This window comes from Undibacterium sp. Ji49W (assembly GCF_049340205.1).
Taxonomy (GTDB): Bacteria; Pseudomonadota; Gammaproteobacteria; order Burkholderiales; family Burkholderiaceae_D; genus Undibacterium.
Window position 1 is genome coordinate 230,686 of the sequence record NZ_JBMPOW010000008.1, and the last position, 52,269, is coordinate 282,954.

Sequence of the window (52,269 nt, forward strand, 5' to 3'; positions counted from 1 at the left end):
TACTGGGCAAGACTGCACTGCAACCCGGCAAAGTTGGACTGGCAGTGCAGGCCGCCAGCCCAGGCAGTATCACTGAGCAACCAGCCAGGCCAGGATTGGCAATGCAGGCGCTCAGGGTAGGCAAAACACTGCTGCAACCTGCCAGGGTCGGCGTTGCTATACAGGCAGCCAGACCAGGCAACACCACAGAGCAACCGGCCAGGCCCGGATTGGCAATACAGGCCGTTAGCGTCGGCAAGACATTGCTACAGCCGGCCAGTGTCGGTGTTGCTATACAGGCTGCAAGGCTGGGCAGGACCGCGCTACAGCCTGGCAGGCTGGGGCTGGCGGCACAAGCAGCCTGGGTGGGCAAGACTGCCGAACAACCAGACAAGCCAGGGTTGGCGATACAGGCACTCAGTGTGGGCAACACCACGCTGCAACCTGGCAAAGTTGGCGTGGCAGTACAGGCAGCCAGACTCGGCAAGATATTGCTGCAACCAGCCAGTGTCGGTGTTGCTATACAGGCTGCAAGGCTGGGCAGGACCGCGCTACAGCCAGGCAGGCTGGGGCTGGCGGCACAAGCAGCCAGGCTAGGCAAAACGGCACTGCAACCGGCCAAAGCCGGGTTCTGTGTACAGGCAGCCAGTGTAGGCAGGACTGCGCTACAGCCCGCAAGAGAAGGATTGGCAGTACATGCTGCGACCGATGGCAATACGGCAGAACAGCCAGCAATATTCGGCGCGACAATACAGGCCGCCAGGGCTGGCAGGATCACGCTGCATCCCTGTAGCGTAGGCGTGGCCATACATTGCGACAAACTAGGCAGCACGGCACTGCAACCATTGATGCCGGGGTTGGCAATACAGACTGTCAGGCTGGGCAATATGGCACTGCAACCCGCAGTCGACGGATTAGCAATGCATGAAGCCAGCGTCGGCAAAACCACACTGCATCCGGCAACACTGGGGTTGGCAATACAGGTACTCAGGCTAGGCAAGACATTGGCACAACCAAACAGAGACGGATTGGCGATACAGGCACCGATAGTCGGGAGTACCGCACTACATCCGGCGGTAGTCGGCGATACACGACAAGTCTCGGCGCTGGGCAAGACTACACTACAACCATTCAGAGCAGGATTGGCAATACAGGCAGCCAGGCTGGGCAATACTGAACTGCATCCGGCCAAAGTTGGTGTAGCAATACAGGCCGCCAGGCTAGGCAGCGGTGCATTCAAAAATGCCTGCTGGGTGACGCTACCGCCACTGACGGTACCAGAGATCAGGATGGCATCGCCAGCTTTCAGCAAAATATTACCCGATGTCGTCACCACACCGGTGGTTCCCACTGTCAGCTTGTCGGCAGTACTACCGCTGGCACCCGCTTCCAGCGTAATATTGCCGCCGTTGGCACTGGCCACAGTACCGTTGACAGTCAGGGGGCTATGCGCCACCAGGCTGATGTTACCGGCCTTGGTACGCACGGCATCACCATTGTCCAAAGTGATTGCACCCACATTGTCGATGCTGATATTGCCCGTGCTACCAGTAGAACTTTGCGTGACATTGCGCAGGTTCAGGGCACCGGTGTTATTGATCTTGATATCGGTGTTGCTACCCGTATTATTTGCGAGCAGCAAAGGCACCTGGGTCTGCAAGGCTGTTCCATTGCCGATACCATTGCCGGCAGTAGCATCCAGCGCCGCTCCACTGATCAGACCACCGGATTGCACGATGGCGCCACCGGTTGCCGACAATGTCACCGTCCCGGTACCAGCACTGATGGGTGCGCCGATGGTGATATTGCCACTATTCGCGGTCAGGTAAGCATTACCACTAGTGTTGATGCCATTCAAACTATAGCTGCCGGAGCCATTTCCGCCAGTCAGGTTACTGACATTGATACCCTGGGTATTCACAAAGCTGAAACTGGTCGCGCTTTTTGCTGCCAGATTGCTGATTACGTTCAGGCTGTTCAGGGTGATAGCACCATTCGCGACTACGCCCAGATCCTGTACGGTGATAGGGTTGATCTGGGTAATGTTCGAACCACTCAACAAGCCTATGCGTGTGGTGGTCAGGTGTTTGATATCAGTGGCAGCACTGGTATTGGTGTCCGTAATACTGACGACAGAAATGGGACCCGATGCTTCGGTCACATTGTCGCTGCCGATGGAAATATTGGCAGCACTGACCTTGTACAGATTGGTCACTGCAAGACAAGGGGAAGAACTGCAGGTAGCAGAACCTACAGTAATGGCGCGTCCGACTGTATAAGGACGAACACCAAAATCACCGGCAGTCACACTGCCTGGGCCACCAAGCACCAATTGATCGGCAATGAAGCCCACCTTGGCCGTCCCGGCATTGACGATATCAGAAATCGTCAGCGTGCCGGTACCCGAACTGACGATCACCGGCTGATTATTGGTGGTAATACCAGGAATGGAAGCAACGTTGGCAACGTTCAGATTGCCGGAACTAAATATATTCAGGCCACCGGTTCCCTGACCGCCAGGATTGAGGTCTGCTGCCAGTGAGCTGAAACTATTGCTGGTATTGGTCAGATTGACCGCACCCTTGGCCTGCACTGCCAGACTGCCGGTCAAGATGGCATTGCCCGCTGCCTGACTGATACCAGCATCAGAAGTCAGCTTGACACTGGAGGGAGCATTGATACCACTATAAGCATCTACGGTGGATACGTTGACGGGATTGACCGAGCGGTACAGGAAACTGCCGGTACTGGCCGAACCGGAAATCACGCCCGTGGTATTGGCTTCAGTCAAACTGACACTGTATCCGCGCGCCTGTACCGCGCTGGCACCATCAATAATTGCACCTGTTTGTTGCGAAATAGTATTGCCGGAATTCAAGGTAAGCGAGGTGTTTACGTTTTGCAAGGCACCGCCAGCACCCGAAGTCATGGGGGCTTTGATGTCGATTGCACCGCCACTCATGTTGCCGATACGCAGGCGTGCTGCGGTAACATTATTCAATTCAGCAGCAGAGAGTTCCAGGGTGCCGGTCAAGACATTCGTCGCCCCGGTAGCCAGGTGTATGGTACCGCCAGCATTGGAATCCAGCGTAACAGTGCCACTGCCAGCATTGACCGTGCCCAACAAATCCATCTTGTCGGATTTAATGGAAATGGCAGCGCCGGAACTATTGATCTGGGTACCGGCGACGGTACTGGTCATGGCATCTGCATCGGTGGACTGCAGGCTGATCGTACCGCCACCACTATTGATATTGCCGCCCGCCAGCAGATTCATGCCTCCCTGACTATTGATCGTGATCAAGCCATTATTGGCGAGCACAGGTGCGCTGATATTCGTGGTGGAGCCACTGGGTGAACTCAGGTAAATCGCCCCACCCGCTGTTTGCTGTTTGATACCATAACCGGTACCGCCGATATCACCAATCACCAGATTGCCACCAATACTGGCAATACGGATATCACCACTACCGGTATTGAGGGCATTCAGCTTGCTTGCCTGTACACCCATATTGTCAGTTGAAGTCGTGCCGTGCAGACCATTCACCGCCGTTATCTTCAGGTCCTTGGCATAGATGGTCGTACCATTTTGCTGAATCACGTCCGCGCCAGTGGTAATCGTCACATTGCCATTCGTGGAAGAATTGCCGCGTGCATCAATGCCACCCGAACCAACATTGATGAAGCCCGTGCTATTGACCAGAATGTCACCACCCACGCCTACCGTACCTGGTGTGGTCAGCAATGTCTTGAATGTGGTCTTGCCGCTGGCACTGGTACTGATCTGCCCGCTATTGGTGGTCAGCCTTGCCACCACGATATCGGCCGCCTGTGGTGATGCACCGGTGCCGGTTTGCAGGGTGATGGTGCCGGTACCGGATGCCCTTATTTCAAGATTGGGATCGGCACCAGTCAGATTGATGCCACGGGTAGCACTGACATCTGTCGCAGCGTTGCGGGTTCTGAGCGTCAGGTTGGAATTGCTTGGCAGGGATATCTGTCCGCCAAAAAAAGTACCACTGGTATCGATGTAATTGGCGGCTTCCAGCACGATGTTCGTGCCTGGGGTAAGCCCCTGGAGTTCGGACTGAAATACAGTGGTCGGGCCGGCATCGGAAAAATTGATCGTGCCTATGCCTGAACCCTGGAAGGTGCCGACACCATCCGATGCACCGTCACCAGTGCCACCGGCAATCGTGATGGAAGAAGGGTCAAGCAATAAGCTGCCGTTCTTGCCGCGTGCGGCACTGACATCTACTTTGGCATGAAAATCCAGGCTTTGCTTGCCCGAGGTTTCGACAAAACCGCCATTGCCGCTTTGCTGACCGCCACGTGCAGAAATGCTGCCATTAACACGTGTCACTTCATCCGACCAGACGATGACCTTGCCGCCATCACCACTCTTGCCAGCATTGGCAGCGATAGTCGCGTCGCTGCCGACAAAGGTGCGCTGCGCATTCATGACACCGGCATTGTCGCCGTGATAATCGCCGCCAACCAGGACCTGGCCACCGCCCGTATCACCGCTGGCATCCACTTTCGCGTTGCCGGCCAGCGCCACGCGCTGCCCCAGTATCTGGATGTCGCCGCCTTTACCGGCACCAGTCGCCGTAGTCAGACTACCGCTATCCAGGACCGTATCCTGACTGGCCTTGAAATATATTTTTCCATTCTCGCCAAGCACCGCTGTGTTGGCACTGACCAGCCCACGCTGATTAACCAATGCACCGTAAATACCGATCTTGCCACCGGCTGCAATCACCTGCCCCAGATTGACAGCCTGGTCCTTGCTGGCGCTGACCACTACCTGCACATCAGGATTGGCGGAATCAACCAGCTTCACTGACTGGCCTGCAGCCAGCAAGATGTCGCCATTGGGAGACGTGATGATGCCGCTGTTTTCGATATCCGGCGCAATCAGATACACGTGTCCACCTGCCGGGGTGGTAATGGCACCCTGGTTTGTAATCTTGCCTGCCTGTTCGCCCGCAGAAAAGTTCAGCTTGCCGGCTTTGAAATCACTGTCACTCATACCCAGGCTGGACACAACCAGACCATTCACATCCACCTGTGCGCCCTTGCCGAACAGAACGCCGTTCGGGTTGATCAGAAATACCCGTCCATTCGACTGCAATGCACCCAATATCTGTGAAGGATTCTGACCTGTAACGCGGTTCAATACCGCGCTATTCGAATTTTCTTGAATGAAGCGGGTAATATCACCGGCATTGATGGAAAAATCCTGCCAGTTGATGATGGCACCAGGCGTATTGGTAATCGTAAACAGATTACCGTCCTTGTTGAAAATCACCTTGCCATTGACCACTTGCGGCCCGACCGGATTGGCCATGCCGGGCGCGTGGCAAAAACAGGCCAGCAGCAAAGCTGGCAATAATTTGGGGAACAGCTGCGGTAATAGCTTTGGTAATAGCGTGGGTAAAGACCCGACGCGCTGGTTCGCCGCCAATGTGGATTCAGATTGAGCGAACATACTGGTTTCTTTCCTCATGCTCTTCCTCACCAATCATTAATAGTTCACGCCAAGTCTGACATGCAAGCGCCTGTCATCTTTGCTCAGTTCATCAGGTGTTTTCAGGGATTTGCCATAATCCATTTGCAGCGACATGGCGCGCGACATCGCCAGTCTGACGCCTATGCCGACACTGGCAAGGGAAGACGAACTGGGTTCGCCAGGCAAAGCCTTGTTACGCGACAGATGAGCGGCGTCATAAAATCCCAGTAGCTGGCATTGTGTGAAACTGGCAGTAAAACTGGCGCACAGGTTGGGCGTATAAATCTCTGCGCTGATCAGGGTGCCATAATCATTAGCCAGTGCACGTTCAGTGAAGCCGCGCACGCTACTGGCACCACCGGCACCAAACTGTTCGCCCGGCACCAGGCTATCCCGCGTATATTGGCCACTCAGCATCAGCTTCAGTTGCCATGCGGCGGGCAATACCCGGCTGAAACCGACGCCATAACGGAAGATGCTGTAACCAGCCGTTGCGCCACTGCGCACACGCTGGAAATCTTCGGTCTTGCCTTTTTCACCGCCAGGCAAATTATGCAGGGCGGTCAGGTAGACGCTGGTTTCGCTGCCAACAGAACTGAGTGTGCCGGAATACGTCAGACTCACAGGATGCACAGTGACATCACTGCCCAGTTGCACCCCAAGCAGTGAAACATTATTCTTGTAGGCCTTGTAATCAAAACCCAGGCTCAGGCGTGAATCAAAATCTTCCTTGCGGCCCAGACTATAGTTATAACGGGCACCAAGCACAGAACCGCGACCACTGACTGCCAGATCAAATATGCCGGCAACCACCGAACCGGAATCGACATTTGAATAACTGGCATACAGGTCCAGCGTATCCCCCAGGTCATAAAGCGGCAGGTGATAACCGACACCAAACACACTGTACTGGCTGGGCTTTTGCATGGTCGTTGTGTATTGCAGACTGAGCACATCGTCACGGCCGCTGATATTGGCATGCTGGAACAATAAACCCACATGGTTCTTGCCGGTATTGCTGTCACCGGAATTATCCAGATTGACACCGACGGTCCAGGGCTTGCTGTCGGTCACATTCAATACGGCATTCACTTCGCCTTCATCATTGGCGGTCTGGAATTGCAGATTGGTTTTCTTGGCGGGATTTTCATTCACCGCCTTCAAACTCTCAGACAGTTTTTTGACATTCGGTGTATCACCCTGACGCAATTGCGGCAGGCTGCGACGCACATTGGCCTCATCAAAAAACTTGTTGCCCTTGACGCTGACACTGCCTATGCGTGCCTGCACCACAATGAACTTGACCACACCATGATTCAATTCCTGTTCCGGCAACACCACCTGCACCAGGCTATAGCCTTTGTCGCGATAGGCTTTTTCCAATGCCTCCAGCGCTCTCTGCACATCGGCAAAACTGCGGCTCTTGCCAGTAAAAGGGGCCAATAAGGCATTGATCGCTGCTGGCGTCAGTAAGTTATTGCCCTTGACATCAAAACCACTGATTTCAAAGCGGCCGATGACGCTTTCAGTATCTTGTGCTGCCAACGGAGAGCTTGCACCCAGGCCGATGGCAAATGCCAGGCAAGCAGAAAGATGATGTGTGAAATGCTTGTTCTTCAACAGTCTCATACTAAGATTTCCCAGTTGCTGAGTCGTGCCAACAAGTTCTTGCTGCAGGAGGGATTGCATCCCCCCACAGATAGTAGCGATCGAAAAATACTGCGGTGTTACATCCAGACAGAAGCGAGCTGCTCTTTGGGTTCTGTGATCAGAACATGCACAAAAGAAATAGGCGACTTGCCTACTTAAGCGAAGTATCCTGCAATCCAATTCGGACCACAAGCGGAATGTTGCTATTTCTAACATCTCCTGTCCTGCCGTCAAATTGGACTTGATGTTTCTGCGTCTGCCGTGTTAATGCACACCGGGCACACTGCCTTGCTTGCACATTTGGTCGGCGCATTTATCCTGTTGCTGCATTTCAACAACTGAAGAAAATTCAAGCAGCATGACTTTTGTCATGTGCATACGCTGCTATTTCATAAAATTGCTCAAAAGAAAAAAGCTAAACTATACAATTCCTGCCAGCCGGGGACAAGGATAACCCCCGTCTATACGTGCCTAACAAAAAGTCAATCGCAGTAAACTGGTATTAGTGAATATGATGATGACAATCCTTCAGAATTTGTTGGGTTGCTCTCAGGACTCCCCCAAGAAGATTGAGATTTTTCAAGGGCGCGCAAGCGCCCTTTTTTTCCATCCAGCCATCCGGATCAGCATGTCAACAAATACATCAAGATTGCTGTCACTAGACGCGTTTCGTGGCTTCACCATCGCCAGCATGTTCCTGGTGAATAATCCGGGTGACTGGGGCCACCTGCATCCACCACTGGCCCATGCGGAATGGTCGGGCTGGACATTTACCGACTGTATTTTCCCTTTCTTCCTGTTCATCGTCGGGGTATCCCTGCATCTGTCGACCAATCAGAAAATCCTGGCGGGTTATGCACAAGGGCCTTTGCTAAGACAGTTGCTGAAGCGCGCATGCTGGATTTTCCTGATTGGCCTGATGCTGAATCTGATCCCCAGTTTTGATTTCCAGTCCGTGCGTATTCCTGGTGTATTGCAGCGCATTGCCCTGTGCACCATGCTGGCAGCGCCGCTGGTCATTTACTGCAACTGGCAACAGCAGTGCTGGTGGATACTCGCCCTGATGGCCCTGTATTCCATCATCATGCTGGGTGTAAGCGTACCGGATGCAGATGGCAACTGGGCCAGAGCAGCACTCGAACCAGGCAGGGATGCCGGTGCTTACCTGGACCGCTGGCTGCTGGACGGCCACCTGTGGAAACGGGCAAAGACCTGGGACCCGGAAGGCTTGCTGAGCAGTTTGCCGGCCGTGGCCAGTGTCATGCTGGGAGTCCTGACCGGGCGTTATCTGTCGACCAGCCTGGACCGTGCAGTCAAGACCGCCTGGTTATTCACAGCAGGACTGGCTTGCCTGGGACTGGGGCAAATACTGGACAGCGTGCTGATGCCCATTAATAAAAGCCTGTGGACACCTTCTTACAGCGTCTTCATGACCGGCTGGGCCCTGATCAGCTTCGCCTGTTTTTACTGGTTGCTGGATGCGAATCCTTCTGCCCGTCTGAAAACTGGTATGGCCCGCCTGTGCCATCCACTGGTCATGTATGGCATGAACGCCCTGTTTTTGTTTACCCTGTCTGGCCTGATCGCCAAGATGCTGGGATCTATCCATATCAGCGCCGCCGATGGCAGCAAGCCCAGCCTGCATGCGGTATTGTATGCACCGATCAAGGCTATGCCGCTAACGGCAGTGAATGCCTCTCTGCTCTACGCAGTGCTGTTCAACCTGATGATGTTACTGTTTGCCTGGGGAATGTGGAAGAAACGCTGGTTTGTGAAAGTGTAATGCAGTAGCATCTCAGGTCTTTCGCAGTTTTTGCATTTTTTTGGCGCATTGTCGCCTCCTTACGGCATCAGCATACGCATGTTTTCGTTTCAGAATTTTACCTTCACGGCCTCTTCCCTGAAAAAGATCAGGCTTCCACTATTAGCAGCCGGCATGGCTGCCATGCTCCTGGCCTGTAGCACAGCACCAGAAAAACCACTGCCCATCGCCAAAGGTAATAAAACTGACCTGACTATCGTTCCGCAAAATGCGCCGGTCAATTTTCCGGTGATGCCGCGCGAAGCACCGCCATTGCCGCGTGAATTCCGGGCCGCCTGGGTGTCAACCGTGGCAAATATAGACTGGCCTTCACGACGCGACCTGAACAGCGACAAACAAAAGGCCGAAGCCATCACCATCCTCGACAATGCGGTGCAACTGAAACTCAATGCGATTGTCTTGCAGGTGCGCCCGGCGGCGGATGCCATCTATCCATCCGGTATCGAACCCTGGTCAGAATTCCTGACCGGTGAACAGGGGCGTCCGCCGCAACCGTATTACGACCCGCTGCAATTCTGGGTCGAACAGGCGCATGCCCGCGGGTTGGAGCTGCATGCCTGGTTCAATCCCTATCGCGCCCGGACTGCTCAATCCAAAAGTGTCCTGGCCAGTAACCATATCAGCCGGATAGCCCCGCAAGCCGTCAAGACCTATGGTGACTTGCAATGGATGGACCCGGGTGAGCCTTACGCCATGCAGCAAACCCTGAACGTCATCATTGATGTCGTGCACCGCTATGATGTCGATGGCATCCATATTGATGATTATTTTTATCCTTATCCAATCAAGGCAGCGAATGGCAATGAAGTTGATTTTCCGGATGATCCATCCTGGATAGCCTATCTGCAATCTGGCGGACGCATGGCACGGGCTGACTGGAGGCGCAGCAACGTGAACCATCTGGTGGAAACCGTCAACCTGCGCGTGCACCAGGAAAAACCCTGGGTCAAATTTGGTGTCAGCCCCTTTGGCATAGGCCGTCCCGACCGGCTGCCAGCAGGTATCAGTGGCTTTAGCCAGTATGACAAGCTGTATGCCGATGTGGAACTGTGGCTGGCGAATGGCTGGCTGGATTACCTGGCACCACAACTGTACTGGCCCATCGGCCAGGGGCCGCAGGCGTTTAAGGTCTTGCATGATTACTGGCTGGAACAGAATGCCATGGCCCGCCATGTCTGGCCCGGTCTGTACACCAGCCGTATCGACAATAGTGATAAATCCTGGGCAGCAGATGAAATCCTGAACCAGGTCGATGTCATGCGCGAAAAAGGCGGTAACGGTCATGTACATTTCAGCATGGCGGCACTGAACCAGAATCGCAAGGACATACGCAAGCGCCTGGCTGCCGAAAAATACACCTCGCAGGCGCTGATACCCGCCAGCCCCTGGCTGGATAAGAAACTGCCAGGCAGTCCGGTGCTGGAACTGAGTGAGGACAAGAAGTCATTAAGGGTATCCATCCCCGATCCGGCAAATACCCGCCTGCTGGCAATCTGGAAGCGTACCGGCCAGCAATGGCTGTTCAGCGTTGTCCCGGCCCAAAGCATGCGCCTGGACTTGTCAGATGACCCACAGGCTGGTGCAATCAGGCAGATTACCGTATCGGCCATCAGTCGCACCGGTCAGGAAAGCATGCGTTCCAGTTATAGCCTGCCATAGCGTACGCAAGGGCTAGTTTCCCCACCCGGCCACTGCTGGCCGGGTGGGATGCAATGGCTTGCCGAATTGCCTGAATTTTCAGCATCAGGTAAAAAACAGATATCAAAGTGTGGTTTTTAGATACGTTCTGCGAGGCGTGCCACGCACATTTTTTACGGCATTTTCCTCTGCGATCCGGGCAAAATCTGCGCCATGCTTGGGGAGGCTGACACAGCACCCAAACCCCATATCTTTTGGTTATCGCCCGTCATGAAATTTTCATTTGTCACCAGCGACCGCAAAACTCTAGTCTGGGATACATCAATAAATATTTATATCAATTTTGATCGTATTTCGTCGAAATTGCCCACAATTCAGCTTAAAAATCAATGTAGTTTGACCTCAAGGAGAGACCAGTGAAGTTAAAGACCATAGCCCGGTGCATCGCCCTGATAGGCATCTCAGCCGGCAGTAGCGGATGGGTGCTGGCGCAGGAAAAACCTGCAGATGTACCGCAAAGAATTGAAATTACCGGCAGTAGCATCAAGCGTATTGCGGTAGAAGGCGCTGTGCCGATTGAGATCATCACCCGCAAACAGCTGGAAGCCGCAGGTATCGTGACGGCCGAACAGTTTATTGCCAATCTGAACATCAACGGCAATGGCTCTGACAATCTGGCCAGTAATGCAGACGTCACCTCCGGTGCACAACGTGGCAATAATGGCGCCTCTTCTGCCAATCTGCGCGGCCAGGGTTCAGACAGTACGCTGGTACTGCTGAACGGCAGGCGCGTTGCCACCCATGGGATGAAGGGCTCGGCAGTTGATCTGAACTCCATCCCCATGGCGGCAGTCGAAAGGATTGAAGTCCTGAAAGATGGCGCTTCGGCAATTTATGGTACCGACGCCATCGGCGGTGTCATCAACTTCATCCTGCGCAAGAACTATAGTGGTCTGGAAACACAGGCTTTCACCGATGTGACGCAACAGGGTGGCGGCAATATCAAACGCGTTTCCGTCGTTGGTGGTTTTGGTGATCTGGACAAGGACAACTACAATGTCCTGCTGACGGCAACCCATAGCGAAAATGATGCGCTGCGCGGTGACCAGCGTGATTTTGTGAATACCTTCCAGCCGAATCGCGGTCTGTCGGTCGATACCCGTGGCACACCTAACGCTACGGTATTTGCAACCTCACTGGCCAATACCATACTCAGCAACAAGAGTAATAACGGCCCGGTCTTTCCTGGTACGACACAGGTAATGAATGCCATCAATGTGCTGAACCTGCCGGGTGGCGCGGGCTGTAATTCTGTTGATGGCATGGCGGCGTATGATGCCAAGTTGTGGGATGTTGCCTCTTCCAAATATGCCTGCGCCTGGGATACGGGCCGTGCAGCGGTACTGCAACAGCCAGTCAAAAACGATAACTTTGTCGGACGTGCCACATTCAAGATCGGTACCCATCAACTGTTTGCCGAAGCAGTTGGCTCTCAGGTTGAAGTATCCAAGCGATTTTCGCCCAACCAGGTTTCACCAGGCACCAACTTCCCTGCGTCTTCATTCTATCCAAGTACCGGGGCTGCCTATAACTCTGTCTTCAATGCGATTGTCGCTGTATTCCCCAGCATAGAAGCGAATCGTGGTGCACCTATCGCCTACCGCTGGCGCTGTATGGAATGCGGCAACCGTGAAATCACGACCAAAACAGAAGCTGGTCGCCTGCAATTTGGTGCCGATGGCCAGATTGGCAAATGGGATTACCGTGTAGGTGTATCGCGTGCGTATAGCGAATCAGAATCCAAACTGGGTACCGGATATAACTATACCGTCGCACTGGCGAATGCCCTGGGAACCGGGATCATCAATCCTTTCCTGAAAGCAGGCGAAAAACAGTCACAAGCAGCGATAGACCTGATCAACAGCACATCTGCTGCCGGCGTCACCCTGTACGGTGGCAAAACCACGCTGACACAGGCAGATGCGGCCCTGTCAGGTGAAGTATGGCAATTGCCAGCCGGTGCTGTGATGGCCGCCGTGGGTATGGATTTGCGTAAAGAGGAATATGCGTTCAACGGTGATGCCCGCGTATCGAATGCGCGCCCTGCCATTCTGAATGCCCCATTTGACGATGCCAATGCCCTGCCTAACGTCAGCCGTGATATCCGTGCGGTGTACGCCGAGGTACTGGTACCGGTACTGAAGTCTCTGGAAGTCACCGTCGCTGGCCGTCAGGATCACTATTCGGGTTTCGGCAGCACTTTCAATCCCAAAGTGGCTTTCCGTTATACACCAACAGATAGCCTGTTGTTCCGTGGTTCGTATAACACTGGCTTCCGTGCACCATCGTTTAACCAGTTGTTTAACGGCGTGACTGATTCACCCTATGCAGGCAAAGATCTGGTCGATCCGGCCACTTGCCCTACACTCAAGGTAGACAGCACGAAACCTGGTTGTACATCCGTCACGCCAAATACCCTGACCGGTGGCAAGAGCAACCTGGGACCAGAAAAAGCCAAGCAGGGGACCGTGGGTATAGTGTGGGCACCAAGCACCAATTTCAGTGCCAATGCCGACATATGGGAAATCCGCAAGGAAAACACCATCATGTCCATCGACCTGACCACCATGCTGCAAAATTATGAACTGTTCAAAGCACAATTCATCCGTGATGGCAGCGGTAATCTGGCCTTTATCGACCAGCGTTGGGTAAACGCCGGTTCCAGCATCACCCGTGGTGTCGAAGTGGGTGCCAAGGCAAACGGTGCGGTATGGCGTGGTAAATGGACAGCAGGTATCGATGGTTCTTATCTGCTGGAGAAAAAATCCCGCCCTATGGCTAATGCACCTTATGGTGCCAGCGAAGTTGGCAGGTTCACCTTCACCGGTGATCTGGGCCTGAAGTGGAAGCATACAGCCTTTGTCACTTATACCGAAGGTAACTGGACAGGTATGCTGACACAGATTTATCGTGCCGGTTATAAAGACCAGGTATTGCCAGGTGTGCAAAGCGGTCTGGTCACGCCTTCGGACTACAATCCGGATGTCAAAGCCTATACCATCTACAACATGAGCGTGACGTATACCGGCATCAAGAGCCTGACGCTGACAGCGGGTCTGAAGAATATCTTCAATACCGACCCTCCGTTTGCCATCACCTATGACAGCAATACCGGTGCCGGCAGTTCATGGGAACCGCGCGTAGCAGATCCACGTGGCCGTTCTTTCACCTTGCTGGCGAATTACAAGTTCAAGTAATTCTCTGACGAATAAAAATCCCCTGATGTCAAAAAACATCAGGGGATTTTTTATGTCTGCATTGAAGTTTTTACATTTCAACTGATTGCTGGATTCATGAGCTTGCCGATAAAGATAATCAGGCCCGTCTGACGGTCACGTATCATGAACAGAAAAGGATGATCAAGTGTCACCTTGATAGGTGTGTCACCAATGATGCTGGTCACCCCAACTGCTACACCGGTAGCCGCTGCCGCTTCTGTTCCTTTTTCATCGACGCTAATAAATGCCTTGTGCACGATGGCCGACACAGACAAATCACGATTACCCGTCATCCCGGAAAAATCCGCCCTGCTGGCATCGAAAGCCGCACTCATGCCCAGCTTGCCCAGCACATCCGCCAGCATTGCCGCAGAACTGAAATTGAATTTTGGCAGGCTGAGAGCGACATACTGATCCTTCAGCGCAGAATTGATTTCGCTTACCGTGTTGCTATCGAGACTCTGGATAAAGCCATCAAACTTGCCTGCTTCCGGCATGATCAGCAACATGCTCAGTTTGTTATCTACGTATGGCAACTCCACCGCCTGATAATTCTTGCCCTGCACATACGGCAAACGTATGTCTTGCAACATGAAAGGCAGGCTGCGGATAGTGCCCTTGCGATCAGTAAAGTTCTGGTTGCCGGTTTTTTCTGCGGTGAAAGCTGTGGCCCAGTCAGATTTAAACCAGATGGCATTCGTCAGTACCACCCGGGTATTCGATGACACATCATTCGGGCCCAGCAAATTCTTGATTTTTTGCTGGGTCTGCTGTTCTACCCAGCTATTGATACTGAGGCGCGAAGCGTCCGGCGCTTTCATGAAATCCAGTAAATTGACTGCGGCGCCAAAATTGACTGCGAGTGCGTCCAGGTAAGCTGGCTGCAGACTGTAACCCTGCTGCGCCCACAAGGCATTGGCAATGGTCAAGCCTGGTAATTTGGTATTGGCGGCGGCATTGGTCTTTTCCGCCAGTTGTAAATCCAGGCGGTTCAAGGTCGGGAACAAGCGGTTTTGCTGCAACTTGAATACCAGAGCCTGCTCTATCCCTGCCAGCGTTTCCCCTTTCGCGCCAGCAGAAGTCATCGCCATTGCCTGGGTAATACTATATGGGGAATACACCAGATTACTGTCGCCAGTGGCGTCCAGCAAAGGCAATACTTTCAACGCAAATTCGGTATTCCCTGCAACGGCAGCAGCCACATCCGCATCGCTGGAAACAGGAAGCGGATTTCTTGTCAGGCTGGATTTGGCATTACTGATAGCCAGTGCATTTCCGGTCGCCGGGCTTGTGGATGCTACGGTACCACTGCCACCGCAAGCAGCCAGGCTAAGGACAGTGGCCAGGCTGAAGCAGGATATCAGGCCGTGATTAGATTTTTTTGCATACATTGTTTGTCTCCGTGATAGCTACACGGCGATCATACGCAACGCAAAAAAGCAAATCAGCTTACAAATGTATGCAATTTGTCATTAATTTGTAAGACCAGGCAACACCGCTGTGTTAGGGCAAGCTGGCAACAAATGTCGTTTCTATGACCTCAACCTGGGCACCCGTACCAACACGTTCATACAATTCGACAATATCGGTCGAGCGCATGCGTATGCAACCAAAGCTGGCAGGTGCACCCAGCAGACTCTCTTGTGGTGTGCCATGGATGTAGATAAAGCGAGGATAGGCATTGCGGTTACGCTCCTCCAAGCCGCGCAACCAGAAGATGCGGGTGACGACAGGATCACGACCCGGTGCATCAGCAGCCACGATCTCGCCGGTGGGCTTGCGGTCCTTGAAAACGGTGCCCATAGGCATACCGTCACCAAATTTCTCGGCCACCTGCATGCGACCACGCGGGGTCATATAACTGTCCGGCATGTCACCGACGCCGCGCTTGGCCGTCGATACCAGATAGCTGGCGATTTCCTTGCCGTCTTCCAGCACATGCATTCTTTGTTCGGGAACGGAAATGATCAACTGATGTCGCGTATCGGCAGACCGAAACCAGGTTGACTGGCAACCTGCCAGAAGCAATGCTGACATCAGCGCGATGAAATTATTACGACACAGTGTAAGCATTGTTCATCTCTCCTTGAATAGAAACCGAGCATAAGCTGAACAAAAGCTGCCGGCAAATAATTCTTGTGGTTTGATGCATTACCTGAAGTTATGGACCAGCTATGAGCTTTCATTTGTGCACTTCATTCCCAGCCTATAAGTTATGGGAATGTGTACCTGCATGCCTCTTGCATGCGGGTGCAGAAGCACTGGAAAGAACACCATGTTGAATACCGAAACACCCAGCAGCAGCCATACCGATCTGGACTTGTATCCCACTGAAGAATTGCTGCACGTTCTGATTGATGACCAATTCAATGCCATAAGGGCCGTGCGCCAGGTAGCAGCCCGCATTGCTGACGCATTGGATGCGGCTGCCCCGCGCATACTGGCTGGTGGCCGGCTGGTGTATGTAGGTGCCGGCACGTCCGGTCGTCTGGGGGTACTGGATGGTGTGGAATTGCTGCCCACATTTTCCTGGCCCAACGAGCGTGCGCTATCGCTGTTGGCAGGTGGCAAACAAGCCATGTTTGTTGCGGTTGAAGGGGCGGAAGATGATGCCGAAAAAGGTGCCAGCGAAATTCGTGAACTGGCATTGACCGCAAATGATGTGGTATTGCTGGTTGCGGCATCGGGTGCCACCCCGTATGTACTGGGGGCCTTGCAAGCCGCACGTGCCAGCGGTGCGCTGACCATAGGTTTTGCGAATAATCCAGATGCGCAAGTGACCGGCGCGGCCGACATCGGCATTACCCTCGATACCGGCAATGAAGTCATTTCCGGCAGTACCAGATTAAAGGCAGGTACCTCGCAAAAAGTAGCACTGAACAGTTTTTCTACCGCATTGATGGTAAGGCTGCACAAGGTCTACGGCAATCTGATGGTGGATGTCAAACCAACCAATGTCAAACTGTTGCGGCGCACAGTCAGCCTGACCATGCATGCCACCGGTCGTGACGAAGCCGAATGCCGCCGCGTGCTGGAAGAATGCGACTTCCACGTAAAGACCGCAATTCTTGCTATTTTGAATAACATCAGCGTCGCACATGCCAGCAACAGATTGGCCGAATGTGGCGATGATTTGCGACGTGCCTTGCAGGTACCGCAAAAGTAAGCACAACAACGCTGGCAACGCGTTACAATTTAGTTCGTCTTTTGTCACTCAGGTTGAATCATGCGACTGCGCCACATCGAAGTTTTCCACGCCATCATGCAGGCAGGCACGATCAGTGGCGCTGCGCAATTGCTAAATATTTCACAGCCAGCGGCAACCAAGGTCTTGCAGCACTGCGAGATTCAGCTGGGTCTGAAGCTGTTTGAACGCATCAAGGGAAAATTGCATCCGACACCGGAAGCACACAAGCTGTTTGCCGAAGTGGACCGCCTGAACCGCGACCTGCAATCAGTACGCCGGCTGGCCAGCAACCTGAAAAACCATCCTGACGAAGCAGTGCGACTGGCATCCACCCCCACACTGTCGATTACTGTCGTGCCTGCGGCCCTGGCAGCATGGCGCAAGAAATTTGCCCATGTCCACTGCACATTGGCGACTCACCATACCAGTGAAATCGTGAACGCCCTGTTGCTGGGTGACGTGGATTTTGCCCTGTCCCTGTATGACCCCTGCCACCCGAATATTGCATCTGAACCGCTGATACGCGGCTGCATGACAGCCATTGCGCCCATAGGTACCTGGTCCAGACAACTGGATAACACGGCCTTGCCGGTCAGTGATTTACCAAAGAACCTGATCGCACTCGATCTGGATGACCATCTGGTCAGTCGTGTCATGGATGCCTGCGAAGAACAGGGCCTGAGTTTTACGTCCTACACGGTGGTGCAGACCTATCTGCTGGCAAGGACTCTGGTAGAACTGGGAGCCGGTGCAGCAGTCATTGACCCCTTCACTGCGGCGACATCAGATCACAGCAAGGTGCAGTGCCGCCCGCTGTCGCCCAATGTACCGGTAGATTTGTATTTGCTGACCGTCAAAGCCACGCCCCTGTCACGTTCGGCACGGGCGTTTGTAGAATCCATCAAGGAAGCCGGTGCAGAGTTTATTGCCCGCACCTCGTAAGGTCCAAACTCATATCAATAAAAACGATACAGGGTAGTCAGTATCTGCTCTTCCCACAGACTGAGGCTGGAATAGTTACCCGGATTTTTTTCGGGGTCGGCAGCAACACCGCTGATGATGTAAATCATGCCATTGCGTGTTGCCGGGTCAAACATGAAGCCGGACTGCAGGCCATAGGCAAAACCCAGATGCCCGACTGCCTTGAATGCAGGTTTTCCTTTCACTGGCGATACCAGCCTGTCACCATAGTGCTGAGCGCTGACATCGCTGAAACGCTGAAAACCCAGACCCCATGCCTGGAACAGGCCATGATAGTCGTCCCCATTGCGGGCACTTTTATCATAGCGCCATTGTTCACTGAGCAGTGCACGGACACTGGCAGACTGCAGGAAGCGCCTGCCATCCAGCTCGCCTTCATTCATCAACATCAGCATGATGCGAGCCAGGCCCTGTACATCAATCCGTAAGCCACCTTGCGGGCTGAATAAGGTGGCATTGCTGCCAGGGACATAATTATCCAGCGACCTTTTGACCAGAGGTGTTGCGCGAAAATCGTCGGTCTGGGCGACCCAGGGGCCTTGCAGGTTCCAGATTTCATTTTCCTGCTTGCGGTATAACACGGCCAGTCTGGATAATTCATCCGGCGACAGCAGTTCGGGATGGTAAGCACCTGTCACACCGAGTGGACGCAAGACGGTATCCCGCATGAACATATCAAAGCGCTGGCCACTGGCAGCTTCCATGACCGTACCAAGGACTCCCCAGTTCAGGTTCACATAATGAAAGTACTTACCCGGCGCGCGCGATTCACCTGCCTGCTCGCCGGACGGCCTAGCCCATTGCAGACCACGATCAAAATGTGCGCCAGCAGGCAACAGAAAACTATGCAAGCTCACATTGGCTGGGAAATTGTAGCCGCCCTCATCCCGCAGCGATGAAGTATGACTGAGCAGCATGCGGGTGGTAATGGCAACATCGGGGAAATGCGGATTTCTGACTTGATAACCCAGATAGCGACTGATATCGGCATCCAGGTCCAGCCTGCCTTGTTCGACCAGGCACATCGCTCCTATGGCAGCTACCATTTTTGACACAGACGCCACGCGGAACAGGGTCTGCGCATCCACCGCCAGGTTATTGGCAGGATGATCGCGGGCTATATAACGCTGACCAAACTGCTGCTGGTAAATGATTTTGCCGTTTTTAATGCTCAGCACCGATAGTCCGGCAAGGGGTAATTGGGGGTCTGCGACGATGCTTGCCAGTTTTTTCGTCACCTGGCTGTCAAGACTGGACTGCGGAACAGAAGATGCAGAAGATGTTTGTGCCATGGCTGCCCCCATCCAGAATGGCATGGCCTGTGCAGTTATTGCAGCGGCTGATGCGCAGATGAGCAACAGGCGCTGACATACCTTCTGGCGCCGGCCTGGCTGCCCAATCTGCATGATAGCGCGCATATCAGTCTATACGCAGATAGGTCTGGCGCACGACGACCGGGTCGCCACAATTGAAATGCCACCATTCGCTGTTGATACCACGATAACCACCATGAAACATGGCTTGTCGCAGAATATTACGCTGATCAAGGTGAGTCTGGCTTAATTGCCCCTCTGCCAGCATTTTCTGTTCCAGTACAGGATGGGATTTTTCTTCCATGGCATCAAAACCACTGCCCATGTCCAGTTCCTTGCCATCGGCATCGATCAGTGTGACATCGACCGCCATGCCAAAGGAATGGATGGAGCCACGTGCAGGGTCAGCCACATACATGCGCAGCGGGGTGCCATCTAGATGCTGCCACAGCATTTCCTGAATGCGGTGTGGACGCAAGGCATCCAGTACCAGAATACGGTAGGCGGGATAATGTTCGCGCAGCCAGTTGACGGCTGACTGCAAAGCCTGTGCCGCTTCCCGGTGCAACCAGCGACAGTCGAGATCGCCATATAAATCGCGCCCGACAAAATTGTCGTCGCCGACATAACGCAAATCGATGACAACACCGTCTACAGTATCGAGCCGGCAAAAATCCGGATGATCAGCAATGATTTCACAACGCACAAAGGCTCCATACAACAGAGTTTTTCATACTGGCAGCATAGGGATAGTCCCCCGCCCCTGCCAATGAAAACTTACCGATAACATATAACCAGAAGGAATAATCATTTTTCATGCTCCTCCTGCCGTCCAACATCTAATTTGCCGTCACTATTTAAGCGCCTTGCTACGTGCCGCCGTATCAATATCCAGATAACGCCAGTTGGTAAAATCGACCGGATGACGATAATAGTTCTGTAGCCAGGCTTGCGTTAGATCGGCCGTAACCGGATGAATACGTGTCACCCACGGCGTGTAGCCATGCATGAGTTGTGCCATCTGGCGGTACAGGGCAGTACGTTCCGGCGAATCGCTAAGGCGTATTGCCTGTTCGTACAGTTTGTTGAATGCTGGCAGGTTAAAGCGTGCATAGTTGGCACGGCCTGCATTGGGGCCATACAACAGCTGGTAAAAATTCTCGGCATCGGGAAAATCGGCGATCCAGTTGGCCTCGGTCATTTGCACTTTGCCGAGACGGGCTGCCCGTATGATTTCCGAATGTTTGTCGGTCTTGAAACTGACATGGATACCCAGTGCATCCAGATTCTTGCGCCAGACTTCATCACGCAGGCGTCCGGTGGTGCTAGCCAGCGTATGCATCTGCAATTGCAGGGGCTGGCCATCCGGCAGCTTGCGATAATTGTCCGCACCACGTTTATAGCCAAATTTATCCAGCAAGGCATTCGCCAGTTTCAGGTCATATTGCACCGGGCTTTTATAAGCAGCATCGTAACCCAGCACATTTGGCGGCAAAGGAGATTGCGCCTGGATGGCCAGGCCTTTTTCCATCAGGGCGATATCTTCACGACTGTCATAGCCCAAGGCAATTGCGCGGCGCAGGGCGATTTTTTCCGGGGTATAGCCACCTATGACCGGATCTTCCATATTCATCCACATGTAATAGGTTTGCAAGGGTGTGAACAAAGACAGCCGCACGCCTTGCTGCTGTAGCGCAGGTTTCAGCTTGCCATTGTCCAGCACCATATTCGACAAGGGTGCTGGCACCTGTTCCAGGTAATCAAATTCGTGGTTCAGGAATCCCAGCACGCGCGACTGCTGCTCTTCCATGACTTTGATTTCCACCTTGCTGACGCGTGGCAAAGTCTGCCCGGCAAGCTCAGTTGCGATCTTGCGGGAGACATCATCGATACCCTGATCATTGAAGATCACCTTGCGGTAATGCGGATTGGCCAGCAGTTCAATCCTGAAACTGCGTTGCCATTGACCCAGCATGAACGGGCCGGTGCCCACCGGATGGTTGCCTACCTGATTAGGGTAAGCCTCAACTACTTCCCGCGCTACCGCCCCCGTGGCAGTGGTGGCCAGGATAAACAGGAAATTGCTGTCCGGTGCATTCAGACGTATGCGCAAGGTGTACCGATCCAGCGCCTGCAAGCCGGGGATGCTGGTCTGCAGACTGAATTCCTGCCCCTTGCCATCTTTGCCCTGGCGCAGTTTCTCATCACCCAGCAACTTGCCTTCAAACATGAAGAGCCAGGGTGATTTGACGGTAGGATCATACAGACGCTTGATGCTGTAGATGTAATCATCCGCCGTCAATTCGCGCGGCTTGTCCTTGAATGCAGGATCAGAGGTAAAGAAAATACCCTGTTGCAAATGCAGGGTATAAGTCCTACCTTCATCCGTCACGTCAGGCATGGATTTCAGGGTATTTGGCTTGAGTTTGAGCGGCCGCGCCAGGTAGTCATAGCGCAGCATGGGCTCGAAAATATTTTCATTGATACTGACCGAAGGCACATCCGATGCCACAGCCGGGTCCAGCGCACCTTCGGGCGTGGTGATCAGCACCCGCAATACTTTATCGGCAGCGGGTGCAGTTTGTGTGGCCTGTGCTGCATGTGCTGCCTGTGCCAGAGGCACAATACCGGTCACAGCCAGCGACAAAAACAGGCTCGAGCTCAGACTAAAAAGCAGACGATGGCTCATGCACTGGCCTCAGACAAACTGGCCAGACGCGGGTTTGCCATAGTCAGGTAAAACCATTCTTCGCCCGGACTGGCACCGGCATCGGGGAAGATGATGCGACCATCCTGCTCAGCCCTGAGCTCGCTGCCATCTGCCCTGACGGCGATCAGATCCCCCTGCTTCAATGCATCAAAACTGCGCCATTCACGCACGAAGCGGTCATCCACATGGAATTTATCGATGACATCATAGATTCTCAATGCCTCCATCTGCGTCACCGGTTCGGGTACGGTACCGGCAATCACGCCAAGATGACGCAGACTGTTGACGATAGCCCGATAGCCGACTTCAGGCGCCTGTGGATCAAGATGCTGACCACATTCCAGTGTCATCGCATAACCACCGACAGAACGCATATATTCTGTGGTGCCGACACCAAACTGGGTATTCGCATTCGCCAGGGTTTTCACATCCGCATCATGAGCAAGTCGCTGCTGGCGCCGCTGCACACCGCGCGCATAGGTACTCAGCCAGCCATCGACCAGCCGGTGTACGCCTAGACGCATGGCCATGGCCAGTTCATGTTTGGCGTAACTGAAGGATTCGAGCGGACCACGGTTGTTTTCCGGTCCGATCAGCACAAAGGCCTCCCCCTGACTGCGGAAAGAATGCAGATCAAGCAAGACTTCGTGCTGGGCAAACAAAGGGCATAGCCAGTTGGCGACATGATCTTCAAATTCGCTGACATCCTCCGTAGGGATCAGGCGACGGTTCAGATTGCGTTCCCCTTCGCGCTGTCCTAACTGGTAAGCCAGTGGATTACATACCGGCACCAGGGTCACGCGACCGGCAACCAGCTGCAAGATGCCGCTTTCGAGTTCGCTGATTACGCGCCGGATAGCCTTGGTACCGCAGGTTTCATTACCATGTACAGCACCGGTGATGATGACGGTAGTCCCGGTCTGGGGTGACTGGAAGCTGCTGCTCTGGAAAGCATAAGGATAGTTTCTTGTATTCATGGTTCATTCGGCTTTCTTGCCAAAAGCCGGGTCTACTTTAATGAGGGCCGTCACCACAAAGGTGGGGATGGCAGCGATACAAATCCAGACAAAAAAGTGGGAATAGCCCAAAAACTCCTGCAACCAGCCGCTGAACAGGCCCGGCAGCATCATGCTCATGGCCATGAAACCGGTACAGATTGCATAATGGGCAGTCTTGTGTTCACCATCTGCAATCATGATCATATACAGCACATAGGCGGTAAAACCAAAGCCATAACCCATTTGCTCAAAAGCGACGGCGATAGCGATCAGTATTTCACTTTGCGGCTGCACAAATGCCAGGTACACATACACGAGATGGGGCACATTGATCGCCATGGCCATGGGCCACAGACAGCGCTTCAGGCCATAACGTGCAATCAGCGCACCGCCAATCAAGCCGCCGGCGGTCAGTGCCACCATGCCTGCCGTACCATAAATAACACCCACCTCTTGCGTGGTCAGGCCTAGCCCGCCCTTCGCAGTTGCATCCAGTAAAAAAAGTGGCGCTATTTTCACCAGTTGTGCCTCACCAAAACGATACAGCAAGAGAAAGGCAATGCTGATCAACACATTTTTCTTTTTGATGAACTTACCAAAGATCGTCAGGAAAGTAGCGACCACCTGATTCGGGTCACCATGCGCAAGATCACTAACGGGTCTTGGCAAGGCATATTTATGGTAGGCAGACAAGCCTATGAACATCACCGATAGCACGCAAAAAACAACGATCCAGCCCAACCGGGGATTTGCGGTCAAATCACCCAAGGTACCAGCCAGATACACCAGGGCACCTTGCCCAGTCAGCATCGATATCCGGAAAAACATGCTGCGTACACCAACAAATGCGGCCTGCTGATGCTGCTCCAGCGCCAGCATGTAAAACCCGTCAGAACTGATGTCATGGGTGGCCGCGCTGAATGCCAGCAACCAGAACACCAGCAATGTGGCCTGAAAGAAGCCCGGCATGGGTATGGCCAAAGCCACCACCCCGAACAAAGCGCCGATCAGGAGTTCCAGAGTAATTATCCAAAAGCGCTTGGTCTTGTACATATCCACAAAGGGTGACCACAAAGGCTTGATCACAAAAGGTAAATAGAGCCAACTTGTATATAAAGCAATATCATAATTGGAAATATCCAGCTTTTTGTACATAATGACGGAAAGTGTCATGACGACTACGTATGGAATTCCCTGACTGAAATACAATGACGGTATCCAGCGCCATAATTCTGGCACCTGGGTGGATTGCTTGCTGTTTGCTATCTCGCTTGTCATTGTCGTCTTTTTCTTGAGAGCTTATTTGAGGCTGATTTGGATTCTGATCTGATGTCAAGCTAAATTGCAAGGCGGTTCCTGGAATCTGTTTACAGTACATGTTCCCAGTAAAGCGGGGAGAACGCGATTGAAATTTTGCGACCGGTTCATAGCAAAAAGTTATAACCCGGGTGCATCTTTTCATTCGTAGCCAGCGCCAGAAGCGCCCTATGATAAACGAACAACTGCACGTTATTACGATTCAGTTCAACGATGGCCCAACAATTTCCCAGGAATTATCCGTTTATGCTCGCTGACATGGCATCTGACCAGCAGGAACAGGCGCCAGGCCAGACCAGGCGGATTGCTCTGGGCATAGATGCAGGCGGCACGCAAACGCGCTGGGCATTGGCAACCCAGGATGAACAGATACTTGCCAGTGGCACAGCCGCTGGCCTGACCGCCCTGCAAACCGATACTGCCGAAGGCATAGAAGCATTGCGCCAGATTTTTGCCGGGCTGGCTGCCACCGCGGGCAGCCATGGCCAGGTTGGCAGCATACGCGCCGGTATTACCGGCTTTGGCGGCGATGCGCACACCTTGCCAGACATGCTGGCCGACAGTTTTGGAATCGAAGACAACTGGATTTCCGTCAGCAATGACATAGAAATTGCTTACCTGGACATTTTCAAACCTGGTACCGGTTACCTGATCTATGCCGGCACCGGCTCCATCGCAGCCTATATTGATGCCGAAGGTACGTTTCATCGTGCCGGCGGGCGTGGTTATTTGCTGGATGATGCCGGTGGCGGCTTCTGGATCGCCCGTGAAGCCATGCGCAAATTATGGCGCGCCGAAGACGAACATCCCGATCATTGGAAAGAATCTGACATGGCGAAACGCCTGTTCAAACTGATAGGTGGCAATGACTGGAATATCTCGCGCGATTTCATTTATCACCGCAGCCGTGGTGATATCGGCAAACTGGCACTGGCGGTTGCCGCTGCTGCCAATAACGACCCGGAGGCCATGGAGATATTGCAAAACGCAGGAAAGGAATTGGCGCGCCTGGGCATCGCCATGTGTACCCGCTTTGGCAACAAACCGATTGCACTAAGTGGCAGGGTACAGGAATTGCACCCTGCCATCGTTGAATCCCTGCGCATCCATCTGCCGCCAGAAATCAGCCTGCGCCAGAGTACTTGCCAGGCCCATTTTTCCGCAGCCAGACTGGCTGCCCGACAACTCAAAAACAAATCATGAAAAAAAACTACCTGTATAGTCTGATGGCAGCACTCAGCATCTTCATCAGCGGCTGTGCCAGCACAAGTGTCAATACCGCAACGACCATCAACACGACACCCAAGCCTGCCATCAAAACAGCAGCACCTTATGTTGAAAATGGTATAGACAAGAGCATTCTTGCAAAAAGCCAGGAGGAACGTGTGCAGTTCCTCATCCTGCATTACACCGCCATTGACCAGCCCACTTCGCTGCGTGCATTGAGTGAACAGGGTGTAAGCGCCCATTACCTGGTCGGTGATGAAGACCCCATCAAGGTCTGGCAACTGGTGCCGGAAAACCGCATGTCTTATCACGCCGGTCTGAGCGAATGGAAAGGCTATAGCCGCCTGAATGCCAGTTCCATAGGCATAGAAATCGTCAACATCGGGTTCAAGGATACACCCGAAGGCCGCATCTACTTCCCCTTCCCGCAAGCGCAGATAGACCGTGTTATCACGCTGGTCAAAGATATCTCGGCCCGTTATCAGATCCGCCCTGAATACATACTCGGCCATTCCGACATTGCGCCACAACGCAAATCCGACCCAGGTCCCATGTTCCCATGGAAGCAATTGGCCGATGCCGGTTTGATACCCTGGCCACAGCCCGCTGAAGTAGCACAACGCCTGCCTGCCTTTGAAGCGCAGTTGCCAGACGTAAAATGGTTCCAGCAAAAGCTGGCACAATATGGTTATGGCGTCCCGCAAAATGGCGTGCTTGACCCTGCGACCCGCAGTGTGCTGGTGGCCTTCCAGACCAAGTATCGTCCGGCAAAGTTTGATGGTACCCCAGACGCAGAAACCGCCGCCATGCTTGATACCCTGCTCGCCAATCTGAAAACAAAATGAAGATGGCTGCTAGCTTCGTCATCCCGCCGCAACTGATACAGCAACGTGGCCTGACAGAGCAGGATGAAGCGCAGGAACTGGTACTGGCAGAAACCGGAGAAGATGGCAGGGAATATTTTCTGACCCCTGCCACCAATCAGGCATGGCAAGCGATGAAAACCGCTGCCATGCAGGATGGCATTGCCCTGCTGATGATATCGGCCTTTCGCAGCATCGCCAGGCAAACTGACATCATCAGCGACAAGCTTGCTGAGGGCAAGCAACTGGAAGACATCTTGCTGGTCTGCGCCCCACCCGGTTATAGCGAACATCATACCGGCCGCGCCATCGACATCGCCACACCGGAAGACCCGGAACTGGAAATTTCTTTCGACACCACTCCGGCGTTCGCCTGGCTGCAAGCCAACGCCAGCCGCTTTGGCTTTCATCTGTCTTACCCACCGGGCAATAGCAGCGGGTTTCAGTATGAGCCCTGGCATTGGTGTTATGGGTAAAAAATAATACATACACGTAGCCACTCCAACTACGTTGCGGCGACTAGCCCTATTCTTTAAATTGGCTTCTTAGCGGCACTAGCCTTGCTAGCATTTCAGTGCAGTTCAATAAAATCCAGATATTTCCATATCGCCTGCCATTCCGCTTTTCCACAAAGCTATCGTAGAAAAATACTTTCACACATACATCTTTAAACTGTTCACTGGCTAGAAATGTGATTTAAACTAACGTCTGTTATTAGTATTGCATCAGTTAATCCCCTGCTTCAGACGGGATTATTGTTAGCACCAACAGCCCACATTAATAATCTACGTCCATGAATTTGATACGTCTTAGCCTGCTCGCCGTTTTTATTTCATTCCTATCTTCCGCAGCAGCGCAACAAGACAATGTCAGTATCAACTCCTACACCATCAAAAAAAGTGATGCTCAATCCGTCACTGTTGAAGTTAACTACAATTATGATGGATCAAAAGGTTTTGTCCTTTTAGATGCATTCGCCAAGTCGCGTGATGGAGCAGTTCGAGCATTAGAGCTTGAACGAGGTTTTATCAATCAAGGGAAAAACATAACAACTACTGCTTCATTCCGAAGACCACCAGACAATGAAGTACAAAAAACCGATATCTTGCGACTCAAACTGGTTTCACAAAAAAATGGCGCAGTAGTGGCAAGTCGTGATTTTTACTTGCCTTATATCTGGGAGGCAACGAGTCTGCCGATAGATGAAACCATATCGAAATATAAATATGTGAATTTATTCGAATCAAGCTTTGTTGAGGGTGATTTCGCGGCAATTGACCAATTGCTGGATAAATTGATTAGCTCAGAATTAACTGACGCTTCTGGTAATTGGGAGTTATCGTCGTTTTCCTACGTGATGCAAATGCAATTCAATGGAAAAAATGACCAAGATGGTCTTAAGCGCATTCAACAATGGAAAAAGTTGAATCCCAAATCAACTGGCCCTTCAATTGCAGAAGCTATCTACTGGCAGGCAGCAGCATGGCGCATACGCGGTAGCGAAGCCAATCTTAGTGTTGATCCACTTGCCATGAAGCTTTTCAAGAAAAAAATGGATGCAGCAGAGCTTGCCCTGTCCAGCGCAAAATCCTATGCGTCCCGCGATCCTTCCTGGTATGAAATGTATTTATCAATAGCCCAGGAAAACAGTAAAAGCCTGACATTCACTGAAAAATTATTTAAGGAAGCAATCAAGCGCCATCCACACTTCCCAAATCTATACGAGAAAATGGCCTTAGTTTATGCCCCCAGATATGGTATCGCTGATTGGATAAAAGTAGACAAGATTGTAGAAACTGCTGTCAAGAACATACATGGAGCCAGTGACGCCGCTGTGTACGCATCCATCTATCAAAGGATCGCTTTATATCAAGAAATTGATTTTGAAATTTTTCGTGACAGCCTGGCAAGCTGGCCCAGAATTAAGCAGGGCTATGAAGATAGGCTGAAAAAGAAGCAGAACACGATACTGATGAACGAGATGGCCGTATATGCCTGCCGTGCGAATGACAAAGATACTTTTAACAAATTATGGGTACAAATTCAAGATAAGCTTGAACGAGAAAGTTGGCCCTCAAATTACACACCTGACATTTGCAAATATCGCTTTAACGGAAAAATGTAATCTCCGCTAATTTTCTTGCAAACCCACTTTCGAAAAACAATGAAATCATTACGCATTCAATTTGTCACCATTTTTCTAGCTGTCACGCTTGCAGTACCTGCTTTCGTTCATGCGGAGCAGAATGGCATCCCGAATCCATTTTCTCCTGCCCAAAAGGGAAAATGCAGGTTTGGTAATGATCAAGATGGTGTAGAAAACTTTGAGTATGGGGTAACTTCCCTGGCATCGCTATTCGAATCCCCCGATATGGGACCAGGGTCGGTCATGATTCATGTTCTGGATTGGGACTCACCCACCTGTACCTTCGATGACGGTCGCCCCAGACTGTCTGTTTTGTTAAAAGCTCTGTCGAAATCGTTTGACGATGAGAAAAACTGGGACAAAAACCTGCAAAGAGTAGAAGGATTAAAACTCAAATATCCCAACTCGGCACTTGGGGTAGTTGTTGAAGCGAGCTACTGGGCTACCTATGCATGGCATGCTCGCGGACATGGATACAGTTCCACGGTTACACCAGAGGGTCGGCATCTTTTCCATGAACGCATGGAAAAATCCGAAAAGATATTAGCGGACAATAAAACTGTCGGCGACACGTTGCCGAACTGGTATGAACTGATGCTGGAAGTCAAAGGTGCTTTGGGGCGATCAGAAGAAGAAAGAGGCAAGATTTTCTATGAAGGTGCAAAAAAGTATAAAAACTACCTGCCTTTGTATTTTAAAATGAGCCATTATCTCCAACCTTTATGGGGCGGAAAATGGGAAACTGTTGACGAAATGGTGACCTGGTCGGTCAACAATACCAAAGACTCAGAAGGACAATCCTTATACGCCAGGATTTACTGGTCGGTAGGGAAAAACATAGTGTACAAAAACAATCTGTTTGCAGTCTCGCCAGCAAAATGGCCTAAAATGCGTGCCGGATTTGAAGATTTGATGATCCGTTACCCCAAGAGCAAATGGAATTTAAATAATTTTGCGATGTTCGCTTGCCATGCGGGCGACAAGAAAACATTCCTGAACTTACGCAAAAAAATGGCTGACAATATTATGGATGATGCCTGGTCCTCAACCGTCTCGCTGGAATTGTGTGAGAACAAGTTCAACTATAAAAAATAGACAGCGATGCAATGTCAGAACGCAATCATTTCATGAAAGAATTGCGTTCTGACTTACTCATTCAAGGCCAAGCCCGTTCAAGCAATTTCAATCCAAAGTCTGCCTGTATCTCTTCAAGGCCAACACCCCCGCCAGCAATAAAAATACCAGCATGGGCCATAGTTCTGGCAAGAGCTGGCCTGCATCATTTCCCTTGAGTAAAATCCCGCGCACGATGCGCAGAAAATGGGTCAGTGGCAGTACTTCTCCCAAGACCTGGGCCCATTCCGGCATGGCGCGAAAAGGGAACATGAAGCCAGACAATAGCATGGACGGCAGAAAGAAAAAGAAGGTCATCTGCATGGCCTGCAACTGATTCCTGGCGATGGTGGAAAAAGTGAAGCCTACGGCGAGGTTGGCAAGAATGAACACCCCTATCATCGCCATCAGCAGACTAAAACTACCTACCATCGGGACTTCAAACAACAGGAATGCCGCCGTGATGATGACGGCCAATTGAATATAGCCCATCAAAACATAGGGCAGGATTTTACCCACCATGACTTCGGCCGGACGCACTGGCGTTGCCAGCAGGTTTTCCATGGTGCCGCGCTCACGTTCACGTGTCATGGCGAGTGAAGTGAGCATCACCATGGTCATGGTGAGTATGGTACCTATCAGACCGGGGACGATATTGTAGCGCGACAGGCCTTCGGGGTTGTAGCGACGGTGTACTCTCACCTCATACGCTGGTGAGCCGGTCTGCAAATAACGCAAAGGGCCGGTCAGGTCATGTTGCAGGGCCTGGGTGGCAATCACGTTCAGGGCAGCGATGGCATTGCCGGATGCGGAAGGATCGGTCGCATCTACCGACACCAGCAAGGCGGGCTTTTCACCGCGCACCAGTTGCTGGGTGAATTGGGGAGGTATCACCAGCAGGAATTGTACTTTGCCTGTTTCCAGCAGGGCCTCGGCTTCTTTTTCGCTTTGCCCGACTGAATCGACGCGGAAGTAGCCCGTGTTTTGCATAGCGACCACAAAGCTGCGTGCCATGGGGCTATTGTCTGTGCTGACGACTGCGGTTGGCAAACCCTTGGGATCGGTGTTGATGGCATAACCAAACAGGATGAGCTGCAAGATGGGAATGCCGACTGCCATGCCAAAGGTCAGACGGTCGCGCATCATTTGCTGAAACTCTTTGATGAAGATGGCAAACATGCGCGCCCAGGAAAAACGCTTCATGCGCCCACCTTCTGCCGTAGTTGATCTTTCGAGAAATTATCGGGCGCGCTGGCTATCAGGCTGATGAAGACATCTTCGAGATTGGCTGCGGATGCCGATATCTGGATGGCAGTCTTGCTGCTGATACTGTCCAGCGCCTGCAACACCAGGGCTTCATCCAGCCCGGCCACATGTACGGCATTGCCAAAGGCAGCAACACTCAATACGCCCGGTGCGGATTTCAAAGGTGCCAGCAGACTACCCAATTGTTCACCCTGCACAGTCCAGACTTTGAGTTTGGAATCACGAATGATTTCCTGTTCGGTACCACGCGCCAGAATTTTGCCGTAGGCGATGTACACCAGTTCATGGCAGCGCTCTGCTTCATCCATGTAATGGGTGGAGACCAGCACGGTAATACCCTGATCAGCCAGCAGATGGATCTGGTCCCAGAAATCACGGCGAGCCTTGGGGTCTACCCCGGCAGTTGGTTCGTCCAGCAGCAACAGACGTGGTTCATGGATAAGGCAGGCAGCCAATGCCAGCCTTTGCTTCCAGCCACCGGATAATGAACCGGCCAGTTGATGCTGGCGGGCGGTCAGGCCCAGTCTTTCCAGCGATTGATCGACTGCATTTTTACGGGATGGCAATTCAAACAGGCGGGCGACAAAATCCAGGTTCTGGCGTATCGACAAATCATCATACAGACCGAATTTTTGTGTCATGTAGCCGACTTGGCGTTTGATCTGTTCCGCCTGTTTGATGATATCCAGCCCCAGGCAGGTACCAGCGCCGGCATCAGGGGTCAACAAGCCGCACAGCATGCGTATGGTGGTAGTCTTGCCACTGCCGTTGGGCCCCAGGAAGCCACAGATACGGCCTTTGGCGACCTGCAATTCGACCTTGTCGACAACGGCACGTCCTCCATATGATTTGCTCAGGCCGTGAACGTCTATGGCCAGCTGGCCCTGCTCAGTGAACGTGCTGACCGCACTCACCTTGATGCTCCGGTAGTGCCATTACTGACAGCACTCACAGGGCTGACATCGAGTGGCTGACCCGGATGCAGCAACAAACGAGCGGGCTGATCCGGTATGGCTTCTACCAGGAAAACCAGTTTGGCTCTTTGAACATTCGAATAAATGACGGGCGGCGTATATTCAGCCTTGCTGGCAATGCGCGAGATATGGGCAAGGATAGCGGCACCGCAACCATCACAATTCAATTTGACAGCCTGACCAACCGTAACACTGCCAAGTTCGGCTTCAGGCACAAAGAACCTGGCTTTGCGATTTTCTGGCGGCAACAAGGACAGTACAGGCTGACCTGCCTGTATGTATTCGCCCTGACGGTAAAACACTTCAGCCACCAGAGCATTCGTGGGCGAGACCTGATTTTTTTGATCGGAACGCCATGCGCTCTGACGTACCACGTCTTTTGCAGCATCAGCACTGGCCTGTGCCGCTGCCCGCTCATCTACCCGTGCAGGCAAACGCGCCACACTCAGGGCTGCGCTTAGTTCGGCAACTCTTGCCTCGCTCAATTTGACATTGGTCTGAGCATCGTCGATACGTGATTTCGATACAAAACCCTGAGTCAATAATTGCTGCTGGCGTGCCAGTTCCTGTCTTGCCAGTGCGGCCTGGGCCTGGGCGCTTGCAAGCTGTGCCTGGCTGACAGCGATCTCTTCGCTGCGCCTGCCTTTTTCGGTATTGCTTGCCTGCGCCCTGGCACTCAAGAGACGAGCCTGCGCCTCATCACGTGCGGCATTTTCCACTTCGGCATCCAATGAAAACAAAGGCGCATCCTTGCTTACTTGCTGACCTGCCTGCACCCTGATCTGGTCCAGGCGGCCACCCAGCGGGGCCGAGATATAGACGTATTCGCCTTCAGCATAGCCAGACCAGCCTGTCGCAATCTTGTCCTTGCAGGCGCTAAGCAACAAGGGCAGGCTGCCCATTAACAATACATTCAGTACATTCAGTACATTCAGGATATTTTTGATGCGGCGAAATTGATCAGTCATGGTTCATATCCTCTTTGCTTGCGGCCAGGGCATACAGGGCACGGTTGACGCGGTCAGCAATGCCTTCATCACTGAGCACATGCTGCAAGGGCAGTTGCAATATGGCGGGTACAAAACCCAGTTCCAGCGCACGTGGTGCCACCAGCATGGGGGCAGCAACACTGCCCATGAGAAAGGTCAGGGCTTGCATGGGTGGCTGCATGGCCAGTTCACCTGCCTGCATGGCTTCCATCAGCAGGCCGACGATCAGTTGTACATGACGTGATCCGTTTTTTTGCAGGAACTGTGTCGCCACGGTTTCGCCCATGCTGGCATCGGTCCAGACCCGCCCTATCCAGCTGCCGTGCTCACGCAGTAAACGACCCAGCAGGCATAAGGCCTGGCGCAGGCGCTGTCGTGGTGAACCGGCATGATCAACTTCGGCCTGCAATTGCACAAACATTTCTTCATACATGGTCTGTAGCAACTGGGTCAGGTAGTTGTCCTTGCTACGAAAGTGATAATGAAACATGCCGACATTGACACCCGCATGCTCTGCCAGCAGGCGCAGTGACAAGCCGCTACAGCCGTATTGGGCAAATAACAATCGCCCGCTTTGCAGCAGGACTTCATCAAGTTGTTGTGAGGGACGTGCCATGCAGTTTCAATTCCACAATTACTATGCAGTTGACTAATAATTGAAGTTTGCGATCATCAAGGCCGCGTGTCAAGCACATTTTTTAAGCACCTGTGGATTTGCAAAGCCTGTTTGAAAAATCGAAAGGCCTGGATTGAAGATGAAAAACCATCTGTGCAAGATGCACAAAGTCACTCCCAATCCATCCGCTGCAAAAGCAATCTGCACCTGTAAAACTGCATTTCATCGCGTTGTCATGGCGGGTAATTCTGCAAACAACTACAGTGCAATCACTCCCACCCGAATTGAAAGGAAATATCATGAACATCACCGCAAACATGGACGCCGTCGTCATCGCTACTATCGCCCTGGTCATGCTGAGTAATCTCTTGCATGTCCTGATCGCTTAAGGAAGGCAAATCATGCTGACATTTCTGATCTGGCTGGCTTTATTTGTATTGTGCTGGCCACTGGCATTGCTGGCGCTGGTGATTTACCCGGTAGTATGGTTACTGCTGCTACCGTTCCGGATACTGGGTTTTGCCGTTGATGGCGTGTTTGAATTATTGCGCGCCATCTTTCTGTTGCCATCCCGCATACTGGGGAACCGGCCTTGATGGGCGCTGTGCAATGCCGACCGAGTACTTACCTGATCAAGCTTAATTACAGCTAATTCAGCTAATATCGACTGATATTGGCTAATGCTTATTCGTTATGTGCTATTCGTTATTGGCTATGATTGAATAGTTCGTGCAATTCCTCGAAGCGGTCTTCGACATCATCTGCCGACAAACCCAGGAATTCACAGGCTGCTTCCCCGCCCTTTTCCCATTCACAGGAAAATTCCTGTCCATGATATTTCTGTATACCGTACTCGGCCAGCAAGGCCAGTGCAATCAGGCTTTTCACTGATTCTTCTGTGCCCGGGTCATTCAGCACCTCATAATCATGATGCAACAAGATTGCCATTGAGACGTTTTCTGGCAAACCCCAGGTACGTGCCATGAGGGAACCAATGGCTGCGTGCGATGTGGCATGACGTCGCTCTTCTACCGCAGTGAAGCTTTCGTTCGCCTCTTTGTACGCCAGCTCCAGCGTTTCTGCATAATCGGGGAAACGTTCCAGCAATAATGGAATGCCAATATCGCAAAACAGGCCAAAAGTGTGCGCCAGATCACCAGGACAGACGCGCATGCGGCGTGCCAGTTGCGTCATGGCCTGCGCCCGTTTGGTAGAAAAATCCCAGAACTTGACCAGGGATACTTTTTCCACCTGTATGCTTTGTCGGGCAATAATGCCGGTCATCAAATTACCGCACTGGGTAATGCCCAGCAAACTCACCGCATGCTCAACCGATTTGGCTTTCAGGCGCAAGCCGAAAAATGATGAATTGGCCAATTTCAACAAGGATGCTGACATAGCAACATCATTGGCAATGATGGCTGTCAGCCTGCGCGGATCAGGATCATCGTCAGCCAGCTCCACCTGTACGTCTGCCAACAGACTAGGGCGAGGCGGGATGCGTATGGTCTTGATCAGCGCATCGACAGATTGTTCGGTGGTCAGCCTGGGGGCTGCCTGGGCGGCGGAGCTTGTCATATAGATACGTCAGAAAGGATTACGCTTACAACTTGCATTGTAAACGCAATTCATTGCCGGATAGAAAATCCATGTTAATTTTCCGCCTTCCCGAAGATGTTTTATGCACAGTGTTTTATTTAACCGGAATAGGTGTGCCACGGTCTACCGCCACCGCTGTCACACTATTCTTGGGTGAACCATCTATCAACTTGTCTGAATAAGTCAGGTAGACCAGCGCGTTGCGTTTTTGATCCACCATGCGCACGATGCGTAATTTCTTGAACAGGATAGACAGGCTCTGATTAAACACTTCTTCTTGCTGCTTCATGGGGCCAGGGAAACTGATGGGTCCCACCTGACGACAGGCAATCGAGGCTTCTGCCTTGTCTTCCGCCAGGCCCAGACCACCACTGATACCGCCGGTCTTGGCGCGCGACACATAGCAGGTTACCCCGTTCACACGGGGATCATCATAGGCTTCGACCACGACTTTATGATCAGGGCCGATCAGCTTGAAGGCGGTGTCGACGCTACCTACCGTTTCAGCCTGCGCGACTGATGCTAAAGATGTGAGCAAAACCAGAGTGCTTGCAACAACAGCATGATTAAGGTGTGAAAGCTTCATCGTCGTTTCTTTCAGTAAAGTGGTGAAAATGACATACACCTTAGCGATATCTGGCTTATTGGTTTTTATTCAAGTGGGAGTGGTTTTTCCCATAAAAGAAATAAATCGCTATTGCCACCGCCATCCAGATGAAAAACACATGATAGGTCGTTGGTGGCAAATCCTTCAGAATATACAGGCAGGCAACAATGCTCAAACCTGGTATCAGGTAAGGCCCAAAAGGCACACGGAAGCCGCTCGCACCTTCGCCCAGACCCTGACGCCGGATCACAGGCACCGCAACGGACACCACCATAAAGGCGACCAGTGTGCCCATGCTGACCATGTCCCACAGGAAGGTGGAATCAACCAGCCCGGCAACGATACCCACCAGCAGACAAACAATAATGGTATTGCTGACAGGGGTGCGGGTGCGGGCATGCACGCGCTGGAAAGATGCCGGTATCAGGCCATCCTTGCTGATCGCAAACAGGATGCGGCTTTGTCCGTAGATGGTCACCAGTGTCACGCTGAATACTGAAATCACGGCACCGGCTGACAACACCAGAGCCGGCCAGGCTTTGCCAGTCACATTCTGCAAAATAACGGCCAGACCAGCTTCTTGCCCTTCAAACATTTTGGCTGGCTGGGCACCTACGGCTGCCACTGCCACCAGCAGATAAAACACGGTGACCACGATCAGCGCCGCCATGATGCCCAGCGGCACATTGCGCTTGGGGTCTTTGACTTCGGCACCAGCAGTTGCCACCGTATCCAGACCAATGAAAGAGAAAAACACGGTACCCGCAGCAGCAGTCACACCGGCCATGCCAGCCAGGCCCTTGCTGTTGTCAGTATTAAAGAAAGGCGTGAAATGTTCGGCATTGAAACCAGAGAAAGCGATGATGACGAAGAAAGTCAAAATCACCAGCTTGATCAATACCATGACGGCATTCACCGTCGCTGATTCCTTGGCACCGCGCAACAGCAGGAAGCAACAGATGGCAACCAGTATCATGGGCGGCAGATTGAACTGACTGGCATGAATTTCCACGCCGTTGGCACCAGCCACAATCATCGGTGAACGCAGCATCTCGGGTATGTGCCAGCCCAGTGCATTTGCCAGGAAGTTATTCAGATAGGCCGACCAGCCTATCGCTGTTGCACTGGCAGCCAGTCCATATTCAAGCAAAAGACAGGCGGCCACTATAAATGCACCGAATTCACCCACTGTGGCATAGGCATAAGAATACGACGAACCCGATGCCGGGATCCTGGATGACAGCTCTGAATAACATAATGCCGTCAAACCAGCGGTGACTGCGGCAATCAGAAATGACAGAATCACGGATGGCCCTGCCTTGGGCACGGCTTCCACCATGGTGAAAAAGATGCCGGTACCGATGGTGGAACCAACGCCTATCATGGTCAGTGCGAACAAACCCAGTGAACGATGCAGGCTATGGCCCTGATCGTCTGTCACCTGTTCGCTGTGGTCGATCGGTTTGGTGCGGGTCAGTTGCTGCCCCAATGTTTGTTGTCTCAAGATAATCCCTTCTTCTTGTACGCAATTGGACTGCGGCAATGTCATGTTACGGCAATGCAATGTGCATGCCTGGGCAACGCCCGCGGCACCACGCCTGCCCGGGCAAATGACCCGCAATCCTGTCTTTATCATGTCAGCAGCTCATTGGCTGCTGTTCTGGTCATGGAATAGCATTTAACATGCCAGTCCCGCCCCGAAAATCGCAATCATAGCGGTAAATCTGCCGGACTTGATGTCAGATCGCTTATTTTTAGCGTGTTGTATAAGTGGATTTATACCCCGGCAGAACGGTGATACAATGCGGCCCCATGTCTGCCTACAGAATTTCCCGCTCCTGCTTTCGCCACATCGTGCGCACAGTACTATTGTTATATGTACTGACGCTGGGTGTCGCCATGGCATCGTCACTGGTGAAATCTGACAGCATGAACCTGATCTGTACCAGCACCGGCTATAAATTCGTCAGTCAGACTGGGGCCACTGATGACGGCAAGAATGCAGGCAAGAGCATGACGCATTTGCTGGATTGCTCTTTATGCCTGGCAACTGCCCTGCCCGCGGCGCTGCCTCAAACCGATGCATATGTGCCGCAGCACGCACTGTCTTACGCCACCCGATCTATACCGGCAGCCCGTCTGGCTGCCATTGTTTCTGCCCCCCTGCCCGCACGCGGGCCGCCTGTAGCCTGAAAAAATCGACCACGGTTCAGTTGTAGCAGCGTATTTTTACATTGCTGCAAACTGCTTTGCGCTTTCATGCGCAGTCTATTTTTTTGACTAGCTATGTCCCATTCCTTGACCAAACTGCGTCTGCACACTCTGAGTGCCGCGCTGATAACTGCTTTTCCCCTGCTGCCAGCTTTTGCCGCAGATGCCACTGACAACAATGACAATCCACAGCAAATGGAGCGTGTCACCATCAATGGCGACCGCCCATCTTCCTTGCCAAAAGAAATACCTACCACCATAGAAGGCATCAATGCCAGGACCATGGAACGCACCATCAATGCCATTGATGCCGAAGATGCCTTGAAATACCTGCCCAGCCTGCTGGTGCGCAAGCGTTATGTCGGTGACTATAATCATGCGGTACTGGCTACCCGTGCATCAGGCACGGGCAATAGTGCGCGCTCGCTGGTCTATGCCGATGGTATCTTGCTGTCCAATCTGCTGGGCAACGGTGCCACATTTACCCCACGCTGGGGCCTGGTGACGCCAGAAGAGATAGAACGCGTGGATGTCCTGTATGGACCATTTTCGGCCGCTTATGCAGGCAACTCTGCTGGTGCCGTGGTGGATTACGTGACCCGCATGCCGAAGGGATTTGAAGCCCACGCAAAGCTGGTTGGTTTCAGTGAAAACTTCCAGTTGTATGGCACGGACAAAAGTTATAGCGGCAAGCAGTTGAGTGCCAGTCTGGGTAATAAGCAGGGTGCATTCTCCTGGTGGTTGAATCTGAACCAGCTTGATAGTGATGGTCATCCTATCGCTTTCGCCAACAAACTATTGTCCGCAGGTGTCAGCAGCAGCGCAGGCAAAGTCGTCACCGGCGCCATTGCCGACAAGAACCCGCAAGGTGCCGACTGGTGGATACTGGGCGCCACCGGCCAGTACCATACCACCCAGGACCATGCCAAGATCAAGCTGGCCTACGACTTCAGCCCTACGCTGCGGGCCAGCTACACGCTGGGTTACTGGCGCAATAACATGGACAGTGGCGTCGAAACTTATCTGCGTGATGCCGCTGGCAACCCTGTGTACAGTGGTGACATCAATATAGGCGGTAAAAAATATACGCTGGCAGCGACAGATATGTCGAACAGCAAAAACCAGCTTGAACATATCACCCATGGCCTGAACCTGAGAAGCAATACCAAAGCCGAATTTGACTGGGAAATCGCCGCCAGCCTGTATGACTACAGCAAGGACATCGTACGTGCACCGACAGTAGCCATTCCCCAGGCAGATAGCGGCGGTGCCGGCCGTATTACAGATGGCAACGGCACCGGCTGGAATACTCTGGCGCTGAAGGGCATCTGGCGCCCGAATGCAGAGCACACGACGGAATTTGGTTATCAGCGTGAAGCCTATCAATTGCGCACACTGGTATCGGATACTGACAACTGGATCAGCGGCAGCGCAATAAAACGTTTTTCTGCCTTCCAGGGCAATACCCAGTTACAAAGCCTGTATGCGCAAGATGCCTGGCGCATCAACCAGCAATGGAAAACCATTATCGGTGGCCGCTTCGAACAGTGGCAGGCAGACAAGGGAGCCATTTCCAATGCCAGCTCTACCCTGAACTTCATAGACCGTAACGAAAGCTATTTTTCACCCAAGGCAGCGCTTGCCTTCAAAGCCAGTGAAGACTGGACACTGAAGGCGTCACTGGGCCGTGCTGTCCGTATGCCGACGGTATCAGAACTGTATCAGGGTACGATTTCTACCACGGCCATCGTGAACAATGACCCGACCCTGAAACCGGAAAAATCCTGGACCACGGAATGGACAGCAGAGCGCGTACTGAATGAAGGCAAAGGCTTTTTGCGCGCAACAGTGTTCCATGAAAGAACCCGGGATGCACTTTATTCGCAAGTCAACACGCTGGTGACACCGAACATCACAAACATCCAGAATGTGGATGAAATTCATACCACAGGGCTGGAACTGGCGTATCAGGCCAGCGATGTATTTACCCGTGGACTGGATCTGCTTGCAAGCCTGACATATGCCGACTCAAGCATCACCAAGAACGACAAATTCCCGGCCAGCGTGGGCAAATGGCAGCCACGTGTACCTGCGTGGCGGGCCAACCTGGTGATTAGCTACCAGCCGGATGAAAAACTCAGCACCAGTCTGGGCTTGCGCTATAGCGGCAAACAGTATGGCTCACTCGATAACAGTGATACCAATGCCTTTACCTATCAGGGATTTTCCAGTTTTGTAGTGGCAGATATACGGGTACGTTACCAGCTCGCCAGACAATGGGCGGCATCGATAGGCATAGACAACCTGAACAATAAAAAGTACTGGGCCTTCCACCCTTACACACAACGCACTGTGGTGGGTGAATTGAAGTTCGACTTTTAAATCGATAGGCTGACATGCAGACCTGCACATGTCTGATCAGGCATGTGCAGGTAACTGTTAGTTGTCGGCACTAAAATGCGCCTTAGCATAAGTTTCGCGTTCCAGTTCCTGTATCTCAACACACAATTGCACATCCAGCCCCGCAGGCCGTGGCCCATGCTTGCTGATGATGGCGAGCACCAGCTCTGACAGTTCACGTTTCACTTCGATTGTACGGCCTGTCAATATCACCAGTTTGGCGTGCAGGAAAGCTCTTTCTGCATTGGCTGTACCGATGACATAGGTATCAAAGCGGATGGCGCGACTTTTGATATCGATTTCCTTGAAATGATTCGTCGCCACCAGGGCAGTATTGATTTCCAGCAGTAGTTCCCTGGTCTGTATGGGCAAATTGGCGGAGTATTCGACGGTAAGATGTGGCATGGCTATCCTGTAGTTTCGTTCGTTTCTGGTCGCTGGATTTTGGTCTGGCAGTTTTTTGTTTTTTGCTGATTGTCGATTACTGATTACTACAACTGTACCAGCATCAGGTGGTAATTGTTTCTGATCGCAGTTTTAACAAAGCCACAGGACTCGTACACGCGAATGGCAGGGTTTTGCGGATGCACTGTCAGCGACACCTGGCGAAAACCATGATGACGCGCAGTATCCAGCGCCGCCAGCATCATTTGCCGGCCATAACCCTGATGCTGATAGGCAGGCAGCAAGGCGATGCCCAGTTGCGGTGTCTGTTCATCCACATACGCCAGGCCCATGCCATCAGGTACCAGGCGCATCCAGCACGCACCTACAGCTTCCGTCTGGCCAGCCGGTTGAGCAATGACGCCGACATCCGTGGCGCATCCCCATTCTTCCGCATAAATGCGTACGCCGGGCAATTGCAGGGTTTCCAGCGGACGCAAACCTGCTGGCGGCGGGTCCCACAAAGCAATATGCAAGAAACGCCAAAGCAAATCCTGATGCCTGGCAAGCAACGGGGTGAAGGTGATGGACATGGGTCAATATAATGAATATCCAAAGTGCAGATATTGTAAGCACATGCGGTCAACATTGCTTAGTCTTGTAGAGAATATCGGGGGGCAGCGGGAGGCGATGGGAGACTATTGATTTGCTGACTCAGCGGCTATGGCGAACTGAAATCACGGCACATCATTGAAAAGAGGCCTTTTTCCCGTGTGCAGGAATGCGCACGGGAAAAAGACCTCTGGACTGACTACTGCAATAAAAATTACCTGGATGCAGTCACTATGCTGGAGGCGCCTGCCTTTTTCAGTTCTTCGCTGGCGTCACAACCGCCTACATTTTCACTATCAAATACTTTAGGCTCCCAATTGTTTTCCATGATGGAGTCTTTTTTGGCGGTAATGTAATAGCGTGTGCAAGGCTGCACATTCACCACCAGCATTTTTTGTGAAGGCGCACCGGCCAGAGACTGGCTGATCTGAACGAGGACATTATGCTTGCCAGGAGCGATTTGTACCGGCCCTTTGAAGTTGGCTTGCTGATCCACTGCAACAATCTGTACTGGATATTCGTGATTCGGCAATGGACGGTCAGGATTACCATTCAGGTAAGACAATGGCGCCATGGTGCAGGCCCCCAGGAATGCGACGCTCAGGGCGGAAGCAACAGCTACTTTGATCAGGGATTTCATGTGTTTCCTTTATTTTGAGAGGAAAATCAATTTTTATAAGCATTGTTGATTGTATACAGAATTTCCAGCAATGCAATATTGCTATATGTATCTTTTTGTATGCCGATTTCATGCCCGCATCGCCTGTCTGCATTGCTCTGACAGTCGCCAATCAGGCATTTCTGTTGCATAATCGTAAGCTTATCTTTCAGGAGTATGCATGAGTATCACGATGATCATTTTTTTCAAGGCACTGATTGTGGTACCGATCACCTTGTTACCTATTCTGAACCCCATCGCGATTGCTCCGATTTTTCTGTCCATGACCGGCCCTATAGAGCCGCAACTGGCCAACCGGCTGGCGAAGCGTATCGCACTGAACTGTTTCTTCCTCTTGATGGGTGCAGTCTTCATCGGTTCCTATGTACTGGATTTTTTTGGCATATCACTGCCTATCGTGCGGGTTGCTGGCGGTATCGTGGTCGCCATGGCTGGCTGGAAGCTGTTGAACGATCAGGGGCAGGACAAGCTGCGTAATTCCGTCGCTGCCTCGCATGGTGGCAGTACCTGGACCCGTGAAGAACTGCGCAGCCGCGGGTTTTATCCCTTCAGTTTTCCGCTGACGGTAGGGCCAGGCACTATTGCTGCATCAGTCACACTGGGTACGCAGATGCCACACAAGCCAGTAGACTGGATCATCACCAGTATTGCCTCGGCCCTGGGTGTATTGTTGACGACGCTGGTGATTTACCTGTGCTATCGCTTTGCACGCAATATGGAACGCTTCCTCGGTGACGTTGGCGCAACCGTGCTCATGCGTCTATCCGCTTTTATCCTGTTGTGTATAGGGATAGAAATTGGCTGGGCAGGTATTTCTGATCTGATCGGTGACCTGAAACTGCGCTAGAGCAGTTTGCCTGGCACGCCCGCATATGCACTGCGGGCACTAATACTGTCACTAATACTGTAAGTAATGCAGGCGGATATCTTATCCGCCTTGGCGTTCTGCACTTACAGTGTCTCTTGCAGCATCAGTGCATGCTCCACCAGTTCGGTTTCATCGCCGATGCGGCTGTTCCAGGCGCGGCTGAAATAAGTTTTCTCTACCTGCGTAGGGGCCACATACCAGATCACCATCAGGGTGCCCTTGTGGTCATGAATCTTGGCCAGCTTGGTAATACATTCCGTATTGCCATCAATATCTGCGAGACCTATCGCGTAGCCGTAAACACGGCTCAGACGTTCTATACGGTCTGGCTCGGTTTCGCTATTGGTGGCAGAAATTTTCGGGTGATCCAGATACATGGTGCAGTCTCCGTCTTCAAATGGTCTTTTTTCATTTTATCGCATCGGCCTGCCCACGGCTATCGGCATTTGGCATGTCTGTAGCGCTGATGAGGAAAACTCAGGCTCTGTTGCGTTTTTCCCATTTGCATTCCTGTCTGGCCAACACTTTGTTGGTCGGGTCCACGGTCTCCAGGTAGACATCAAAACCCCATAACCTGGCGACATGCTTCAACATTTCGCCAGTCTGCATATTCAAGGGGCGACGCTGATACTGGGTATGACGCAAGGTCAAAGCGCGGTCGCCCTGCATATCGACCGACCAGACCTGGATGTTAGGTTCACGGTTACCCAGGTTGTATTGCCCCGCCAGTTGCTCGCGCAGGTAACGATAACCCTGTTCATCATGAATCGCAGAAATCAGCAACTTGTCCTTGCTGTCATCATCAAGGATGGCGAAAAAGTGAAAATCGCGCATCAGTTTGGGCGACAGGTACTGGGCAATAAAGCTCTCATCCTTGAAATTGCGCATGGCGAACTGCAAGGTTTTTTGCCAGTCACTACCGGCAAAGTCGGGAAACCATTCACGGTCTTCTGCCGTCGGTGTCTCGCAGATGCGGCGTATGTCGCGCATCATGGCAAAGCCCAGGGCATAGGGATTAATGCCACTGAAATAGCGGCTGCTGACCGGTGGCTGGTAGACGACATTGGTGTGGCTTTGCAAAAATTCCATCATGAAACCATCGCCGACCACGCCTTCTTCATATAGTTGTTGAAGTATGGTGTAGTGCCAGAAGGTAGCCCAGCCCTCGTTCATGACCTGGGTCTGGCGTTGCGGATAGAAATATTGCGATACCTTACGGATGATGCGCACGATCTCGCGTTGCCACGGTTCCAGCAAGGGCGAATATTTTTCTATGAAATACAACAGATTTTCTTGCGGTTCGGATGGTACTCGCTGTTCCGCCTGGCTTTCCGGCACTTCATTGCGCCTTGGCACGGTACGCCACAAGTCATTGACTTGTGACTGCATGTATTTTTCTCGTTCTGCCTGGCGCACGCGTTCTTCGATCAGCGATATCTTGGCCGGGCGCTTGTATCGGTCAACGCCATAATTCTGCAAGGCATGGCAGGAATCAATAATCAGTTCCACCGCTTCCATGCCATAGCGCTGTTCGCAGTCAGCGATATAATTCTTGGCAAACAGCATGTAGTCAATAATCGCTTCGGCATCGGTCCAGGTGCGGAACAGGTAATTGCCTTTGAAAAAGGAATTATGACCATACGCTGCGTGGGCAATCACCAGTGCCTGCATGGTCAGACTGTTTTCTTCCATGAGGTAAGAAATGCAAGGATTGGAATTGATGACGATTTCGTAGGCCAGCCCCATCTGCCCGCGTTTATAACTTTTTTCCGTAGACAGAAAATGCTTGCCGAATGACCAGTGATTGTAGGATACCGGCATCCCTACCGAGGCATAGGCATCCATCATCTGTTCGGCTGTGATGACTTCCAGCTGATTGGGATAGGTATCCAGCCCGAACTGTTCGGCTACCCGGCGAATTTCTTCATGCGCCTGTTCTATGAGTTCAAAAGTCCATTCCGATTGCTCGGGCAAGGCACGGGGATGTTTTCTTCTGGTACTGGCATGGCTGGCTTCCATGTTGGACCTCATTTCGGCTGTTTCTTGAACAATTCCCTGAAGACCGGATAAATGTCAGCCGGTGTTTCTATTTTTTGTATGGCAAAGTGCGCATGGTGTTGGGCCACTTTCTCATATTCCAGCCACAGGTTCTGCGGCTGACCATCGGTGATTTCCACGTAGGCATAATACTGCACCAGCGGCATGATAGTGTTGGTTAACAGTTGTCCGCAGGTTGCCGAATCATTGTCCCAGTTATCGCCATCCGACGCTTGTGCCACATACACATTCCAGTCACTGGCGGTGTATCGTTCACGCACAATTTGCGACAACAGGTTCAGTGCGGATGAAACGATGGTGCCGCCCGATTCGCGTGAATGAAAAAAAGCATCTTCATCCACCTCCATCGCAGTCGTATGATGGCGGATAAAAACCACCTCGATTTTTTCATAGGCACGGGTCAGGAACAGGTACAACAAAATGAAGAAGCGTTTTGCCGTATCTTTTTTCTGCTCATCCATGGAGCCGGATACATCCAGCAAACAAAACATCACGCACTGGCTGGCGGGTTTCGGTATCTTGACCCTATTGCTGTAGCGCAGGTCAAAAGGATCAAGGAAGGGTATTGCCAGCAGACGCGTCCGCAGGTGATGGATCTCTTGCTTGAGCGTGACAACCCTCGCGTCTTTGGCATCGGCACCAGAATCTAGCAGGACGGTCATCTCTGCTTCGGCTTCTTTCAAACGACGCGCAGATTTGCCGCCAACTGCTATGCGCCTGCCCATGGCACCGCGCAATGAGCGCAACACATGCAGGCTTGATGCCGTGCCTGAAGTCTTGTAACCGGCGCGCTGGCTTTTGAAATCGGTGGTAGAGGTCAGTTGTGTCTTGACCATATTCGGCAATTCCAGATCTTCGAAGAAATAGTTCATGAATTCTTCGCGTGACAGCTGGAATACAAAATCATCCTCAGCAGAATCTTCGCTATTGCCACCCTGCCCTTTGCCAGAACCACCACCGCCGCCCTTAGGCCGGGCCACCTGGTCGCCGCGCTGGTATTGTTCATTACCAGGCTGCACGCCTTCCCACACTCCACCGTGCGTATGGCCAAAGCTTGGCTCACTGACATCCCTTACGGGTATTGATATACGTTCGCCGCTTTCGATATCAGTAATGGAGCGCCCTTTGACTGCGCGTGCAACAGCATCCTTGATCTGCCCCTTATAGCGCCGCAAAAAGCGTTCACGGTTCGGTGCAGATTTGTTTTTACCCTGGACACGCCGGTCGATCAGATGAACCAAAATGCTCTCCCGTTTGCCGCAAAATCTTTCACTTGCCTGATTAGCATTCGCCCTCCTGCCATCAAGACGATTTTCTTACCCGCAGATACCATTCACATAACAAGCGAACCTGTTTGGCAGTGTAGCCTTTGGCCACCATGCGTTCGACAAATTCCTGATGCTTGTTGGAGTCGTCAGCACTGGCCTTGGCATTAAAGGAAATAACGGGCAATAACTCTTCCGTATTCGAAAACATTTTTTTCTCGATGACCGTGCGCAGTTTTTCATAACTGGTCCAGGCCGGATTTTTACCGGCATTCTGCGCCCTCGCCCTCAGCACGAAATTCACGATTTCATTACGGAAGTCTTTGGGGTTGGAAATACCTGCCGGTTTCTCGATTTTTTCCAGTTCATTATTGAGTGCATCGCGATCAAAACTTTCACCGGTATCGGGATCACGGAATTCCTGGTCCTGTATCCAGAAATCAGCAAAGGTCACATAACGATCAAAAATATTTTGACCATACTCCGAATAACTTTCCAGGTAGGCGGTCTGAATTTCTTTGCCTATGAATTCTGCATAACGCTGTGCCAGATATTCCTTGATATAAGACACATACTTTTGTTCTATTTCAGGCGCAAATTGTTCGCGCTCTATCTGCTGTTCCAGTACGTAGAGCAAATGCACAGGATTGGCAGCGACTTCTGTATTGTCAAAATTAAATACCTTGGACAAAATCTTGAATGCAAAGCGGGTTGACAGTCCATTCATGCCCTCGTCAACACCAGCATAATCTGCATACTCCTGACGTGACTTGGCCTTGGGGTCGGTATCCTTCAGATTCTCGCCGTCATATACCTGCATCTTGCTGAAAATGCTGGAATTTTCCGGTTCTTTCAGGCGTGAGAGTACGGCAAACTGGGCCATCATTTTCAGCGTACCGGGGGCGCAAGGCGCACTCGCCAATGAGGAAGTGCGCACCAGCTTTTCATAGATTTTTATTTCATCATTCACACGCAGGCAATATGGCACCTTGACGATATAAATACGGTCAAGAAAAGCCTCATTGTTTTTATTGTTTTTAAATGCCTTCCATTCCGACTCATTCGAGTGCGCCAGCACGATGCCTTCAAAAGGGATGGCGCCAAAACCCTCGGTACCTTTGAAGTTCCCCTCCTGGGTGGCTGTCAGCAGAGGATGGAGGACCTTGATCGGCGCCTTGAACATTTCAACAAATTCCATCAAGCCCTGGTTAGCCAGGCACAGACCACCGGAATAGCTGTAAGCATCCGGATCATCCTGCGCATATTCTTCCAGTTTGCGGATATCGACCTTGCCTACCAGTGAAGAAATATCCTGATTATTTTCATCGCCAGGTTCGGTTTTGGACACGGCAATCTGCTTCAGCACGGAAGGATAGCGGCGCACCACGCGGAACTGGTTGATGTCGCCATTGAATTCATGCAGACGCTTTACGGCCCACGGGCTGGGGATGCTCTTCAGATAGCGACGTGGAATGCCGAAATCTTCTTCCAGCAAGACGCCGTCTTCTTCTTCATTGAACAAACCGAGAGGAGATTCATTGACGGGGGACCCTTTGATGCAATAAAAAGGGATTTTTTCCATCAGGTATTTGAGGCGTTCGGCAATCGAAGATTTGCCACCTCCGACTGGCCCAAGCAAGTACAGGATTTGCTTGCGCTCTTCCAGCCCCTGTGCAGCATGGCGGAAATATGCCACGACCTGCTCAATGACTTCTTCCATGCCATAAAATTCGCGGAAGGCTGGATAGATCTTGATGACCTTGTTGGAGAAAATGCGTGACTGGCGGGAATCATGGCGCGTATCCACCAATTCAGGTTCACCGATGGCCGCCAGCATTCGTTCAGACGCACTGGCAAAGACCAGCGGATCTTTTTTACACAGATCGAGATATTCCTGCATGGAATATTCTTCTTCCCGTGTTCGTTCATACCGTGCGGTGTAGTTGTCAAAGATATTCATCCCGACCTCCATGGATAAGCAAAAAGCAAATTCCGAACCGGTCTGGCAGCAGCACCAAATTCATTGCCGCCAGCACACTACGACTTTAGTGTAGTTGAAATTATCAAAACGTGCAGCGCAAATTGTTACTCTGTGCAAAATGTTGGATCAAAGCACTGTTGTAAAATCGTGACGAACAGGCTTTGGTATAAACATATTCACTTAATGACGCTGTATGAGTTCTACTTTCTCATGCAACGCGCTATCAGGCACAAACGTTGACCGGCTTGTTCAAGGCATTGGTGAAATAATGTGAATGCACGGTGTGCACATGCACATAAAACCTGGGAGGATTAGGCGCTAAGATGCGATTAAGAATTGAGATGCTTATGACATGTGACAAGAAAACACTTCATCCATGACAGATGAAATGTCTTCTACGCCAACTTGAACTGGTAGGGAGGCAGATTTTCTTTTGCCGGCAATTCGGCCAACAATAATTCCAGTGCAGAGACTTCAAGCGGACGATAATAATAATATCCCTGGAAGAAATCACAGCCTATCTCTTTCAGGAAGATTTCCTGTTCTTTATTTTCCACACCTTCGGCGACGGTATGGCAAGACAGGATGTCAGCCAGTGAAATAATGGCCTTGATGATCATTTCACTTTTCTTGTTGTGCCCGATCTGCGCTACAAATGAGCGATCAATCTTGACGCTTTGTGCCGGGAAATGACTGAGCTTGGACAATGACGAATAACCAGTGCCGAAATCATCAATCGCAATACTGAAACCACGCGCTTTGAGTTCGTCGAGGTGGTGTATGGTCAATGTTTCGTTAGCGATGAGGCCGGTTTCGGTAATCTCGAATTCCAGATAAGACGAGGCAACATCATGACGCTGACAACAGTCATCGATCAGTTGCAACAAATCGCTGCGGGCAATATCTGTCACCGACAAATTCAAAGCAATCACAGGACAATCACCAAAACGGTTCAGCCAGTCACGTATCTGGCTACACACCTGGTCCATGACAAAATTGCTGATCAGGCGTATTAATCCGGCCCGCTCGGCTATCGGAATAAATTCAGCCGGGGGGACATTGCCCAATGTCGGTGATTCCCAGCGCAACAGGGCTTCCATGCCTGCGATATTGCCATCACGCGCTACCTTGGGCTGATACACGAGGCGGAATTCATTTTGCTTCAAACCATTGACGATGCCGACTTCAATTTCGACGCTGCGCCGTATTTGCTGCGCATCTTCTTCATCAAACAGGGTCACGCTCTGGTCGCTAGACCGACGGGCAGTATCCAGTGCGACTTCGCTGCGGCGTATCAAATCATCTGGCAATTTATCATCTGGCCGCACCAGGGCGATACCCGCAGAAAACTGCACCAGCAAATTTTCACCATTGATTTCCAGCTCTTTGGGCAGGTTGTTGCGAACCTTTTCTACCAGCTTGATGATCTCGCCTGGTGTGCGCGAATGTTCGACCACAAAAGAAAAGACGATACTGCGCAAGCGTGCGCAGAAACAGTTTTTTGGCAGTGCGCGTGACAACTCTTCGGCAAAGCGACGCAACAGAATATCACCGGTATGGGCACCAAACTGCTGGTTGGCATGCCGTATGCTATTCAAACGGAAGGAAACCAGGGCCGTTACCTTGCTATCGTCATTGTCGGCCAGAATGTCATGCAGATGGCTGCGCAGCATGTCGCGGTTGGGCAGATTGGTCAGAGCATCGTGGCGGCTCAGGTAATCTTCGCGTTCCAGGCTCAATTGCAGGGCATGATGCATGGAGTGCAGGCCGGATACGTCCCTGAGTGCAACGATATAGTGCTCAGTCGACGTTTGTGAAATATTTTCCAGCGCGACCAGCTTGCCGTCACGCGTACGGTAGGCTGACATGCGCATGTTTTCAGACTCATCGCTGTTCGGGCTTTTCAGGCGCACGCTGTTATCCAGCGACAACCAGGCAAACAGTGCCAGCTCTTCATCTTTATCTACATTGCGGCCCAGCAAATTGTTGGCGAGTTGATTTGCCTGCAATATCTGGCCACTGGCATCCGTCAACAACAGGGCAGAACCGGCATTTTGAAACACTTCTTCATACTGCGCGTGGCTCACCGTCAGCGCATCACTCGCCTGACGATAACGCTTGGCCGACACATCCAGCTCATGCAAGACCCTAAACACGGCCAGTGGTACACAGGTATTAAAAAACAAAAATAACAGCGACTGGATATACGTATTACTGGCAGGAAGGGTAACGTCAAAACCAGGCACGCTGAATATAGGCCGGTTCATCAACAGCAGCAGGAAAGGCAGGAAATTGAATACCATCAGCCCCATGGCCAGCCGGGTACCAAAGAACAGGCGCGCAATAATGGGCGTGGTGTAGATGAAAATATAGCCAAACTTGGCTATATCAAAATCGCTGATAAAGCTGACGATGGAAAATGCAGACGCATAAACCGTGCCTATCAATATGGCAGCACCCGCACGCAAGTGCCGGGATGAATAATACAAACCCACCGCCAGCACAGCATAGAAAAAACCAACGACCCACAACACCTGATAGGCGCCAACCGCGATTGCATCCAGAGAACTGTGAATCGCCACGGCTGCTTCCAGCACGAAGCCGGACATCAAAATGATACGTAGTGCGCTTAATTTCCATGCGGTGTGCTCGGCAGGCGTTAGTGCACTTTCATTAAGAAAAAGCCAGCGAAACATGTCATGTATTGGAATAAGAAGCTAAAGTCTGTTGCCGAAGAACGAATGCACACCAGCAAGCCAGCACACATGCCGGCACAAGGACCAGAAAATACATAGCACTACCTTGCGGTACCACTACCCTGTCTTGCTGAACGGATTGCACATCCATTTCGTTGTCAACATGACCCGAAAAAACTGTGAGGAAATGTTTCCAAAATCAAGGTGCATTCTCTCATAGATTTATATCGTTTCCGCATTTGCCGTGACAATTTACAAACCTTTTAATGAAAATTAGTTTTCATTAACTGATTTCCATATGACGATAGATTTTCACTTTAGGTATTTTCTGCTTGTATCAATCAATACCAGTACATGACAGCAAGCTGGGCATAGTTTGCAGTGTGCTCACAAAATATGATTGCATATTATGCAATTTATTCTATACTGAGCTCTCATTGAATCAGCTTGAAGACGAGGGCAATTCAACTCATGCAGTGCGGTACGCACTATGAGCGCAGATAACAAAAAACGAAACTTTTTTGCCTTGTCACCAGTTTGTCCCCCACAAAAACAGAGCGCTGCATTTCAAATACGTTTTAGTAGCCGCTTAGTAGAACTCATTTCATAAATAGGGATGAGTGCGAGCAAGGCGATTCGGGATGCAGTGCAAGGCGTGACGCGCAGCTAAGGCTGGTGCCTTAGCAAGCGGCGCAACGCTGCAATGCGCCCGAATCGCCAGCTCCCGAAGGGTTTGCCTCATAACGCGTGCTGGACTGCGTTGGACTCGTTGTCAATAGACCCGCTATTGACTGCCTCGTCCGCCTTGCCAGCCCGCGTTATGAGGCAAACGCATCTCACCCCTATTTATGAAATGAGTTCTAGGGGCTGTTAACATTCAATAAAATGTGTTTACATTCGGTATTGGAAAAATAGGATACCGAAATGCAAAGCGACCGCAAGATGTTAAGAGATGATCAATGGAAGAAGATAGAAGCCTTATTACCTGGGAAAGTGGGTGATCCGGGGCGGTCAGGGGAGAATAATCGTCAATTTGTTGAAGCTGTTTTATGGATAGTGCGAACCAGTTCACCCTGGCGTGATTTACCGGCGGAATTAGGGAATTGGCATACGACCTATACGCGTTTTAAGCGCTGGGGTGAAGCAGGTGTATGGCAAGAAATAGTGGAAGCAGTGAGCGGCGATCGGGATATGGAAGCGCTAATGATTGATAGCACGGTGGTGAGAGCACATCAACATGCTTCAGGTGCTGCAAAAAAGAAGGGCGTCAAGCGATAGGACGTTCACGCGGCGGCCTGACCAGCAAAATACACGTCGCGGTGGATGCGCT

The 52,269-nt window shown here is 51.8% G+C and carries 38 protein-coding genes and 1 pseudogene (1 of these 39 only partly in view); 15 read left to right on the forward strand and 24 right to left on the reverse strand.

The features are described from left to right. A protein-coding gene (locus tag ACO0LK_RS12205) for a filamentous hemagglutinin N-terminal domain-containing protein (protein ID WP_422975395.1) crosses the window boundary here: on the reverse strand, window positions 1-5,470 show its 5' portion. 860 nt of this gene lie to the left of the window's left edge; the window shows 5,470 of its 6,330 coding nt (coding positions 1-5,470); it begins with the start codon at window positions 5,468-5,470; its stop codon lies off the left edge, out of view. Between the two features lie 36 nt (window positions 5,471-5,506). After that, the gene (locus ACO0LK_RS12210; protein WP_422975397.1) at window positions 5,507-7,120 is read right to left on the reverse strand and encodes a ShlB/FhaC/HecB family hemolysin secretion/activation protein; all 1,614 of its coding nucleotides are present in this window, start codon (window positions 7,118-7,120) and stop codon (window positions 5,507-5,509) included. A 649-nt stretch (window positions 7,121-7,769) separates the two neighbouring features. Between ACO0LK_RS12210 and ACO0LK_RS12215 the strand changes: the two genes are divergently transcribed. From ACO0LK_RS12215 to ACO0LK_RS12225, 3 genes are all read left to right on the forward strand, one after another. Then, window positions 7,770-8,924 carry an acyltransferase family protein gene (locus ACO0LK_RS12215; protein WP_422975399.1) on the forward strand — a complete coding sequence of 385 codons (1,155 nt, stop codon included), beginning with the start codon at window positions 7,770-7,772 and terminating at the stop codon, window positions 8,922-8,924. Between the two features lie 153 nt (window positions 8,925-9,077). After that, window positions 9,078-10,622 (forward strand): glycoside hydrolase family 10 protein, encoded by a 1,545-nt coding sequence (locus tag ACO0LK_RS12220; RefSeq protein ID WP_422975401.1) that lies wholly within the window; start codon window positions 9,078-9,080, stop codon window positions 10,620-10,622. 395 nt (window positions 10,623-11,017) lie between these two features. Further along, on the forward strand, window positions 11,018-13,858 hold the full coding sequence (locus tag ACO0LK_RS12225) for a TonB-dependent receptor domain-containing protein (RefSeq protein WP_422975403.1): 2,841 nt from the start codon (window positions 11,018-11,020) through the stop codon (window positions 13,856-13,858). 77 nt (window positions 13,859-13,935) lie between these two features. On the opposite strand, the gene ACO0LK_RS12230 is transcribed toward ACO0LK_RS12225, so the two are convergent. Both ACO0LK_RS12230 and ACO0LK_RS12235 read right to left on the reverse strand, forming a co-directional pair. Then, window positions 13,936-15,270, reverse strand: coding sequence for a serpin family protein (locus ACO0LK_RS12230; protein WP_422975405.1), 1,335 nt, complete (start codon window positions 15,268-15,270; stop codon window positions 13,936-13,938). 112 nt (window positions 15,271-15,382) lie between these two features. Continuing rightward, window positions 15,383-15,952, reverse strand: a complete 570-nt coding sequence (locus ACO0LK_RS12235) for a L,D-transpeptidase family protein (protein WP_422975406.1) — start codon at window positions 15,950-15,952, stop codon at window positions 15,383-15,385. A 202-nt stretch (window positions 15,953-16,154) separates the two neighbouring features. Here ACO0LK_RS12235 and ACO0LK_RS12240 point away from each other — a divergent pair, with 202 nt between their 5' ends. Both ACO0LK_RS12240 and ACO0LK_RS12245 read left to right on the forward strand, forming a co-directional pair. Continuing rightward, a complete protein-coding gene (locus tag ACO0LK_RS12240; RefSeq protein WP_422975408.1) occupies window positions 16,155-17,045 on the forward strand; it encodes an N-acetylmuramic acid 6-phosphate etherase in 891 nt (296 codons plus the stop codon). 60 nt (window positions 17,046-17,105) lie between these two features. Beyond that, window positions 17,106-18,008, forward strand: a complete 903-nt coding sequence (locus ACO0LK_RS12245; protein WP_422975410.1) for a LysR family transcriptional regulator — start codon at window positions 17,106-17,108, stop codon at window positions 18,006-18,008. A 14-nt stretch (window positions 18,009-18,022) separates the two neighbouring features. On the opposite strand, the gene ACO0LK_RS12250 is transcribed toward ACO0LK_RS12245, so the two are convergent. The 5 genes from ACO0LK_RS12250 to ACO0LK_RS12270 all read right to left on the reverse strand — a co-directional run bounded on the left by ACO0LK_RS12250 (window position 18,023) and on the right by ACO0LK_RS12270 (window position 24,346). After that, window positions 18,023-19,465, reverse strand: a complete 1,443-nt coding sequence (locus tag ACO0LK_RS12250; RefSeq protein ID WP_422975412.1) for a serine hydrolase domain-containing protein — start codon at window positions 19,463-19,465, stop codon at window positions 18,023-18,025. A 1-nt stretch (window position 19,466) separates the two neighbouring features. Further along, window positions 19,467-20,066, reverse strand: coding sequence for a M15 family metallopeptidase (locus ACO0LK_RS12255; RefSeq protein WP_422975414.1), 600 nt, complete (start codon window positions 20,064-20,066; stop codon window positions 19,467-19,469). 147 nt (window positions 20,067-20,213) lie between these two features. Further along, the gene (locus tag ACO0LK_RS12260) at window positions 20,214-22,049 is read right to left on the reverse strand and encodes an ABC transporter substrate-binding protein (RefSeq protein WP_422975416.1); all 1,836 of its coding nucleotides are present in this window, start codon (window positions 22,047-22,049) and stop codon (window positions 20,214-20,216) included. Then, window positions 22,046-23,047, reverse strand: coding sequence for a succinylglutamate desuccinylase (locus ACO0LK_RS12265; RefSeq protein WP_422975418.1), 1,002 nt, complete (start codon window positions 23,045-23,047; stop codon window positions 22,046-22,048). The genes ACO0LK_RS12260 and ACO0LK_RS12265 overlap by 4 nt, the downstream gene beginning before the upstream one ends. A 3-nt stretch (window positions 23,048-23,050) precedes the next feature. Continuing rightward, a complete protein-coding gene (locus tag ACO0LK_RS12270) occupies window positions 23,051-24,346 on the reverse strand; it encodes an MFS transporter (RefSeq protein WP_422975420.1) in 1,296 nt (431 codons plus the stop codon). Window positions 24,347-24,598: 252 nt separating this feature from the next. On the opposite strand from ACO0LK_RS12270, the gene ACO0LK_RS12275 reads away from it, so the two are divergent. The 5 genes from ACO0LK_RS12275 to ACO0LK_RS12295 all read left to right on the forward strand — a co-directional run bounded on the left by ACO0LK_RS12275 (window position 24,599) and on the right by ACO0LK_RS12295 (window position 29,716). Further along, the gene (locus ACO0LK_RS12275) at window positions 24,599-25,588 is read left to right on the forward strand and encodes an N-acetylglucosamine kinase (protein ID WP_422975422.1); all 990 of its coding nucleotides are present in this window, start codon (window positions 24,599-24,601) and stop codon (window positions 25,586-25,588) included. Continuing rightward, window positions 25,585-26,457: an N-acetylmuramoyl-L-alanine amidase gene (locus ACO0LK_RS12280; RefSeq protein WP_422975424.1), complete on the forward strand. Its 873-nt coding sequence runs from the start codon at window positions 25,585-25,587 to the stop codon at window positions 26,455-26,457. Before ACO0LK_RS12275 ends, ACO0LK_RS12280 begins: the two co-directional genes overlap by 4 nt. Further along, window positions 26,454-26,951: a M15 family metallopeptidase gene (locus tag ACO0LK_RS12285; protein WP_422975426.1), complete on the forward strand. Its 498-nt coding sequence runs from the start codon at window positions 26,454-26,456 to the stop codon at window positions 26,949-26,951. The genes ACO0LK_RS12280 and ACO0LK_RS12285 overlap by 4 nt, the downstream gene beginning before the upstream one ends. A gap of 317 nt (window positions 26,952-27,268) precedes the next feature. Then, window positions 27,269-28,600 (forward strand): DUF4034 domain-containing protein, encoded by a 1,332-nt coding sequence (locus ACO0LK_RS12290; protein ID WP_422975428.1) that lies wholly within the window; start codon window positions 27,269-27,271, stop codon window positions 28,598-28,600. 39 nt (window positions 28,601-28,639) lie between these two features. Beyond that, window positions 28,640-29,716 (forward strand): hypothetical protein, encoded by a 1,077-nt coding sequence (locus tag ACO0LK_RS12295; RefSeq protein ID WP_422975430.1) that lies wholly within the window; start codon window positions 28,640-28,642, stop codon window positions 29,714-29,716. An 87-nt stretch (window positions 29,717-29,803) separates the two neighbouring features. Here the strand turns inward: ACO0LK_RS12295 and ACO0LK_RS12300 are convergent, their stop codons facing one another. Genes ACO0LK_RS12300 through ACO0LK_RS12315 form a run of 4 tightly spaced genes read right to left on the reverse strand, consistent with a single transcriptional unit; the run spans window position 29,804 to window position 33,579 of the window. Beyond that, window positions 29,804-30,937 (reverse strand): ABC transporter permease, encoded by a 1,134-nt coding sequence (locus ACO0LK_RS12300; RefSeq protein ID WP_422975432.1) that lies wholly within the window; start codon window positions 30,935-30,937, stop codon window positions 29,804-29,806. Next, window positions 30,934-31,914 (reverse strand): ABC transporter ATP-binding protein, encoded by a 981-nt coding sequence (locus ACO0LK_RS12305; protein ID WP_422975434.1) that lies wholly within the window; start codon window positions 31,912-31,914, stop codon window positions 30,934-30,936. Before ACO0LK_RS12305 ends, ACO0LK_RS12300 begins: the two co-directional genes overlap by 4 nt. Further along, complete coding sequence (locus ACO0LK_RS12310) at window positions 31,911-32,942, reverse strand: HlyD family secretion protein (RefSeq protein WP_422975436.1); 1,032 nt, start codon at window positions 32,940-32,942, stop codon at window positions 31,911-31,913. The genes ACO0LK_RS12305 and ACO0LK_RS12310 overlap by 4 nt, the downstream gene beginning before the upstream one ends. Next, a complete protein-coding gene (locus ACO0LK_RS12315; RefSeq protein ID WP_422975438.1) occupies window positions 32,935-33,579 on the reverse strand; it encodes a TetR/AcrR family transcriptional regulator in 645 nt (214 codons plus the stop codon). Before ACO0LK_RS12315 ends, ACO0LK_RS12310 begins: the two co-directional genes overlap by 8 nt. A gap of 401 nt (window positions 33,580-33,980) precedes the next feature. On the opposite strand from ACO0LK_RS12315, the gene ACO0LK_RS12320 reads away from it, so the two are divergent. Next, complete coding sequence (locus ACO0LK_RS12320; RefSeq protein WP_186948142.1) at window positions 33,981-34,175, forward strand: hypothetical protein; 195 nt, start codon at window positions 33,981-33,983, stop codon at window positions 34,173-34,175. A gap of 109 nt (window positions 34,176-34,284) precedes the next feature. On the opposite strand, the gene ACO0LK_RS12325 is transcribed toward ACO0LK_RS12320, so the two are convergent. The 3 genes from ACO0LK_RS12325 to ACO0LK_RS12335 all read right to left on the reverse strand — a co-directional run bounded on the left by ACO0LK_RS12325 (window position 34,285) and on the right by ACO0LK_RS12335 (window position 37,289). Continuing rightward, window positions 34,285-35,157 carry an HDOD domain-containing protein gene (locus ACO0LK_RS12325; protein ID WP_422975440.1) on the reverse strand — a complete coding sequence of 291 codons (873 nt, stop codon included), beginning with the start codon at window positions 35,155-35,157 and terminating at the stop codon, window positions 34,285-34,287. Window positions 35,158-35,272: 115 nt separating this feature from the next. Further along, entirely contained in the window at window positions 35,273-35,764 is a 492-nt protein-coding gene (locus tag ACO0LK_RS12330) for a CreA family protein (RefSeq protein ID WP_422975442.1), read from the reverse strand. Window positions 35,765-35,819: 55 nt separating this feature from the next. After that, a complete protein-coding gene (locus tag ACO0LK_RS12335) occupies window positions 35,820-37,289 on the reverse strand; it encodes an APC family permease (RefSeq protein ID WP_230412244.1) in 1,470 nt (489 codons plus the stop codon). A gap of 350 nt (window positions 37,290-37,639) precedes the next feature. Here ACO0LK_RS12335 and ACO0LK_RS12340 point away from each other — a divergent pair, with 350 nt between their 5' ends. Then, window positions 37,640-37,978, forward strand: a complete 339-nt coding sequence (locus ACO0LK_RS12340; RefSeq protein ID WP_422975444.1) for a DUF2946 family protein — start codon at window positions 37,640-37,642, stop codon at window positions 37,976-37,978. Window positions 37,979-38,071: 93 nt separating this feature from the next. Next, window positions 38,072-40,378, forward strand: a complete 2,307-nt coding sequence (locus ACO0LK_RS12345; protein WP_422975446.1) for a TonB-dependent receptor — start codon at window positions 38,072-38,074, stop codon at window positions 40,376-40,378. 57 nt (window positions 40,379-40,435) lie between these two features. Here the strand turns inward: ACO0LK_RS12345 and ACO0LK_RS12350 are convergent, their stop codons facing one another. The 3 genes from ACO0LK_RS12350 to ACO0LK_RS12360 form a co-directional block, all read right to left on the reverse strand. Then, on the reverse strand, window positions 40,436-40,801 hold the full coding sequence (locus tag ACO0LK_RS12350; RefSeq protein WP_422975448.1) for a 5-carboxymethyl-2-hydroxymuconate Delta-isomerase: 366 nt from the start codon (window positions 40,799-40,801) through the stop codon (window positions 40,436-40,438). 86 nt (window positions 40,802-40,887) lie between these two features. Then, window positions 40,888-41,373, reverse strand: a complete 486-nt coding sequence (locus ACO0LK_RS12355) for a GNAT family N-acetyltransferase (protein ID WP_422975450.1) — start codon at window positions 41,371-41,373, stop codon at window positions 40,888-40,890. A 233-nt stretch (window positions 41,374-41,606) separates the two neighbouring features. After that, entirely contained in the window at window positions 41,607-42,032 is a 426-nt protein-coding gene (locus tag ACO0LK_RS12360; RefSeq protein ID WP_186948149.1) for a hypothetical protein, read from the reverse strand. A 199-nt stretch (window positions 42,033-42,231) separates the two neighbouring features. Between ACO0LK_RS12360 and ACO0LK_RS12365 the strand changes: the two genes are divergently transcribed. Next, window positions 42,232-42,918, forward strand: coding sequence for a MarC family protein (locus ACO0LK_RS12365; RefSeq protein WP_422975452.1), 687 nt, complete (start codon window positions 42,232-42,234; stop codon window positions 42,916-42,918). A 104-nt stretch (window positions 42,919-43,022) separates the two neighbouring features. On the opposite strand, the gene ACO0LK_RS12370 is transcribed toward ACO0LK_RS12365, so the two are convergent. The 5 genes from ACO0LK_RS12370 to ACO0LK_RS12390 all read right to left on the reverse strand — a co-directional run bounded on the left by ACO0LK_RS12370 (window position 43,023) and on the right by ACO0LK_RS12390 (window position 50,939). Then, complete coding sequence (locus ACO0LK_RS12370; RefSeq protein ID WP_422975454.1) at window positions 43,023-43,316, reverse strand: hypothetical protein; 294 nt, start codon at window positions 43,314-43,316, stop codon at window positions 43,023-43,025. A gap of 100 nt (window positions 43,317-43,416) precedes the next feature. Further along, window positions 43,417-44,958 (reverse strand): SpoVR family protein, encoded by a 1,542-nt coding sequence (locus tag ACO0LK_RS12375; protein ID WP_422975456.1) that lies wholly within the window; start codon window positions 44,956-44,958, stop codon window positions 43,417-43,419. Window positions 44,959-44,966: 8 nt separating this feature from the next. Further along, window positions 44,967-46,238 (reverse strand): YeaH/YhbH family protein, encoded by a 1,272-nt coding sequence (locus tag ACO0LK_RS12380; RefSeq protein ID WP_422975458.1) that lies wholly within the window; start codon window positions 46,236-46,238, stop codon window positions 44,967-44,969. A gap of 61 nt (window positions 46,239-46,299) precedes the next feature. Then, window positions 46,300-48,222: a PrkA family serine protein kinase gene (locus tag ACO0LK_RS12385; RefSeq protein WP_422975460.1), complete on the reverse strand. Its 1,923-nt coding sequence runs from the start codon at window positions 48,220-48,222 to the stop codon at window positions 46,300-46,302. Between the two features lie 416 nt (window positions 48,223-48,638). Further along, complete coding sequence (locus ACO0LK_RS12390) at window positions 48,639-50,939, reverse strand: putative bifunctional diguanylate cyclase/phosphodiesterase (protein ID WP_422975462.1); 2,301 nt, start codon at window positions 50,937-50,939, stop codon at window positions 48,639-48,641. Window positions 50,940-51,863: 924 nt separating this feature from the next. Between ACO0LK_RS12390 and ACO0LK_RS12395 the strand changes: the two are divergent. Beyond that, window positions 51,864-52,269, forward strand: a pseudogene (locus ACO0LK_RS12395) (IS5 family transposase); the annotation flags it as partial.

Bases quoted from the DNA above. Each gene is read 5' to 3' on its own strand.
- ACO0LK_RS12210 (WP_422975397.1), bottom strand. From the start codon at position 7,120: ATGAGACTGTTGAAGAACAAGCATTTCACACATCATCTTTCTGCTTGC.
- ACO0LK_RS12215 (WP_422975399.1), top strand. From the start codon at position 7,770: ATGTCAACAAATACATCAAGATTGCTGTCACTAGACGCGTTTCGTGGC.
- ACO0LK_RS12220 (WP_422975401.1), top strand. From the start codon at position 9,078: ATGGCTGCCATGCTCCTGGCCTGTAGCACAGCACCAGAAAAACCACTG.
- ACO0LK_RS12230 (WP_422975405.1), bottom strand. From the start codon at position 15,270: ATGTATGCAAAAAAATCTAATCACGGCCTGATATCCTGCTTCAGCCTG.
- ACO0LK_RS12235 (WP_422975406.1), bottom strand. From the start codon at position 15,952: ATGCTTACACTGTGTCGTAATAATTTCATCGCGCTGATGTCAGCATTG.
- ACO0LK_RS12240 (WP_422975408.1), top strand. From the start codon at position 16,155: ATGTTGAATACCGAAACACCCAGCAGCAGCCATACCGATCTGGACTTG.
- ACO0LK_RS12245 (WP_422975410.1), top strand. From the start codon at position 17,106: ATGCGACTGCGCCACATCGAAGTTTTCCACGCCATCATGCAGGCAGGC.
- ACO0LK_RS12250 (WP_422975412.1), bottom strand. From the start codon at position 19,465: ATGCGCGCTATCATGCAGATTGGGCAGCCAGGCCGGCGCCAGAAGGTA.
- ACO0LK_RS12260 (WP_422975416.1), bottom strand. From the start codon at position 22,049: ATGAGCCATCGTCTGCTTTTTAGTCTGAGCTCGAGCCTGTTTTTGTCG.
- ACO0LK_RS12265 (WP_422975418.1), bottom strand. From the start codon at position 23,047: ATGAATACAAGAAACTATCCTTATGCTTTCCAGAGCAGCAGCTTCCAG.
- ACO0LK_RS12270 (WP_422975420.1), bottom strand. From the start codon at position 24,346: ATGACAAGCGAGATAGCAAACAGCAAGCAATCCACCCAGGTGCCAGAA.
- ACO0LK_RS12275 (WP_422975422.1), top strand. From the start codon at position 24,599: ATGGCCCAACAATTTCCCAGGAATTATCCGTTTATGCTCGCTGACATG.
- ACO0LK_RS12280 (WP_422975424.1), top strand. From the start codon at position 25,585: ATGAAAAAAAACTACCTGTATAGTCTGATGGCAGCACTCAGCATCTTC.
- ACO0LK_RS12285 (WP_422975426.1), top strand. From the start codon at position 26,454: ATGAAGATGGCTGCTAGCTTCGTCATCCCGCCGCAACTGATACAGCAA.
- ACO0LK_RS12290 (WP_422975428.1), top strand. From the start codon at position 27,269: ATGAATTTGATACGTCTTAGCCTGCTCGCCGTTTTTATTTCATTCCTA.
- ACO0LK_RS12295 (WP_422975430.1), top strand. From the start codon at position 28,640: ATGAAATCATTACGCATTCAATTTGTCACCATTTTTCTAGCTGTCACG.
- ACO0LK_RS12300 (WP_422975432.1), bottom strand. From the start codon at position 30,937: ATGAAGCGTTTTTCCTGGGCGCGCATGTTTGCCATCTTCATCAAAGAG.
- ACO0LK_RS12310 (WP_422975436.1), bottom strand. From the start codon at position 32,942: ATGACTGATCAATTTCGCCGCATCAAAAATATCCTGAATGTACTGAAT.
- ACO0LK_RS12315 (WP_422975438.1), bottom strand. From the start codon at position 33,579: ATGGCACGTCCCTCACAACAACTTGATGAAGTCCTGCTGCAAAGCGGG.
- ACO0LK_RS12320 (WP_186948142.1), top strand. From the start codon at position 33,981: ATGCTGACATTTCTGATCTGGCTGGCTTTATTTGTATTGTGCTGGCCA.
- ACO0LK_RS12325 (WP_422975440.1), bottom strand. From the start codon at position 35,157: ATGACAAGCTCCGCCGCCCAGGCAGCCCCCAGGCTGACCACCGAACAA.
- ACO0LK_RS12330 (WP_422975442.1), bottom strand. From the start codon at position 35,764: ATGAAGCTTTCACACCTTAATCATGCTGTTGTTGCAAGCACTCTGGTT.
- ACO0LK_RS12345 (WP_422975446.1), top strand. From the start codon at position 38,072: ATGTCCCATTCCTTGACCAAACTGCGTCTGCACACTCTGAGTGCCGCG.
- ACO0LK_RS12350 (WP_422975448.1), bottom strand. From the start codon at position 40,801: ATGCCACATCTTACCGTCGAATACTCCGCCAATTTGCCCATACAGACC.
- ACO0LK_RS12355 (WP_422975450.1), bottom strand. From the start codon at position 41,373: ATGTCCATCACCTTCACCCCGTTGCTTGCCAGGCATCAGGATTTGCTT.
- ACO0LK_RS12360 (WP_186948149.1), bottom strand. From the start codon at position 42,032: ATGAAATCCCTGATCAAAGTAGCTGTTGCTTCCGCCCTGAGCGTCGCA.
- ACO0LK_RS12365 (WP_422975452.1), top strand. From the start codon at position 42,232: ATGAGTATCACGATGATCATTTTTTTCAAGGCACTGATTGTGGTACCG.
- ACO0LK_RS12370 (WP_422975454.1), bottom strand. From the start codon at position 43,316: ATGTATCTGGATCACCCGAAAATTTCTGCCACCAATAGCGAAACCGAG.
- ACO0LK_RS12375 (WP_422975456.1), bottom strand. From the start codon at position 44,958: ATGGAAGCCAGCCATGCCAGTACCAGAAGAAAACATCCCCGTGCCTTG.
- ACO0LK_RS12385 (WP_422975460.1), bottom strand. From the start codon at position 48,222: ATGAATATCTTTGACAACTACACCGCACGGTATGAACGAACACGGGAA.
- ACO0LK_RS12390 (WP_422975462.1), bottom strand. From the start codon at position 50,939: ATGTTTCGCTGGCTTTTTCTTAATGAAAGTGCACTAACGCCTGCCGAG.